The following is a 52,776-nucleotide window of genomic DNA, read 5'->3' as shown; positions in this document are numbered from 1 at the left end:
GTTATCATTTTTACATCCGTAAGAACGGTGATATAAAGACGCTCCGGCCTTTGGAACGTCCCGGTGCGCATGCCAGAGGCTACAACGCCCACAGCGTCGGCATCTGCTACGAGGGCGGGCTGAACGAGCGGGGACGGCCTGCCGATACCCGTACCGATTTTCAGAAACACTCCCTGAGAGCGCTCGTCCTGCTACTGTTGAAAGACTATCCCGGCAGCCGCCTTTGCGGGCACCGCGACCTCAGTCCCGACCTGAACGGCAACGGCGAGATAGAGCCCGAAGAATGGATAAAGGAGTGTCCCTGTTTCGACGCCGCTTCACTGCTTGACGAACCGCCCGTAAATCCGGGATATTTGTAATTGATTTTCCTTGAAACGAGTGGTTGCTCAAAAGTTAAAAAAAATATGGAATAATTTCAAACTTGACATGAACAAATAGCGGGCACATATTGTTTCAACTATAAAGATAAATTTTACAAGTATCAATATATGGAGAATTTAAATAAAACTGACATTGGACTAATAGGGCTGGCCGTAATGGGTGAGAATCTGGCGTTGAATATGGCGGATAAAGGCTGGCAGGTATCGGTTTACAACCGTACGGTTCCGGGGATTGAAGAAGGTGTGGTAGACCGTTTTATCAACGGCCGCGCACGTGGTAAGAGCATTCGCGGCTATACGGATATAGCCCGTTTTGTGGAGTCGGTGGCCGCGCCGCGTAAAATAATGATGATGGTTCGTGCAGGCAGTGCCGTGGACGAACTGATGGAACAACTGTTTCCGTTGCTCTCGCCGGGCGATATACTGATAGACGGCGGCAACTCCAACTACGAAGATACCAACCGCCGCGTGGCGTTGGCCGAAGAAAAAGGATTCCGTTTTGTGGGCGCAGGCGTGTCCGGCGGTGAAGAGGGCGCGCTGAACGGCGCTTCCATCATGCCGGGCGGTTCGGTGACCGCTTGGGACGAGGTGAAACCGATTCTGCAAAGCATCGCCGCCAAAGCGTCCGACGGCACGCCGTGCTGCCAGTGGGTGGGCCCGGCGGGTTCGGGACACTTTGTCAAGATGATTCACAACGGCATCGAATACGGCGACATGCAGCTCATCTCGGAAGCCTACTGGGTGATGAAGAACCTGCTGCAACTGAATAACGAGGAAATGTCTTCCGTCTTTTCGACTTGGAACGAGGGCAAGTTGCGCAGCTATCTCATTGAGATTACGGCCAACATCCTGCGGCACAAGGATAAGTCGGGCGGCTATCTGATAGATAAAATTCTGGATACCGCCGGACAGAAAGGTACTGGCAAGTGGTCGGTAATCAACGCGATGGAGCTGGGCATGCCGCTGGGACTGATTGCCACGGCGGTATTCGAACGCAGCCTGTCGGCGCAGAAAAGCCTGAGGGAATCGGCCGCCAAGCATTTTGTGTGCCAGCGCACGGATGTGGTGTACAACAAGCCCGAAATGGTGAAAGACATCTATTCGGCGCTGTACGCGTCCAAGCTGGTGTCCTATGCACAGGGCTTCGCCGTACTGCAACGCGCCTCGGACGCTTTCGGGTGGAACCTCGACCTGGCTTCCATAGCCCGTATGTGGCGTGGCGGCTGCATCATCCGCAGCATCTTCCTGAATGACATCGCCGCCGCTTTCGAGCAGGCAGGGAAACCGCAGCATCTTCTGCTCGCTCCCTATTTCAGCAACGAGATGAAGCAACTGCTTTCCGGCTGGAAACATCTGGTGGCGCAGGCCATGAAAGAGGAACTTCCGGTTCCCGCCTTCTCGTCGGCATTGAACTATTTCTACTCGCTCGTGTCGGCCAAGCTGCCGGCCAACATGATTCAGGCGCAGCGCGACTATTTCGGAGCGCACACCTTTGAGCGTGTGGACGAACTGCGAGGACAATTCTTCCACGAAAACTGGACGGGACACGGCGGAGATACGAAGTCGGGAACCTACAACGTGTAGCCCCCTCTCGGAGAAAGATTACTGAAATGCCCCCCAAAAAAACAAACATAAAGCTATGAGTAAATTTGTGATGATAATTTTCGGCGCTTCCGGCGACCTGACGAAGCGAAAGCTGATGCCGGCACTGTATGCGCTGTACAAGGATAACCGCTTACCGGAAGATTTCGCTGTTTTAGGTATCGGACGTACCGAATATCAGGATGATACCTACCGTACCTATATACGGACGGAGATGGAGCGTTTTGTAGCCCCGGAAGAGCATGCGGACAACCGCATGGCCGACTTCTGCGACCGTCTGCACTATCTCTCGCTCAATCCCGCCGAAGCCGCCGATTACGGCAAGCTGGCCGCCCGCCTGCAGGAGCTGACGGGCGAGCAGGAGCCGGACGGCATGTTGTACTACCTGGCCACTCCGCCGTCGCTGTACGGCGTGATTCCTCTGCACCTGAAGGCTGCGGGACTGAACCGTCCTCATACGCGCATCATCGTGGAGAAGCCTTTCGGCTATGATTTGGACTCGGCGCGCGAGCTGAACCGTATCTATGCCTCGGTGTTCGAGGAGCACCAGATTTACCGTATCGACCACTTTTTGGGCAAGGAAACCGCGCAGAACATTCTGGCGTTCCGCTTCGCCAACGGTATTTTCGAGCCGCTTTGGAACCGTAACTACATCGACTACGTAGAGATAACGGCTGTGGAGAATCTGGGCATCGAGCAGCGCGGCGGCTTCTACGAGGGAGCCGGAGCATTGCGCGATATGGTGCAGAACCACCTTATTCAACTGGTGGCGCTCACTGCCATGGAACCGCCCGCGGTGTTCAATGCCGATAACTTCCGCAACGAGGTGGTGAAAGTGTACGAATCGCTCTCTCCGCTCACCGAGGAAGACCTGAACGAGCATATCGTGCGCGGGCAATATACCGCATCCGCCACCAAGCCCGGCTATCGCGAGGAGAAGAATGTGGCTCCCGACTCACGTACGGAAACGTACATCGCCATGAAGATTGGTATCGACAACTGGCGTTGGAGCGGCGTGCCTTTCTATATCCGTACCGGGAAGCAGATGCCGACGAAAGTGACCGAAATCGTGGTGCACTTCCGTGAGACGCCCCACCAGATGTTCCGTTGCGAGGGCGGCCACTGCCCGCGTGCCAACAAACTGATTTTGCGCCTGCAACCCAACGAGGGCATCGTGCTGAAATTCGGCATGAAGGTTCCGGGACCGGGCTTCGACGTGAAGCAGGTGATGATGGACTTCAGCTATTCCGACCTGGGCGGACTGCCCACCGGCGACGCGTATGCTCGCTTGATAGAGGACTGCATACAGGGCGACCAGACACTCTTTACGCGCAGCGATGCCGTGGACGCGTCATGGCGTTTCTTCGATCCCGTACTGAAATTCTGGCAGGAGCATCCCGACGCGCCGCTGTACGGTTATCCCGTAGGAACCTGGGGTCCTCTGGAAAGTGAAGCGATGATGCGCGAGCACGGAGCCGAATGGACGAACCCGTGCAAGAATTTGATGAATACCGATGAATATTGCGAATTATGAAAAGTTATATATATCCTGCCGCGACTTCGACCTCACGGGCTCTTATCCGGTACATAATAGACATGATGAACCGGGAGCCGGAGCGAATCTTCCACATTGCTTTCAGTGGGGGGACGACGCCTTCCCTTATGTTTGACATTTGGGCGCATGAGTTCAAGAAAGAAACTCCGTGGATGCGGATGCGCATCTTCTGGGTGGACGAGCGTTGCGTACCCGTCAAAGACTCGGACAGCAACTACGGCACCATGCTGCGGCTGCTGCTGAGAGAGGTGGGTATGCCGGATGAGTTTGTGTTTCCCATCGACGGCGCTTGCCGCCATCCGGAGAAAGAGGCGAAGCGTTACTCAGACCTGGTGTTCGGCACGGTTCCTCTGCGGCGGGGCTTCCCGGCGTTCGACCTGGTACTGCTGGGAGCCGGAGATGACGGGCATACGTCGTCCATCTTCCCCGGACAGGAGTATCTGCTGTCTTCCTTCCATCCGTACGAGGCGAGCGTGAATCCGTATAACGGGCAGCCGCGCATCGCCATGACGGGGTGTCTGCTGTTCAACGCGAGGAAGATTGTATTCCTGATTACGGGCAAGAACAAGACGGACGTGGTGTACGACATCATGAAATCGGGCGATACGGGGCCGGCGGCCTACGTGGCGCATCATGCCGAGAGTGTGGACATCTTTACCGACGTAGAGATTGCGGGATAAGCGGCTACCCTTTTGAGGTACCGCTTTCCAGTATGCTGACTATGGAGAATAGCGTGAAACAAATGCCGCCCAAGCCTGCCAGTACGCGCGCGGGTACGAAGTAAGCCTCGTGCATGCCCGCCATCTCGAAGAGGAAAGCGGAGAGGAACAGGCAGGCCAAGGCGGTGAATACCGGTATCAGCGGGATGCGGTTGGCCAGCTTGAAGATGTTGCGCCAGATGGCCGCAAGCAGTATGACTTTGCTCGAGATGCTGTAACAAACCAGTCCTAAGCCTATCATGATATAACCGATGGATGATTTGGCGGGATTGTGTTCGGTCGTTACCAGCAAGCCCCAGAGGATGCCGAGAGTGCCCATCGCGAGTACCACGGCAGGCCACCATTTGCGTTCGGGGTGCGAGTAGCTGTTACGTATCTGGCGTACGATGGTCGCCACCAACGCCACGAGACTGGTGCAGATGCAGGAGATGCCTGCCATGACGTGTCCGGCAATGTAGTAGGCGTTGTGAACGTCGCTCTTGGCAAGCAGCCAGATAGTCCATATCCAGGCGGTGAGTGCCAGCAGCGCTGCAACGGCGATGAGAATGTTGCCCTGTATGGCGCTGAAGGCCTGCGGGGGTGTGTCGTGACCCGTAGCGTCGGAGTTGGCGGGGATAAGGGTGAAGCGGGTGGACGAAGTGGCGGTGGTGGCCACGCAAGCGGTGATGAAGGCTACGCCGCAGATGACGTGTCCGGCTACGAAATGTCCGGCGGTAGGGGCTTCGCTGAAGTATTCCCAGCCGTAGATGAACGTGAGCAGGGCAGCCAGATAGCCAAGAACGGGCAGGGCGTATTTGGCGACCGTGTTATACGTGTGGATTATTTGCCGGATAATGGTTGCCGCCGTCGCGAACAAGGCGATGCATATCATTCCCAATGACATCACTACCGGGCCGGCAACGTACCTGGCCGGGTCTGTTCCCATGCCGAGCACGAAAGCTCCGTAACCAAAACAAAACAAGGCCATCAACAGTGGGATGGCGCGAAAGAGAACACTGATTCCATAATTCATAACTATCTTCTTTTAAGTTTTTCCCTCTAACAGCAGCGTTATGAGTTTGTTTTTCATTTTAAGGTTTATTTGTAGGATATAAGAGCCGGATGCCCGGTCAGGGGGCAAGGCGGAGTATTGTCCATGCGGGAACGGGAGCCGCCTCGCGGAGCGTGTATCGGAAGCGGTCGTGCAGTCTGCTTTCACGTCCCTGCCAGAACTCGAAGCGGGTGGGGGTGACGGCAAAGCCGCCCCAGTTGTCGGGACGCTGCACGGTTTGTCCGGCCAGTTTGGCGGCTTCTTTTACAAAGGCGCGGATGATTTCCATCCGGCTGCCGATAACGCGGCTTTGCGGGGATATTCTTGCGCCGATCCGGCTTTTGTAGGGTCGGGTGGAGAAGTAGGCGTCCGATTCACGGGGAGCGCATCTCTCCGCTATACCCTCGATGTGTACCTGTCTCTCCAGCTTATGCCAGACGAAAGAGAGGGAGATGTGGGGATTGGCCGCGAGCTGCCTTCCCTTGCGGCTTTCGTAGTTGGTGAAGAAGATGAATCGGCCGTTTTCCACGCCTTTCAGCAGGACGGTGCGGGTAGAGGGGCGGCCGTCGGGCGAGACGGTGGCCGCAATCATGGCCGTAGGTTCGTCCTCGCCGCAATGCAGGGCATCGTCGAGCCAGCGGGCGAATTGCTCGAAAGGGTTCTCCGAGATGGTGTTACGGGTGAGCTTGCCTTTCTTATATTCTTTTCGTATGTCCGAGAGTTGGGAGTCCATATAATTACCGTTTATCAGTATAACAATGAAAAGACGAAAGGGTTGAAACGAATGGGGAGAACTTGCCTGATTCTTTATATTTCCTTTGAATTTGGAATTTTATATGTCTTTTATTGCGAAAAATTTGCAATTCTCGACGTTTATGAAAAACAGGGTATCAAGAACGGTCATCCTCAGAACAAGATGAAAGGTGAAGCGTTCAAAACTCCGCTCGCCACCGCGTATCCCGACTGCCGTTTGGTGGTGACCAAGGAAACCATGACTGTGGAAGGCATGATTAAAATCGTGTACGACCTGCTGAAAGAGAAACTGAACATTGCCAAGATTACCTTTACCAGCGGCGTGAATACAGGTTCGGCCGAGTTCGATACGAAGAATGATATCGAACGTTGTCCTTTGTGCGGCATTTCGCTGAATGAGGAAGGGGTATGTCCTAAATGCGGATATAAGAAGCAATAAGCGGCTTTAATACGCCGGTGTAACGGTGCATTAAAGCGTTTGTATGACGGAAGGGGGTATTCTGAAGGAGATATCCCCTTCTTGGGTAACGATATACCGGTATCGGTGATACGGCGGTTCCGAATGGTTTTTATATCTCAAAGTATACTTGAATTAGTATTGGATTATGAATACCGACAAGCACTTTTGAGAATTTCCGTACCACCCTGTGGACGGGTACAAACCGATTTATGCTTCCGTTGAGCACTCGCACGGCACAGTTCATAAGACCCAAACCGAGGCGATGGAAGCTGAACATGCGCATGAGGCCGCGAAGTAGGTTTGTATATATTTGGTTATTTCATGCGTTGTTGCTATTTTTGTAAACCATAAAGAAAATATCTATGAAAAAAGTAATCGTTCCGCTGTTTTTACTCCTCATTGCAGCGTGTTTTCTTGCTATTCCGTGTTCGGCCAAGAGTAAAGCCAAGCATGTAGTGTTAATCGGGTTGGATGGCTGGGGGGCTTACAGTGTTCCCAAAGCTGACATTCCCCATATCAAACAATTAATGGCAGAGGGTTCTTATACTTTGGAAAAACGCTCTGTGTTACCCTCTTCCAGTGCTGTAAACTGGGCATCTATGTTTATGGGTGCCGGACCTGAATTGCACGGATATACGGAATGGGGTTCCAAAACTCCCGAATTGCCTTCGCGCATATTAAATGGACACGGTATATTTCCCACTATCTTTCAACAGTTGAGAGATGCCCGGCCGGAAGCTGAAATAGGTTGTTTGTATGAGTGGAACGGCATTAAATATCTTGTGGATACTCTATCGTTGAGCCATTATGCGAAAGCGCCGGATTATAATCAATATCCCGAAGCGTTGTGCAGCATGGCCGAGAACTATATTAAGGAGAAACAACCGACGTTGCTTGCCGTTTGTTTCGATAATCCGGATCATGTGGGGCATAAGGCAGGTCATGATACGCCCGAATATTATGCCAAGTTGAAGGAGCTCGATAGTTATGTCGGACGCATCGTACAGGCGGTAAAGGATGCCGGCATGTTGAAGGAAACAATATTTATCGTTACCGCAGATCATGGGGGTATCAAGAAAGGACATGGCGGTAAGACAATGCAGGAGATGGAGACTCCTTTTATTATTTCCGGTAAAAACGTGAGGAAAAATGGGGTGTTCCACGAGAGCATGATGCAGTACGATGTGGCTTCCACCATAGCCTATATATTCGGATTGCGGCAGCCGCAAGTGTGGATAGGACGTCCGATGACTCAAGTCTTTAGATAGGCGGGCGGTTCGTGGGAATAGGTTAATGGTGGATAAATCAATATTTATGGCAACACAAAATTGGATAAAAACTTATGTAATACAAATACTTCCTGTTTTAGCTCTGATTGTATATATTATAGGATTTGCATACTATATGGTGTATTATTATCAATTTGGTATTAATATAACCTCGTACATCACTCTGGCGGAAGTATTGGTTTCTACTTTAACTCCTATTCTTATAGTAGTTATGCTTTCTTTGGCTTTCTTTGGCTTACAATTTCTATCCCGAGTTCCTCAAAAAAGATTTCTTTATGAATTCAAAAAACTAAAGAATATCAAAGTCCAAAATGCCTGTATAAATAAAGTATTATCTATTATACATCGTTGTAAACGTAAAAAGAGAGTTATAAATAAATACTATGACCAAAAAGATGCGAAAGAAAGTTTTCATAGAGATTTATTGTCTATACCTATAATATTTGTTATTTCATCTATTATTATTCCTTTTAATATTTATATTGGAGCAATAGAAACTAAATATAAATACTTTTGGATTGTTTTCTTATTGATGCTTTGTTTTCCTTGCGCCGGTTTATATTTACGCTCATATAGAAAAGTCAGATTCCGGATAGTGAAAGTCTACCATAACTTGGTTGCTGCAATTATTTTGTTCATATCAATTCTTACTTGTATGGTCCTTTTAGGCATATATAATGCGAATTTGGATAAGAAAAGCAATGAACAAAGATTCCATATCACAATGCAAAACAGTGTGGAATACACAGACCAGGATTATAATTATATAGGTGAATGCGGTTCTGCTATATTTTTATATAATAGGGAAAATGAAAGTACTGTTGTCTTGAATATGGCAAACTTAATGAGTATTGTTTATTATAATAAGAGGGATAATATTTATACCAGAACAGTAGAAGAGTTTATGAAAATGAGTCAGGAAAAAGGACATTGAGGAAATTAGTTGTATATATGTAGGGATAATCGGAAAATATTATGAAATTAGCCAACTAATTCATTACGAATTAGTTGGCCTTTAAAAGTGTTTTACTTGTGAAAAATTACTTCTGTTTTAATCAATTCTTAGTTTCGTTCGGATTACTATAATTTCACCTTGATTGTCTGTCCTTCTTTAATGTTTTTATCAATAATAGTTTCCTTGCCGTTCATAACTTTCACATTTAATTGATTTTTATCTATACGAGAAATCCTAATATCAAAATCTGATTGAAAAGCATGTATTTTATTTAAGTTCATATAATTCCAATATTTTGGAATACGGGGAGTCATCTCAAAGTTTCGAAAACCGGTTGGACGTATACCCAATAATCCTTCACTGTAGATACGGCAGTACATTCCACCTTCTGCTGAGAGATGGCGCTGGTCGCCTTCCGGCCATGCTTCGATTGGATAAGGGACATGTTCTCCCAGTAAACGGCGTTGTGAATACTCCTTAAGAAAACGCATTCCTTTCTCTAATTCACCTGCAGCCAGTGTACCTCGTAAAGCGTATAAGGTTGAACGATCCCAAAATGTTTTCTCTCCTTCTTGAGTCAGCAATCCGTCTTTCGTCCAAAGGCGGGAAAATAAGGCGTCTACCGTTCCTTGGGCACGTGTATAGATTCCCATGGATAACGGTGTACAGATCCAAGAACGAAGTACTGTATTTCCTTTATAGTAACGATAAGTGTGAAAGCCATGCATTTCATATCCGAAATAGGATTCGATTGCTTTTTCCATAGCTTCTGCACGTTTAGTATAATCCTGTATTTGTTTCTGAGGAATATTTAGTTCATGACCTAAATATACGGCTGAACGGAGTGCGTCATAATACAATGAAGATGTATTCAGGTTGGCTTCACCTGCAGGAAAACGATTTTCCAGTTCATCGGAGTCTGAAGCTACTACTCCATCAGGAGTCAGTTGGCGTCTGCAGTATTCCAGACACCATTCTATTAACGGCCAAAGTTCGCGCGCTACTTCTTTTTTTCCCAATGCAAGCGCATAGCGGGCTGCACCATAAGCAATCATTGCTCCATCACCGCGGTCTTTGGCACCGTGCCATATACCTACACCTTCAGAGATGATAGAACTTGGTATGGGTTTGTATTCCGGATTCATGAATCTGGCAAAATGGCGATAACAGTTTAAAGCAGATTCATTACCTACTTCATATCCTAAAAATGGAAAGAAAGGGTTGATGTATTCTGCTTGGTCGTTAGCCCAAACGGCGGCATAATAGCTGGCACCGCCGGGACCATGCATTAGGCCGCCTTTAGTACGATATATGCTCTCTACTCCACGTAATTTAGCGAAAGCAAACATACGATTCAATACTTTATCAGGAGTGTCTAAGATAAAATTACCCCACCATTCGTCAATGAGCGCTTTACGTTTGCCATATTCTGCTGCGACATCAATATCAGTAGGAGTAAGTGCGCCCTTTTTCTTAATATCAGACATCTTTTCAGCGGAAAAAAGAGCGTAAAAATCTAATGTATCGCCCGGATTCAATTCATAAGAACCGCTCTTCGAAAGAGTTGCTTCCATACGATAAGCGCCGTCAATGCCAATTTCTTCAGGGCTGGTATAGCTTAGACGCCAGTCTGGGATACGTAAAGTGATGGTATTGGGACTGTTATTCTTAAACTTATATTCTTCTATATAGTAAGGTTCTGTTGCGGAAGGATAAAAAATACTTGTAAGATGGATGGCGTCTTTGTAATCTTTACGACGTAGAGTATAAGTGTAGTCGCTTTCTATACGCATGATACCGTTAAAATTGATGCTCTTGGTGTTTCCGGAGTGGAGTATGATATTCTGTTCACCCATAGTTACCATTGATGGAATGTCAGTATATATATCATGTTTTAAGTGATTATGCGTTTTATTGGGTTGATGCCGTAACATTGGGAATATAAGGGTACGTTGTAAGTTGAATTGCTGTTGGGAATTCACTCCATAGTGTAGGACCACCGAAATCATCTGCCCGCTCATTTCAAGATGATCATTATGAGGAAGGTTCGTACAAGTTTTCCATTGAATAGAACCATCATCCTGCATTGTCCAGCGGTCTGAAGAGGCTTCTTGTGCGAAAACAGGAAAACTTGTAATAAAAAGTAACATGAATAGAATTTTGGTCTTCATAATATAAATATTTAATAGTTAAAATACGGATATACAAAAGAAGTGGTATTTACTGTATTCTCTTTGAAAAAATGTATCAAAGGTTATTAAAAATGTGTTCTGCCTTTTTTTTATTCATATTTAACGGCTTTTTTTATTTTGCCGGCAAAGCCTATAAATAAAAGCACTTCCAACGTTCGCTTACGAAGGAAGTGCTTACACAAAAACTAAACTAGACTTATAGTATTGGAAATATTGCTGTAATCTGTGTATCACTTCTTTGCAGGTTAGCTGAGATAGGTGTCCGACAATAAACGAGAAAAATCAATTCATGTTTTGTAATGTTACGTTACTTTCATTTATGTTTTCAAGCACTTCATCAATGAACAAAGAACGATAATGTGGGCACTCAAGAACGCCCTTGTTTCTGGCTTCCCGATACACTTTGGAGAACAACTTTGCTTTCTCCTTGTCAGTGGTCGGTAGTTCCTCTATGGGAGTACCAAGGAACCGGCATCCCCAACCTTTACAGGTGGGGGTAAGGGAGCAGTGTTTTGGGTTTTTCCACTGACATAAGCAGTTAGCAATTATATTGTTCATAATATCACAATAACATTAATCTTTGTGCTCATACATATCAATTGCCTTAAAGAAATCATCCTCATAATTATAGATGTCATCTAGATTCTCAATGATATGTTTTACATCTTTTTTGTTTTCATCAATAGTGGCTACATATTTAGTAGCTGTATTAAAGTACATACGACAAATAGGTTTACGGTTATTATCGTCAAGTAAAATGCTGAAGTAAGTCTGTGCATCACGGTATACTATACGAGATATATCCACTTTCTTTCTACAAATAGCTTTTACGATTCTGTATGCATCCAATTCCTCTTCTGTGGTAACAATCTTAGATTCTGTGATTGCTTCTGCTTCAGTTTCTTCTGTTGTAGTTCCAGGATTCTTTGTTTGACTTTCCTCTACTTTGGAATCACTGACAGTCAAAGCTCCTTTCAAACGGTCATTAATAATATCGTTGATATGTGAAGAAATGGCGCGTTTAACCAAAGGTGTGAACTGATCTATTATGTTTTGAAGCATTCTACCATCATAAACTTTTGTGGCAAACATTTTTACGAAATCAGTACTAGGAGAGGAGAATTCTTCTTGTATGATAGCTTTTAGTTCTCCCATATATTTTAATTCACTAGCTGAGTTCAAAATATTGTCTATGTCAAAATATGATTTGTGGAATTTCTTCAATTCTTCAATTTGATTGTCTCTTAAATCAGTGATATCTACTTCCAGAAATGGCTTATCATCCATTATGTTAGGCTCTTTTAAATCAGTATAGAATCGGTAAATAATGCCATTGGTTAAAAGACCGAATTTAGCTTTTGATACATTGAAATAGCGTAACAGTTGGTTGTCATGCAGATTTAAGTCTTGTTTCCAATGTTTGCATTCAATCAAAAGAATAGGTTGGTCGTCTTTCATAATAGCATAATCAATCTTTTCTCCTTTTTTTGTACCGATATCACATGTCATCTCAGGAAGTACTTCCAAAGGATTGAATACATCATATCCGAGAGTATTAATAAAGGGCATGATAAAAGCATTTTTTGTTGCTTCTTCTGTCTGAATGTTTTCTTTCAGCTTTTCGATTCTATCTGCGAGCTGTTTAATAGTGTCTTTAAAATCCATAGTATTGGAAATATTAAAAGTTTATTATTATGTAAAAATTATTCTTCTATATTGTTGTGATTAGTTTTTTCATTCTCTGTTGCTTCTTTTTCAATAGCTTCTTTAATTAAGTTTTTGACTTTTGCCAAATCTTCATCTTCAGTATCTTCTTGGTAAATTATATTTTTTACGTTTCTATCGAAATAATAGATATAGTTACCAATTGTAGAATTACCTCCTTTTGTTTTGCATCTAAATTTGTGCGTAACTTTCCATCCATAGAATTCAGGCTTGATGTTTTGCGCAAGTTGTTTTATGGTATCAGATTGAGCATTCATTATTTCAATATATAAATTAGCCTTTTTGAGTTCTTTATCAGCTTTTTCTTTTGCTTTATAGTATTGTTCTCTTCCATATTCTGAATAAGAATCACTCCATATATCCATGCTGCTGTGTGCTTCTTTTATTTCCTTTAAAGCCTCATTTGCATCTTTCAAAAATTCATTGAGAATATATCCATATTTAATAATGACTGAATCAGTATAGACTGATAAAAAAGCACTATCTACTTTGGTTTCTATCGGCTGATAGCTCTCAAAATCATATAATGTTTTGAACATTTCATTTTTGATTATTTCCAATGCTTTTTCTTCTTTTGATTTACACCCTGATAGAATGAATATGGCAGTCAACGCCATGATAATTACATTTTTCATAATAATATTGTACTAATTTATAACTTTTAAATTGTATTTACCATCCTTTGTCTATTTGTATTTTGATGACTTTCCAAACAGACTTAATCATGCTTTTAGGAAGTTCTTCATCCGGTACATTGGCATTGTGAGATATACACCAGATGTATTCATTAGGATTTTCATTATAGCGTGATACTTCTTTAGTAATTCGGCGGCCATCGGTAAGTTCGATAACGAAAATATTACCATAACCGAAATATTCTTGCCAATTTAAGACTTGGCGAAGCAGTAAAAGGCTACCTGACGGGCAGGTAGGCACCATACTATTTCCAGATTGTATAATGCAAATGTCTCCTTCTTTGGCATCGGTGAAAGGGGCATATCCTTCTATATATTGGGGCTCCCCTATGATGGCATTCGGGGAGTGCATTCCCCCAACGCTATCAATATGTACGATAGGTATAAGCTTATAATCGTACTGAATTTCACGTGATTTAGGAGCATAATTTTTGTGTATAGTAATTTCATTTCCTGTTGGATATTCTCCGATGAGCATCTCTCCTTCTCCCGTTAACAACCAGTTTGTATTTAAATCATGAAAGAAATTAGATATTTTATCTATCGTTGAACGCCTGGTGTTGTCTCCCATTTTAGATACTGCGCCATTGCTTAATCCAACAGTCTTTTCAAACATTTGAACGGTTAAACCAGTATAATCAATAAAATGGGATAGTCGTTCTTTTAATCCAGCCATAATAGAGTTAATTAGAGTTAATATCTAAAAATAATTAGATTTGTTGTTTGTTGAATTAGATATTAAATCTATCTTTGCATCATCAACAATAACAACAACAGCAAAGTAAGCGAGTTTTGTCGAGATAACCAAAAAAACAATATACCTAAAAAGGAGTAAGACAATGAAAAAGTACGATTTACGCAAGATTATGAAAACGGCTCATGAGATATACAGAAAGTATTTCAAGCTATACCAGCTTACTCACGGTGTACAGACTTTCGGTGACTGCATGAAAGTTGCTTGGGCTAATGAAAAGAAGCGTATCGCTGATGAAGAAGCAAGAAAAGCAGAGAAAGAAGCTATGCAAGCTGCTTTAATACAACCGGAAAGAAGAAGTACTTACGATTGCTTCAACGCTCCATCTTCCGCCTACTACAATCCAAACAGCAAAGGTGCTTTCGGTTCTCGTTACGTAGGCGACTAAATATAAACAAAGCTGCAGAAAAGGTCAGTGCTATACCGGTGATAAAAGCCGCGAGGGTTCGTGATAGCAAGCGGACACTTTACCCTTCACCGGGCAGCTTTCCCAAAATTGATAAACTTAAAACCAAAAGATATGCTACAACAAGAATTTGAAGAGAGAACAGGATTAAAACTATCGGTTGAGGGTTATGCAGAGGTTGAGGAATGCTACATGAATACAGACCTTGATAAAGACGCTTTTTGTAAGCTGTGGATTGAGAATCCAACCGCACTTAAAGAGATAGAACGAAAGACTGTATCAGTACGTGAACTTTACGAGGAACGTAAATGCCTTTCTAACTTCTTGATAGACCAAGCCGAAAAATGGAGCGCAAGCGATTTGAGAGAAAAGGCAATCTCCATGATTGGTGAATGTGAATATCTCAGAAGAAAGATTGCTAAAGGCTACAATCTTTGGGAAGCGGATAAAGAGTTGCTTTTAGATATTCTGAAAAAGTAGAAATAAATCTCTATCCGGTCTTTGAGCCTATCCTTTGATGGGAGATAGAGAACAAGATGGAGTGATTGCCCTAAGTAGTCCGTTCCAGAAAGCGATACTGGCGCTTACCCTCAAACCCAACATAGAGGACGCGAGAGATACCCGGAGTAGCAAGAATTTGCGATGATGTCTGAATGGGAGTTCAGAACGAGCGAAAGATTTGCAACGGTGCGAAATGAGAAGCCGACACGCCCCGAACGGTCATGTAGTGAAGTACAATAGCTGATAACTCCGTTGAGAAGAGCAGAGAGAGCTTATCGGGGCACGAATATTAATTAAAAATAGAGAGAAAATGAATGAAATAATAGATTACATTAAAGATTCGCCAATCGAGTATGCGATTGATGCATTGTCAGTGAATTTTGTGTTGCAAACACTCCTCTCAATAGTATTACTTCCCTTTATATTATACCTTTTTTGGAAAGTTTTTAAAGAGTTGTTTCGAGGAAGGCGTAATAATTATGGTAAAAAGATTAACCTATGAAAGCAATTATAGAAAAGCAAGTAAGCATACTTCCTGAGAATGGTAGATTTGTCAGTAAGAGCGATACCGGGAGAGAACCTTGTATAGTAATTATCAAACTGTTCTCAATTCCGATATACAGAAAAGAAGTGATTATTTCCAAATGAGTTTTAGTAACTCAGAATAGGGAAGTTTGGTTATAATACGCTTCAAATAACCTTCGAGGAAAGAAATTTCGCAACCACCTTCTTTTAAAGGATGTACACTTTGAATAGCATCAAGATTAATGATACATTTTTCCTCGTTAACAGGGATTTCAATGAATTTACTCATACTTACTTAATTTTTAGATTTTGCACTCCAAAGTTAAGTAAATCTCCCGAATAAAGCGTGATGCCGCCAATCGAATTGGTTCGGGAGAACTCAAATATTAATCATTAAAATTTTATAGTAATGAAAAAGAAAATAATCACAGAGAACTACACTCCGGCTTTGAGAGATATGGAAGTAGGAGATATTCTTACTTTCCCAGTGAAAGCGAAGCCTTCAATCAAAGGAACAATAATTCCTCGGTTAAGAGAGGAATTTTGTGTTGAAGGCGCAGACTGGAAAGTAGGAGAGACTGATAAGAAAAAAGGTCTTTTTGATGTAGAAAGGGTTGCGTGATGATTTCCCTTTCTCCTGCGGAAATGCTTGTTGCAAATGAGTATTGCAAGGGACTTGCCGACAAAGAGGTAGCAAATAATCTGAGTAAGTCTGTTTGGACTATCAAGACACAGAAACGGACTATCTATCGAAAGTTAGGCATATCCAAAGATACTGAATTGCTTCTGTATATGATTTGCGACAGGTTGAAACGCAATTTTGATTTGAACGAGTTACGGAAGCATGGACTTGAACTTTTATTCTCCATTCTTTTCGTAGTGATGCAAGTTACTTGTAATGATATTGATTTGCGGAGAATGAAAACACCCTCACGAGCACGTACTGCAATGCGCTATATAAGAATAGGGGGGCGGAGTAATAATAATTTTAATTTTTGGGCAGCATGATATATGAGGTAAACGGTAATTTACGCAGTTCCATGTTGATTGATGGGACGGCGGAGGCAAGATTGGCAGATATACTTACCATCATGGATAAGCGTACCTTTCCTAAGAGAGAATCAGAAAGAATAGTAGGTGGGCCAGGTAGATTGAAAGCTTTGGTAAATTCTCGAAGAGTGAGAGTTGAATATAGACCTAATGGACGAAGTTATTACAACGCTTCGGATGTGTTGAGTTTTGCAAAAGTAAGAAAAGGAAGAAACCATGAAAAGAATAATTCTCAACGTGCTATTGCTTAATATATTGGCTTTACCTTGTTTGGCAATGTTTAATGGTGTTGACCCGGTAACGGGAGAGTGGAACTATACTATTAACCTTTTTGGTATAGTGTATTCGGTTTGGTTTTGTCATAATGTGTTGAAGAAGATAATAAAGATATAAACCTCAGCGGAGGAAGTGTTTATACAAAAACTTGTTTTAGTTAGACTACTGCCGGCAAGGTCTGTGAAGATATAGCGGGCAGAAACGGGTAATTAGCTCAGTCAGGTAGAGCGGTACATGATTATTTAATGTTGGTAATTTGTCATGGTATTATTTAAAGGTTTCATTCATGTACAGGTCGTGGCGTTCAAATCCCACATTACCCACGAGGATAATCCTCTATTTATTAACCAATAATGCCGGCGAAAAGGACGTCGTAGGGAGAATGCCCCTATTTGAGTTTTATACTTTAAACTATCTTGTTAACTACCCTTCCCGGTGTGGCTTGGCCGCCTATCCGGGAGCAATGCCCAAGCGAGGGCAGATATAGTTTAGTATTTTTATTTGGTTGTGCTGAGGTGTTCTGTCTGTGAAGATAGTACACCTTTTTCTTATTCGGGAGTTCGGTGTAATGGCTAACACACCTCATTCGAGGAGACTGGCGGTTCGAGTCCGCCAACTTCCACGATATTTTTTTTATTAACCACATAAATTTTATCATTATGAGTTTGATTAAGAAACCTAACGAGCTGACCGTTAAGACTACATTGTCAGCGCTGATTTATGGACAACCAGGTATGGGTAAAACGACATTGGCATTATCTGCCCCCAACCCTGTGCTTTTCGATTACGACGGCGGTATTCACCGTGTCAATGCGGCCCATCGTGTACCCACTGTTCAGATTACAAGCTGGGATGAAACGAATCAGGTACTTGCTTCTGAGGAAATCAAAGAGTTTGATACGATTGTGATTGATACCGCCGGAAAGATGCTCTCTTTCATGGATAAGGCTATCATGGCAGCCAACCCGAAAATGAAGAAAGCTGACGGAACTCTTTCATTACAGGGGTATGGAGTGAGAAAGAATATGTTCATCAGCTTTGTAAATCAGGTAACCTTAATGGGTAAGTCTGTAATCTTCGTGGCCCATGAACGGGAAGAGAAAGTCGGTGATGAAAAACAGATACGCCCGGAGATTGGCGGTTCATCTGCCGGCGACTTGATTAAGGAACTGGATTTGGTCGGTTATATGGAAGCCATTGGCAAGGATAGAACAATCTCCTTTGATCCGTGCGAAAAGTTCTACGGTAAGAACACCTGCAATCTTTCTTCACGTATCAAAATACCTGTCATTATTGATGCTTCCGGTACCATTACGGGAAAGAATGATTTTATGACGAACATTATCAATACCTATAAAGAGTATCAGACAAAACAGACAGAGTTATCTTCAGAATATGATAAGGTTCTTGAGGTTATTCGTGATACAGTGGAGCAGGTGACCGATATGCAGTCGGCCAATGAGGTACGGGAAGCGATTGCGGGAATGAGCCATATCTTTGATACTAAGGTACGGGCCGGTATGATGCTTAATGAAAAATGTAAGAAGCTTGGATTAAAGTTTAATAAACTCAGCAATAAATATGAACCGGCAGCCTAAGTACAGATTTTACCCGTCGCTACTCGATAAGTTCGAACAGTATCTACGGGCTGATGAACAGGTGGAAAGCTTCTGGAACATTGACAACGAAACGGGGGAATATAAGAAAAGTCCCGAAGAAATTGAAGCGGAGCTCAAGCAAAGCCTGCTTGATGCAATAAACCGCGTTCCGTTTGAGAGTGAGGCGGCCGATAAAGGGACAGCATTCAATGCTGTCATTGACTGTTATATCCACAGGAAAAAACATATTCCAAGCGAACGGGAACCATATACCATTGTCGGTGATGAAGAAACCAACATTATTCAGGTTGACTTCCCGCCTACGGATATAGCGCCTGCCCGTCATTTCTTGTTTGACCGGGCATGGTGTATTGAGCAGTCGAGATATTTTGCCGGTGCATTGTCCCAGGTCTTTGTCTCTGCCATTATCTCCACCCGTTACGGTGATGTGGAGCTTTACGGGTTTATAGACGAACTTCTCCGGGACATTGTCTATGACATCAAATCAACATCCAAATATGATTTCGGTAAGTATGAACATGGATGGCAGCGGCATGTATACCCTTATTGTCTGATTGCTTCCGGTCAGATGGAGAGTGTGAAAGCGTTTGAGTACACTGCCTATCAGTTGAAGGGCGGTACCAGTCGGACACCACTAATCAGCGGAACGCAGTACCCGGAATACTACACCTATAACCACGAACAGACGGTTAAACTGTTGACCGCCCACTGTGAGCATTTCATAGAGTTTTTGGAAGCTAACAAGGAACTTATTACAGACAAGAAAATCTTTGGGTTAGAGTAATGGCACAAGAAGCAATTTTAGAAAAGGTTAAGGGTGAGGTACACATGAGCAAATCTTTTGACTTCATGTGTTCCCAACTTCGTAATGGTCGGTACCGTGTGAAAATCGAACGGTTCACAGAGCCGCGGACATTATCGCAGAATGCTCTTATGTGGCTTTGGTTCACTTGTATTGAGCAGGAAACGGGGACGGATAAACAGGATGTACACGACTATTACTGTAACCTTTTTCTTAGAAGAGCTTCCTATATCAAAGGTAAAGAAACGGTTATCGCCGGAAGCACCTCGAAACTCAATACAGTGCAGATGACGGACTTTCTGAATAAAGTACAGGCCGATGCCGCTGCCGAACTGGGAATAACACTCCCTCTTCCGGCTGACCGCTACTATAACGAATTTATCAACGAATATCAAGACAGGAGATAGAAATGAATATCACAAAAGCAAAAATAACGAAGGCCAACACGCTTGTTGCCACTTTTAAGAACGAGAATGAGGATAATGTGACTGTTGAGGGAAAAAATCTTATTCATAAGGATTTACGTGCTGCATTCGATGAACTTATCCCTCACCTTACTTTCCTCTGTGAGCAAAAGGAAGCTGACGGTAAAGATTCCATAGATGAATTGCCGGAAGAAATCTTCTCTACATTTGAGGTTACCGGCTATACAATCGGTGGTTCCGACGATAATACCGGTGTTACTTTGGTCGGTAAACGCTTTCTCAAAAGTAAAAAAGTGCTCAATCTCATTGCACCGTTTACCATGTTCAACAATGAGAACGAGGAATACGAACACGCCTTTGAGCTGCAGCAAGCCATTGATGCTTGTAATTATGAAGTAGAACAGTATCTGACTGCAAAGAAATGGGCAGTAGTTCAGCAGGAACTTCCATTTGATGAAAGTGCTCCGACTGATATAGTGGCTGACCCAGTAGAGGGCGCCGCTTTTGAGGAGGAAGCTAACGAGTTCCTCAAACAAGTGGCGGAACAGACTGGTACTACTTTGATTGTGAACGGTAAGAAAGTGAAACCGCGTCATTCACGCAGTAAGAAAGTTAAAGAAACGGCAGCTTGATTATGGCAGCACCTTTTTGTATCACCAAATATCCGGACGGTTTCAAACTTAAATTCATGTATCATCCGATGCTGATTAAATGTGTGAAGAACATCCCGTCAGTCAAGGCAAACGCTAAAAAGGCTTATCTTTTTAATGAAAAAGCCTGGTGGGTTGACCTTGCCGATGAATGGTATGTCAACACTATGGCAAATTGGGCGGTACAATATGGATATTGCGGATCGGTACAGCGGTCGGAGCAACGAAAAGCTGATATAACTTTTGACATTGCTCCGATGCCGCAACTGACCGTACCCCATGGGTTACTCCTTGAACCATACGATTATCAGAAAGAGGGCATTGCATACGCTTTGTCTCATAAACGGTGTATCTTCGGTGACCAGCCGGGACTCGGTAAGACGTTACAGGCAATAGGTACGGTAACGATTGCAAAATCTTACCCCTGCCTTGTTATCTGTCCGGCAGCGTTGAAAATAAACTGGCAACGTGAGTTCAAGAAGTTTGCTGGAAAACAGGCTTTAATTCTTGATGATAAGAACAAAAATACTTGGCAGCGCTTCATTGAAACCAAGTGCTGTGATATTTTCATTACTAACTATGAGTCGCTGAAAAAGTTCTTTGTTCTGGACGTTAAGGATGATGTACGGTTTACGATGAAATCAATCTCTTTTGACCCTCGTATAACGCTTTTCAAATCAGTTATTATTGACGAGTCCCATAAATGTAAGTCTACCAAGACCCAGCAAAGTAAGTTTGTTGAAGGTATCTGCAAAGGTAAGGAGTTTATTCTTGAACTGACAGGAACACCTGTTGTGAATGATAACACCGACCTTATACAACAGCTTAAGATAATGGGACGTCTGGAAGACTTCGGCGGGTATAAGACATTTACCGAGCGCTTCTGCAACGGACCGAAGAAAGCATCCAATCTGAAAGAACTGAATTGGCGTCTTTGGAATACATGTTTCTTTCGGCGTGAGAAAGCAAAGGTATTGACCCAACTTCCGGACAAGACTCGGCAGTATATCGAAATGGATATAACTACGCGGTTGGAATACGAAAAAGCGGAGAGCGACCTTATACAATATCTTCGTGTGTTTAAGAATGCGGACGATGAGAAAATCGCTAAGTCCATGAGGGGAGAGGTTATGGTAAGGATGGGCATTTTGAAAGCCATTTCCGCTCGTGGAAAAATCAAGGCGGCTGCCGAGTTTATTCATGACGTTATCGATGGGGGAGAAAAGCTGATAGTATTTGCTTATCTGAAAGAAGTAGTAATGGAACTGAAAAAGATGTTTCCTCAAGCAGTAACGGTTACAGGTGAAGATAATGCTATCCGGAAGCAGATGTCAGTAGATGCTTTCCAAAATAATCCGGATTGTACACTTATTATTCTGAACTACAAATCGGGTGGTACGGGGCTTACGCTGACTGCATCTAGTCGTGTGGCCTTTATTGAGTTCCCATGGACGTTCAGCGATTGCGAACAGGCGGAAGACCGGGCACACCGTAACGGCCAGAAGAATAATGTCAACTGTTACTATTTCCTTGGAAAGAATACCATTGATGAATATATGTATGATGTCATTCAGCGGAAGAAGGGTATAGCTAACGGAGTGACCGGTACTGATGATGTAGTTAAGGAGAATGTGATAGATATGGCTATGGACTTATTCAAAGGTAGATTATGAGAAAGAAACAAACTACACCGCAATCGGAAAGTCAGATACAGCATAGTTGTCTGACTTGGTTTCGGCATCAATATCCGTCTTTAAGCCGTATGCTGTTCGCTGTTCCTAACGGTGGGAAACGCGATGCCCGTACCGGCGCTCAGATGAAATATGAAGGCGTTTTACGTGGCGTTGCCGATTTGATACTTCTTATCCCTAAGAAAGGTTTTGCGTCTCTCTGTATAGAGATGAAAACTCCGAAGGGGCAACAGAGAGAGGAACAAATTGAATGGCAGAGAGAAGCGGAAAAGTATCGAAATAAATACGTTATCTGCCGTTCTCTTCAAGATTTTATGAACGAGGTTAATTCCTATCTACGATGACTTATATTGAACTAATCAATAATTTTTGGAATGTGAGGCGTATTAGACCGATGACAAGTTACGAGGCTGATTTATATTTTTATCTTCTGAAAGAATGTAACTCGAGAAACTGGACTAATCCGTTCGAATTGCCGACGAGAGATGTAGAGTATGCTCTATCCATCTCACGCAAAACAATTTGTGACCTGCGCAACAAACTCCAACAAAAAGGATTGATTTCTTTTAAAGAGGGGAATAAACGTGGTGGAAGTGCCATTTATACGATAGTTTATGTTACCTGTGGAAACATAAGTGGTAACATAAATGGTAACATAAACGGTAACATAAGTGGTAACATAAATGGTAACACTATAATAAAGAATAAGACAAAGACTAAGAATATAGGAGGAGATAACTCTGACGAGTTATTCCCACCGGAGCCACCACCGAAAAAGAAGCCGCCTAAAACTAAAGTGGAGTTTATACCACCGACCGTCGAAGAAGTAAGAGAGCATTTCCGGGGCAAACTTCCCGACTGGGAACTGCAAGCGGATATTTTCTACAACCATTTCTCCGGTCTTGGTTGGAAAACAGTCACCGGTGCCAAGGTTGAACGTTGGGACAGCCGGGCCAATCTTTGGATAATCGAAAAAAAACAGCAAGGTAATGGAAAAACAGAACCCCAAGGACAAAACGGTCGGGATGCTGATAAAGCAGCAAAGGCAAGAAACCTCATTGCGGAGTATGCGGCCATCGAGCAGGGATGTGATGCTGTCGGCCATCAAGCAGAGATACCCGACCTTTAGCCAAGCATCTGCCGCATATTCGACATCGCTCCAGCCGATACTTCTTGCCGACCTTGATAAAGCGTACAGTGAGAAGTCCCCCACGTTGTCAGACCTTGAACGGATGTACGGTGACGGCTCCTCGTCTTTGTGGGCAAAGACGCAGCTACTGACTATTGATTTTGCCTCTGCCACAAAAGAGAGTGCTGATGAAAATGCTTTGAACGAGTTCTCAAACTTGTTTGTAAGGCAGTACCACTACATCAAGCTGACCGAATTCATTCTATTTGTCGCCCGGTTCAAGCTGGGCAGATACGGTAAATTCTACGGTTATTTCGACACGATAACTATTGGCGAGGCTTTCCGCAAGTTCCTCAAAGACCGGTCGGATGAGCTGGATATAATCATCCGGAACCGCAATAATCGGGCACAGGAGCAACAAGCACCTGTAGAGCGGAATCACCAACCACCCGACGACTTACGGGCAAAACTCAAATTAAGATGAAAGACATAAAACTGATAGCGACTATTCTGTCAATTCTGACAGCGTATGCCGCTTTTTATTTTGTCTGCTACTGGATAGCGGACTATTGTTTAAGGACTTATTTGTAACGCAATTATGGAAAACAAAACTTTCAAAGAAGCTATCAAGAGTTATCTTGATGAACGTGCCAGGACTGACGAACTGTTTGCCAAGTCCTACGCAAAGGAAAACAAGAATTTGGACGAGTGCTGTTCTTACATCATGGGGGAAGCCCAGAAGCGAGGCAATGCTGTATGTATTTCTGATAACGAGGTATTTGGTATGGCCGTACACTATTACGACGAGGACGACATAAAAGTCAATAAACTTCCTGCCGGCACGAGAACCGTCACTTCCATTTCACCCAAGGCGGTGAAGTTGACTGAGGAAGATAAACAGAGGGCTCGTGAGGAAGCGATAAAACGTCTTACCGAAGAGCAATATGTTTGGCTTAAGAAAAAGCCGTCACGAGGAAAGAAAGAGGCAACAGAAGTCCAACAGATGTCATTGTTCTAAAGTTATGGATGATGTTTTATCAGGTAAGATTTGTCCCTATTGTGGTAATCCTACCGAGTATGTGGATAGTTCTGTTATTTATGGGTGTTCTTATGGTATGATTTATCTTTGTCGTGATTGCAGGGCTTATGTTGGAGTTCATAAAGGTACGGACCAGGCATTGGGACGATTAGCAAATGCAGAACTAAGGGAAGCCAAGAAAGACGCCCATTTCTATTTCGACCAGATAGCCAAAACTAATCTTATCAATAAGATTTGGAAAGAGCATATTCCCAATACCTCAAATAGAAATAAGGCCTATTTGTGGTTATCCATTCAATTAGGAATACCACGTGAAATATGCCACATAGGAATGTTCGATGTAAAAGATTGTAAACGAGTAGTTGAACTGTGTAAACCATTAATAAAGCTATGAAACCACGTACTAAATTGCAAAAGGAAGTCGCCGAGCTGAGTGAAAAGTTGGGTGAAATCTCCGAATCTCCCAAAAATTGGGCAAAAGAGCACTTGTTTGCTCACACTGCGTATAAATGCAAGGATGAACTTTGGTGTTCAGAATGTGGTAAGATGTGGATAAATACCGATAATAGCGAGTTGGGTACTATCCTTTTGGGTGATAAGACCGAATGCCCTTATTGTCACCATAAATTGGACGTAACAGTAAGTCGTAAGAGCCAGAATAAAGAGGAAATCTACATGGACATACTGCAGGTTGTAGGTGGCTTTCAAGTTATACGTCATATCCTGTGCTGCAAGTATTCTTGCAAAAGTGGTTTTCGTGAGCATCCGATATCAAATCCTTATTACAGTTTCTTTGAGACTGTTCAGGAATGGATTGCAGTTAATGGCAAACGTACCATTATCGCCAGGCCTATGAATATGGGTGGCAATGGATGGTTGTATAGTGAGCCTTTGAGTATAAAGAACGAATACGGTAGCGGTTATTACAATTATGGAGATGTATACTCTATACATGGATGGTTATATAGCAAGATAGAGGTTCTCCCGGAATTAAAGAAACGCGGTATAGGCCGGAATTTTCCCGATGTCAATCCGTCGAGGCTTATACGATCGCTCTTAACCGGTAATAATGATGCCGAACTCTGTTTGAAAACAAAGCAGATGGCAATGCTTAAGCACATGGCTAAAGAGGGGTATTATCAGCTTCGATACAAGCCGTCTTTCAATATCTGTAATCGTAATCATTACATCATCAGGGATGCCGGTATGTGGAATGACTACATCGACTTGCTGCTCTATTTCAAGAAAGACGTACGTAACGCTAAATATGTCTGTCCTAAGAACCTGAAAGTCGAGCATGATTTGCTGATGAATAAGAAAAGGAGTATTGAGGCAAAGCTTCGCAGGGATAGGGAAAGACGGGAAGCAATCCGTCGTGAAAAGGAACGTAGAGAGAACATCATTCAGTTCTACAAGAGAATGGAGAAGTTCTTCGGTTTGGAGATTACAGACGGAAGTATAACTATCCGTCCATTGGAAAGTATAACCCAGTTCTACCAAGAAGGGAAAGCAATGCACCATTGCGTATATACGAATGGGTATTACAAGCGTAATGATTGCCTTATCCTTTCTGCTCGTATCGGGGAAAAACGCATCGAGACGATAGAATTGTCTCTGAAAACTCTTGAAGTAGTCCAATCCCGTGGTGCATGTAACCAGAATACAGAATACCATAAACGTATCATAGGACTTGTCAAAAAGAATATAGGTTTAATTCGTAATAGATTATCAGCATGAAACATATTATCCGAAAAATAGAATACATCACCGGCGATAATCATCGGTGTGAGAAAGTGACGAAGATTCTGCGGAAGCATCTGAATGGCCTTCTTGTTCGTAATTTCACAGACGGTATGAGGTATTTTGTTATTATATCAATGAAATTCCTATTGCGGATTTTCACGAGCTAAAGAAGGGAATATTTGGCTTTAATGCAAAAGAGATTATTCAGAGAGAAATAATCAATTGAGTTTGTTAGTAAAACATGAAAATAAAAGAACCAATGCGAGTATAATTCTATACTCCTCAGCTACTTATAGTAGTGAGTGCCGTACATTGGTTCTTTTATTTATAATAAGGCTATTACGACAAAACAATAACCTTATTTCGCCATTTTATGCATAATACAAAGTATACCATACACAAGGCATAGAAAAATGATTATTTTTTCCATGGTTTAAATATTAAATGAAAAAATCAGTTAAATGAATAATCAGCAAGAAGTAAATCAGCAAAAATAGCTTGTGTAAAAGCCTAAATATTATCAGCTGTAATAGCTGTAGGTTACAGGATTATATATGGCGCCATATTGGCATTAACACTAGGAGTATGATAAGCTATAGGCTTAGTCATTTAAATATTACTAAAGCAGTATTTTATCAACTAGGATACACGAAGGAAAGAAAAAAAAGTGAATATGCAAAATTAAGGAAGAAAAAAATGAAAGCAATAATCATAAAACAGCCGTGGGCTTCTTTGATAGTTCACGGTATCAAAGACATCGAGAACCGTACTTGGAGCTGCTGTGTGCTGAAGGATACAGTTCTATTCGATAAGCCAATTATGAATGTGAAAAGGAAATTGTGATTTTGGAAATATGAACTAAAATCCTAATTTTGCAAAAGATAAGTTTATTCTAAAATTATTGTGTATGAATTTTGATAATATAGATAAAACAGAAATTTTCGATGCCTTTCTGGGGAAATATAGGGATAAAATAGATTTAAATTCTACAATCAGTGTTTATAATTCGGATTGTCAGGGTGGGAATATTGTACAGCAACTTGAATCAACGAACAATGATAGTCCTTATATCTGTGATGTGGAAAACTTCGAAATTATGCGTTCCGAATCCATTTGCTCTGCATGTAATTTTACTCAAAAAGAAGAGTTTGCATTAATCGCGCATGAATTAGGACATCTTAATATTAAATTAAATGACATAGAATGTAACGATACTCAAGATGAAGAATGTAAGGCTGATGATTATGCGGTAAAATTAGGGCTAAAGAGCGAATTAAAAAGTGCATTATCTAAAATGTTAACTTTTTGTTCAGACGATTGGCTAAAAACTTTAGAAATCTCAGATTATGAATCTGATTTAGAAAAAAGAATAACCCGTTTATAATTTTACAGACAACTCCTGTCAGTGCTTTTTGAATACTCGGTAACTGCTTTGTGGCGGTTATCGGGTATTTTATTTGAATAGAGATACTAATAATGCAGCAATGGCAATAATGGTATTAAAAATAAGGAGCCTTTTTTCAATTTTAGCATCTTGACTCTGTTCCCTACGATATTTCTGTTGAGCAAGTATTTCAACCTTTTGGGTTTGCATAGATTTATATTGCTCTTCCATGAGAATACGGTTATTTTGTTCGTCTTTCTTTTTTATATAAGTTGATTGCTCGGAAAGTCCAGAACCTATATCAAAACCTAAATCACTTTTATAAGAATTAAATCCATTCATAATTAATAAGTCTTTATGTAAATGATAAATACAAAAATGATGCCAAAAGGCTATACAATGAAAAAATAATGGAATCTCTGTTTTTTTACTGCCAAATCGTGTCAGTAACTTCTTTGATACCGGATAGTCCGTTCATGGATTATTCGGTATCTTTATTTTGTAAATCAAAATAATAAAGTATGTACGCAGTAAATCAGTATGATGCAATTGCAGAGAGTTACGATTCTCTGTTTAAAGATGAAGTCAGCATTGAGGAGAATAATAAGATAGCCTCGATGCTTTTTGATGTTTCCGGAATTATTCTTGATGTGGGATGTGGTACCGGATTGTTCCTTGATATTCTGAAAGTATCTCCAGATGAATATTTCGGTATCGATCCGAGCAATAAGATGCTTGAAGTTTTTAGGAAGAAGCATCCCGGGTATTATAATCTATGCATCCCGTTTGAGATGTTCAACCTAAAGTTTATGGTATTCAATACCGTTGTCGCCCTGTTTGGTTCGGCCAGTTACATTGAAGTCGAAGCGTTAACGGATATCCCCGAGGAGAAGAATTTGTTCCTTATGTTCTATAAAGAAACGTATCATCCGGTGACTTATGAACGTAGCGGTTGCGAATTGGAATATTATGAACATTCGAGGTGTGAGCTGGAACAAGGCTTTCCTCATTGTGAAGTAAAAGAGTTTGGTAACTATTATATCGTGACTAACGTATGATATTATATTCAGAACAAAATGTGTATGAAGCGGCGAAAGAACGCATAAGGCAGTTATTTTCTATAGGTGGCCGTCTGGGCGTTTGTTTTTCTGGAGGCAAAGATAGTACCGCTTTGCTGCATATCACTTTGGAAGTGGCACGTGAACTTGGTATTCGAAAGCTACCGGTTATGTTTCTTGACCAGGAATGTGAGTACACATATACAGTCGAGTATATGCGTTATGTTATGTCTTTGCCAGAAGTAGAGCCTATTTGGGTACAAGTACCATTCAGATTATGGAACGCCAATAGCGGTGATTGGTTTATTCCTTGGGAACCAGGAAAAGAATGGATGCGTGAAAAAGAGGATATTGCTTTCAAAGAGAATGTATATGATGCTGACAGATTTAAAGACATGTTCAACGCTATTGCATTTCATCACTTAGGAGAAGATTATGTTTCTTTGGGTGGTGTCCGTATTGAGGAATCTCCGGCCCGTCGTGCAGGATTAACAGGCAAGGAGACCCTCCCTGGCATGACATACGGAAAGCGTTGCAGTCATGGAGTAGTTATGTACCCTTTGTATGATTGGTCTTACCGCGATATCTGGTATTATATCTTCTCCAATCGGTTAAGATATAATAAAGCCTACAATTACATTTTCTCAAAAGAGCCGCTACGTTCGGCCAGGGTGTCCTCTCTGATTCATGAGAACAGTAATCAGAATATCCCTTACTTGCAGGAAATTGACCCGAAGGCATATAATGCCATGTACACCCGTATCCCCAATATTGGTACGACAAATCATCTTCTGTTGGATGCCTTTGAAGAGATACGTAATTATCCGAACTGTTTTAAGGATTGGCCGGAATATTTGAAGTATCTCATTGATAACATAGTGGCTGAGGATAAGAATAAAATCATTTTCTCCAATAATCTGAAGACAGTGATTACTAAAGTAGCAAATTGGTCTGATGTAGACCGTCTTGATATTTACCGCGCTTTTGCTCGTGGGATTATTACCGAAGACTTTGAACAGACAAAGTTAAATAACAGATTATTGGTTCATAAATCAAAGTATAAATATGGAAAGGCTAAAAGAAATAATCATCCGGATGCTTGATGAAACGCCGGACAAAATAAACTTTTTGAATGAAGTGAGGCAACTTCTATTTTCCTTGTCCCCGGAGAAAGTAAACCCGGTGGATCGTGTTCTTTGGGTTCCAATGGAAATGGTAAAGGCAAACAACTATAATCCTAATGCCGTGGCAAAGCAGGAAATGCAGTTGCTTTATACTTCCATTCGTGAAGATGGATATACTCAGCCTATCGTTACGATTTGGAGCGAGGAAGAGCAAAAATATATTATTGTAGACGGTTTTCACCGTAACCTCATTGCACGTATGTACAAGGATATTGCCCGACGGAATAGTGGTCGTCTCCCCATTGTGGTTATTGATAAGGATGTCAATGACCGTATGGCATCTACGGTCCGGCATAACCGGGCACGTGGTAAACATTCTGTTGACGGCATGACGAATATCATTTATAACATGATTAAAAATGGAGAGTCGGATGCAGTCATTTGTAAGAAGCTTGGCATGGAACCATTAGAGCTTGTAAAACTTAAGCACATCACCGGCTTTGCTAAGATGTTCAAGAACTACGAATACAGCAAAGCCATTAAAGAAATTATTCATCACACAGATTCAGCAGAGTTATGATTATGGATATACAGAATATTGCAATAGATAAAATCATTCCATATTGGAATAATGCCCGGAACAATAGCAAGGCTATCAAACCGGTAGAGGAATCAATCAAGAAGTTTGGCTTTAACCAACCGCTTGTAGTAGATAAGAATCTTGAAATCATTGTCGGCCATACACGATACTTTGCTCTCTTAAATCTTGGATATAAGGAAGTACCTTGTATAGTCGCTGATTTGGACGAAGAAAAGGCACGCCAGTATCGTATTGCTGATAATAAGACATCGGAGTTTGCATCATGGGATGAAGATAAACTGATACGTGAACTTAGGACTATGAATGTCCCTGCAGATATGCAAGATTTCTTTTTTGAGCCAATAGAGCAGTTACTCGGATTTGATGTAAACTTTACTCCGGCAGATGATTATGCAACAGAAGATATGCAAGCAGAGGAAGTACAGCGGGAGTTCAGTCAGGAAATGGAACGTCAAGAGAACGAGGCTTTCAAAAAGAAAACGGAACGTATTGAAGAGAACTTAGAGCAAGAGAAGACCGAATATATTGAAATGGCATGTCCCCATTGTGGAGAAATAATCAGAATGAAGAAGTGATATGGCAGCACCAACGGGAAATAAATTTTGGATGTTAAGGAGTAAGCATGGGAGAGATAAACTCTTTTCCACGCCGGAACTTTTGTGGGAAGCTGCATGTGAGTATTTCCAATGGTGCGATGAAAATCCTTGGCTTTCCAAAAAAGCTGTTCAAAAGACAGTTCCTGTGAAAAGAAAGAAAGGGAAGAAAGTGGAAACTGTTAATGAGCAGCAAGTGCAACAAGAAGTTTCCCCGACTTCCCGTCCATACTCCCTTACCGGATTTTGTATTTACGTAGGCGCTTCATCCAAATGGTGGAGCACCTTTCGTACGGAATGTAAAAATAAGAATGACGAAGATTTTTTAGAGGTCATCGCACGCGTGGAAGAAACAATCGAAACGCAGCAGTTTGAAGGTGCATGTGTCGGTGCTTTTAATGCGAATATCATTGCTCGTAAACTTGGGCTTGCGGATAAGCAGGAAGTAGATCATACGAATGCAGGGAAAGAGTTTAAGTCATTTTCATTTCTTCCATATACCAAAGAAGCGGAGAGTGTGAAGTGATGGGAGAGAGAGTCAACATAAAACAGCGTTTAGCCTATAACTATCTTCGTGACGATGTTACGAAGTTCTTATGTTATGGTGGTGCCGGTGGCGGTGGTAAGTCATGGCTCGGTTGTGAATGGCTGATGCAATGTTGCCATTATCTTCCCGAAACTCGTTGGTTTGCGGGGCGAAATAATCTCAAAGACAGTCGAGCATCTATAGCGGTGACATTTGTTAAAGTGGCTAACTCTCATGGCTATCCATATTATCACTTGACAAATGACGGTATCAAGTTCGATAATGGGAGTGAGATTATCTTTTTGGATTTGACATATTACCCCTATAAAGATCCGATGTATGAACGTTTCGGCTCCTTGGAATTTACGGGTGGATGGATCGAAGAGGCGGGTCAAGTGAATAGATTGGCCTTTGAAGTGTTACAGACCCGTATAGGGCGGCACTTGAATGATGTCTATAATGTTCCAGGGAAAATTCTTATTACTTGTAATCCCAAAAAGAATTGGTTATACGATAAATTTTATAAACCATGGAAAGAGCATAAGTTAAAAGATGGTTATGCTTTTGTACAGGCGTTGGTACAAGACAATCCATTTGCAACAGAAGACTATATAAACACTTTGAAAAATACTAATGATAAAGTAACGAAAGAGCGTTTGTATTTCGGCAATTGGGAATATGATAATGATCCGGCAGTACTTTGTGATTATGATGCCATTTGTGATTTATTTGTAAATGAGCATGTACAACCGGTAGGCTTATCAACAGGTTCTTCTGACCTTGCCATGAAAGGCCGAGACCGTTTTGTCAGTGGGCATTGGATAGGTAATGTATGCTATATCAGATTAGACCAGGAATACAGTACGGGCAAATCCATTGAAGCAGACCTTAAAAACATGATGATACAGTGGAGTATTCCACGCAGTATGATGATAGTTGATAGCGATGGGCTGGGGAGTTATCTTGAAAGTTATCTGAATGGTATCAAAGAATTTCATGGCGGTAATCGCCCGATTAATCCGGAGTTTGACAATCTGAAATCAGAGTGCGCTTTTAAGCTCGCAGAACTGATAAATAACCGACAGATAAGGATTATATGTACGGAAGCCCAAAGAGAGCGTATAATTGAAGAATTAGGAGTTTTAAAGCAAGACCATATAGATGCTGATACCCGAAAGAAAGGAATAATCAGTAAAGAGAAAATGAAAGAGATTCTTGGTCATTCTCCGGATTATCTTGATATGCTGATAATGGCAATGTTCTTCCGTATCAAGCCAATTCCCAAACGACCAAAAGCAAAATTAGGACAGATATGACAGTAAAAGAATTTTTGATATTAAGTGAGGTGGCAAGCAATGCTATTGAACTGTTGGAGCGGATAAGAAAGCTTCCAAAGCCGGACTTCATTTCGGGAGTTCGTTTGCCGGATAATCTGAATGATGCCACTATTGGGCAACTTATGGGGCTGCAATCTATATCAAGCGATATTGATTGCATAATGATGCCATGTCATGTCCTTTTGGGGTTATCGGTTGAACAAATAGAAGCATGTGAGGTAGAGGATGTTTTGGGCTTTTCCTCATGGGTTACTAAAGAGGTGGAACGGATAACCAAGCTGTTTGAAACAACGAGTGTGGCGCCTACTCCTGAGGAAAAACGTGCGGGTGTGGATCAGTTATCATTTGGCTTGTTTGGGTTGGTGGACTATTATGCAACCCGTATGGGAATTACTGACCATGAGCAGGTAGAAAGTGTTCCATGGGTCAGAGTGTATAAATGTCTTGATATGGATGCAGAGAAGATAAGATATGAACGAAGATTACGTAAAATTTATCAAGATAATAACAAATGAACACAAGTGTAGAGAGGAAAATAGCGTCTGTTGCAGAAAAGCTGAAAGACATAACCTATTTGTTTGATAACTGGGCGACGGCTAACGTCCGGTTGGATAAAATGCCATTACCGGCTATGGTTAACTTACTGCCTGTATCCGGTAAGTTCGTTATATCCAGAACACAGTTGAAGGATTGCCCTAACTGTATGATAGCATTTGCAGATAAGACAAGGTTTGATTTCGACGGGGTGGAGAATGATAAGGTTATTGAGAGGTGCAAAGGATATGCCGTACAGTTTATCAAAGAACTGAATAAAAGCGGACTGTTTGAGTGGGTGAGTGATGAAGTACCTTACTCCATATTTTACGATAAGTTGGATGTGAATGTTACTGGGATAATGATAGAATTGAAACTTAAAGAGGTTCAAGGAGTACCTATGTGTTAGTTATGGAAGATAGGAGAAAAGAAATAAAAGGTATTCTGATTGAGGAGTTGGACAGTCTTCGGCAACGTATCATTGAGAATCATATACGGGCTGGGCAGCGTGCAAGTGGAAGGACTATCAAAAGCTTGCATGTTGTGGTAGATGATAATCATGGCTTCTTGTTTGGTAGGCAGGCTTTCGGCGTATTGGAAACGGGACGCAGACCGGGGAAAGTTCCTAAAGGATTTTATAAGATTATCCGGCAGTGGATGATGGATAAGGGGATTCAAGTAGAGAAGCCTAAGTCTTTTGCATACCTCGTAGCTCGGAAAATAGCTCGAGAAGGTACTGAACTATATCGGACAGGAAAGCATGAGGACATATATTCAAAAGATATTGAACTAACAATACAAAATATAATGAATCGTGTATTTGGTATTTTCTCAAAGGATGTACAACATATAAATTTGAATAACAATGCGAACAGCAATATTTGAAAATAATCATCAGATATGGTATCCTGATGCTGTGTGCTTCTGTTTTAATCCACAAGAGATAACAGTTCAAACTAATAATACAGTGACTATCAGCATTGCGGCCAATGGGAAAAAATATACAGATGTAAGGAGTTCTTATTCAGGAAAAGTATATGCTGATATTTCGTGTTATATGCGTTCTTTCTTTTCTGTTGATACTTCATTGTTACAGTCAATTCGAGTGTCGGTAACGGTTTCTACGAGTGTTGATAATTTTAGTTTTACTACTGATAGTATTTGGGGAGCAATTAATATTGGTGAGGTATTTAATGCACCTCGTGTAGTGAGATGGTTCCGAAAGTTTCCTTTTACTTTCTCATTGTTTGTGGCTGAGGGAGCGACTGTTCGCTTTCGTTATGACCAAAATAGATATGTTACAAAAAACTTATCCGCAGGATTAAATCACATCAATGTTGCAGGATTGGTTCCGTCAGCTAAAGATTTTGCGGTAATTCGTCTGGATGAGGATTTGCCTGCCAGTACATTTGAATACACGTTTGATAATACGTTTACTCCGATAGGTGATGGGGCTGTTATAAATAGGTTGGTAGTAGATTCTTCAGAGTGTGGTATTTATCTTCGTTGGATAGATAGACATGGTTTTTATCAGTATTGGTTGTTCCAGATTGGGGACAATATATTGCAGGTAAGTACAAATGGTGAATTGCTCTATCAAACTTTTTCGGACAACAAATATGCTTATTATGGGGTATCACGTCAATCTAAGAAAATGCAGAAATCTATAAAGGCTTGTGCTACACTTATAGATCAGGACACATTTGATATGTTGTCTACTTTACATACATCTCCTTTAATTGATTTGTATCATGAGGGGAAATGGTTCCCTGTAAGATTGGCAACGGGAACAGTGAATCATCTACGGAAACCTCTACAGGATTTTGAAATTGAGATAATGTTACCAGAAATAATATCACAGATCTTATGAAAAAAGAATTATTTATTGATGGTGTAAAGGTTGATTTGGGAGAGGATACAAAAATCACATTAAATCTTAAAAGCAATTTGTTTTCTGATTTAGGTAAAATTGTCAGTAATAATAGCTATACGATAAAACTACCCAAAACAGTACATAATCAACGTATCATAGAACATGCTGATATGCCTTCATGTAGTACTGGGTACCCAAGAAAATACCACCAAGCAAGATATTTCCGTAACGGAGTAGAGATAATCTCAAATGCCAAGGCTGTACTCCTATCGGTTTCTGATACCATTGATATTGCCATTACATGGGGAAATATAACGGTATTGGCAGGTATCGTAGAGAATAATAAATCTCTGAATGAACTTGTTGATAATGGTTATTATATGACTTGGAGGCGAGAAATCAGTAATTATCAATATTGGAATTCCTTTATTGTTTCTGATATGAATATGGGGATAAGAAGCTTTGATACTTTAAACTATGTGCATCCCAGTGTAAGGGTTCGTTGGATATTAGACCGTATATCCGCTGATAATGAACTTGGCTTTTTATTCTCAAATGATATTGTGGAAAGATATATTAGCAAGTTGATTGTTCCATTATTGACGCGTCATGGTCGAGGGTTTGATGTAAATAATCAATTTGGATTGGCTGCGAGATATAATAACGGAGTAAGATATGACTATTACTTGACTGCAATATTGAAAGATGCCTATGCTAATAGTTTTTTGGCGGTAATCAATGCCGGTACCAGTAATTCGGGAATAAAAATTCTCAAAGAAAGTACTAAGATTAGAATATCGGCAAGAATGTTTTTTGATTTTGCTAGTACGGTTCCGGTAAATCCTGCTTTTGTGGTATATAAAGTGATGGATGGGAGAGCTGAAGAAGTGTTTTCTGCTGATGCTTCTGAATTACAAGGAAAAGGTGGGCAGACTTGGACTGCGTATTTTGATTTTGAGGATGAAACATCTGCATTATCAGAGGGGGATATTATTTATTGTGCTTTCCGTGATACGGGATATTTTGTTAATAATTGGGGAACAGATTCTTTTTCTCTTACTTTAGCACCCTATATTGACGAAGCGATAGTAGAGGGGCAGGGGAGCGATGGGTATTACCCCATAATACCCAATCTGCCGGATATAAAGCAGGTTGATTTTATTAAAACGATTGCTGCAATATCCGGAACATTTGTAGTCGTCGTTAACGATACTACTTTGGGCTTTTTTTCTGTGGATGATATTATATCGAATCGAAATAAGGCATACGATTGGACGCGTAAAGTGGTTGCTCCTTTCAAAGAAAATAAACCACAAGAAATTAGTTACTCGCTTGAAGATTTTGCGCAAAAGAATTTACTTACATGGAAAGAAGATAATACAGTAAAGGGTGATTATAATAGTGCCTTGTATGTGAAAGATGAAACAATTGAGGTTGAACGTACTGCTATTGAACTTCCATTTGCCGCCACTGATATGTCTTTTGGCAGAGCTTCTATTCCATTGTATGAATATTCCGGTAGTGAGACTGTTGGGAAAATGAATAGTGTAGAGCCACGGTTATTGGTTGAGGTGGATAATAACGGAAAGTCTAAAGCGTCATTCGAAGGGTTGAGGTGGGACACTTTGGTAAACAGAAATTATGAATCATACCAGAAAATTATTCGTAATCCGATTGTGATTAGCGAAAAGGTTGAAATTAGTGATATTGAGTTGAAAGAGTTAGATGTGACTATTCCTGTTTATTTAGGTCAATATGGTAGATATTATGCTATATTATCTGTAAAGGCAGAAGATACGGGGATATGTGAGTGTAAATTATTGCAATTGGAAGTGTAACTATGGAAAATGTAGAAGAAAGAGTACTGGATATCCGGGTGAGATATGACGATGCTATCCGAAAAATAGCAGAATATCGTACTCAGTTGGATGTTTTACATCAAGTTGAGAAAACGCTTAAAGAGGATTTAAAGGCGGGGCGTATCAGCCGTGAAAAGTATAATCTGAAATTAACTGAAAATAAGGTTGCCGCTCAAAAATACACAGATGCCATTCGTGTTTTGAATAAACACATTCAAAATGAATATAAGGAGCAAACAGAGCTTGAAGGTAGCTTGGTTAGATTACGTGCAGAGCTTTCTAATCTGACTGCTTCTTATGACAGGTTAAGCCGTGCAGAACGTAACAGTGCCAGAGGTAAAGAGATTCAAGATAAGATAAATGCTATTACCGATGAATTGAAAGAAGCGGAAGAAGGCACGCAACGCTTCTATCGGAATGTCGGCAACTATGAGGAAACTTTGAAAAGATTTGTAGGTATCAATAATGACTTTGCAAACTCCTTGTTGAACATCGCCCAGAACTCAAACGGAGTGAAAGGATTTTTCTCCAATATGAAGGTGGAAGCATCTGCTTTAGGTTCAACACTAAAAGCATTATTGAAGAATCCGGTATTTATGAGTATCGCAGGTGTGGCTGGAGTTAGCTTTGCTTTCAAATGGTGGTATGACTACAATAAGGGGATAAAGGAAGCTACTAAATTAACGAAGCAATTTACGGATAAGTCCGGTGATGACTTGAAAATCTATCGGAGTGAAGTACAAGCTTTGGCTGATTACTACAGTAAAGATTTCCGGGATATGTTGACTGCTATTAATTCCGTAGAAAAGCAGTTTGGCATATCTTCTGATGAAGCGTTGAAAGTAATCAAAGATGGTTTCATTGCCGGGGCGGATGCAAATGGAGAGTTTCTATCTGCTTTGAAAGAATATCCGGCGTACTTCAAAGAGGCTGGTATATCTGCGGATCAGTTTGTTGCTATTGTTGCAGAAACCAATAAGCAGGGTGTTTTCTCTGATAAGGGAATTGATACTATCAAAGAGGCGAACACCCGGCTTCGGGAAATGACTACATCAACGGCCAGTGCATTGGATGGTATCGGTATCAGCTCTAAACAAGTTCAGGAAGATTTGCAGACAGGAGCAAAGACTACTTTTCAAATCATGCAGGAAGTATCTGCCAAATTGGATGAACTACCGGAAAGCAGTGCGGTGGTTGGAACCGCAATAGCCGATATCTTTGGCGGTCCGGGAGAAGATGCCGGCTTACAATATATCCGCACCTTGAAAGATATTTCTGTGAATTTGGATGAAGTCAAGGGTAAGACCGGGGAATTGGGTAAAGTGGAAGATGATTTGCTTGCTTCCCAAGCGGAGCTAACGAAAGAGGTCGCTTTGCTTTTTGATGCTACCGGCAGCTCATTTGAAAAGATGACGGCTAAGGTTGAGACTTTTGTTAATGACGTTTTATCCTCTTTGATTAAAGATGTACGAACTTTGTTTGAATCGGTAGAGGATATAACGGAACGGGAAACAAAAGCGGCAGTTGAGCTTGGAAAGAATGTTGCAGAGGCTAATGTCGGAGATGAATATGCCAAGATAGAGGCGGCACGGGCTCGGTATGTGAAAGCGGGGCTTTCAGAGGAAGCAGCTATGAAAAAAGCCAAAGAAGAAAGACTGCAGATGCTGAACTTATCCCTGAAGCAGGAAGAAGAATACTTGCAGGAAACTGTTGCCATCAATGAGAAATACAATAAAGAACTGCGGGATGCTTCATTCTGGCGTCAAGGAATTGGTAAAGACCGTTCCAATGCAGTCATAAACAAGGATATTGCTTCTTCATGGAATAATCGCATGGCACAGTTGTCGGCTGTGGAGTCCAGGAAAGAGACTATTAACTTGGTGTCTTCATATACTGGAGATGCCGATAAAAAGAAAACGCCAATTGTAGACCCTAAAGCTGTGGCCGAAGCTCTAAAAATCAAAAAGAAAGAGCTGCAAGAGATACGTAAGGCTGAAGATGAAATGCTAAAACTCATTAAAGATAGCCGGGAAAAGCAGACACAAGAAATAGAATATGAGTACAGCCGGCAAATTGAAGACTTGAAAATCCGTTTGGAGACCGAAAAGGACTTGACACCTCGTGCCAAAGATGAAATCGGAAAACAGATTCTTTCTCTTGAGCAACAGAAAACTATTGCTTTACAAAAGCTCTCTGATGAAGAACTGAAAAAGGATATTGAAAATCGGCAGAAGCTTATCGCCTTGCAGCTTGATTCTGTAAAGGCTGGTAGTGAGCAGGAGTATCAACTAAAGATGCAGCAACTCGTAGCCCAACGTGATGCAGAGCTCCAGCAGAAGGAGCTAACAGAGCAGATGAAACTTGCTATCGTGGAGAAGTATAACAAGAAAATTGATGATTTATCAAAACAGCATGACAATGCTGTAATTAAGAAGCAAGAGGATGCAATGAAACTTCGCTTTGAAACTGAGATAGCCCAAGCATATGGTAATGAGCGGGAGATTCTCCGTATTAAGATGGAACAGAAGCTTGCAGAGTTGAATGCTATGCAGCAACTTGAGGGGGAAAGTATAGAAGCTTTTAATTTGCGTAAACTTCAGGCTCAAAATGAATATAATGATGCAAAAAAAAATGTTGCAGATAAAGAAATAGCTATTGAACAAGCCAAATATGATGCTATGGCTACTGTTACAAATGGACTTATTGCTTTGACAGATGAGATAGGCAATCAAGACCGTAACTTTGCCATTGCAAGCAAGGCTTTGGCTCTTGCTGAAATTGCTATCAATACTGGTAAAGCCATTTCTAAAATGATTTCTGCTGAAGCTGGTAAGGGAGTCGTTGGACTTGGTACAATGGCAAGTGGTATAGCTACTATACTTTCTAACATTGCGGCTGCCATTTCTACGGTAAAAAGTGCTAAATTTGCACAGGGTGGTTCAGTAGTAGGCCCGGGTTCGGGCACAAGTGACTCTATACCGGCAATGTTATCCAATGGTGAAAGTGTAATGACAGCCGCTGCGACTTCTATGTTTGCGCCGTTATTATCGGCCTTTAACCAAATGGGTGGTGGTATTCCTATCAACGTAACAACCTCATCCAATCAGGCAACGGGTGAGGATATGCTTGCAAAAGCTGTTGCAAGAGGTATGATGATGGCTCCGCCACCGGTATTGTCCGTAGAGGAATTTACTTCTGTTGCAGATAGAGTAAAGTATGTCGAGAATCTTGGTAGTGTATGAATGCGTATGAGTTATTAATTCTGAATAGGAACATCCTCCAAGCAATGGATGGTGTTTCTCTTGATGTTGGGGATGTGAAATATATTCCCGTATATCAAGATTATGTTCGCTTATCACAGGAAGGACATAAAAAAACTTATATCATGCAATATTTATCTGATGAGTATAATATTGCAGAAAGGACAATTTATCGAATCATTGATAAATTTTCAACTACAGTTAATATCTGAGGTTTCATTGTGAATTATTTTTTTAATTCTGTGTTCAACCCTAATTAGGATATAAATGCCAGGTGTTTTTTCTTGCTAAAAATAAAAATGTTGAAAACAAATTTGTATATATAGTTTGTAACTAAAATGTAATTTTCTTGTAATCAGGTATGTTTTAATTGCTCTATAGATTTGCAATCTATTTTAATACACCCAGGTTATGATAATGACAAAGGTTACTTATGAGGATGAATATTTGTTTTCACTACTAAAACAAGGTAATCAAGATGCTTTTACACAGCTTTACAATAAGTATTCTTCGATGCTTTATGGTCTGTCGTACAGGTATTTGCAAGATAGGAATCTCGCAGAAGATGTCGTTCAGCAGGTTTTCTTGCACCTGTGGGAAGTACACTCCACTTGCCATATTAAAGTACACTTGAGAAATTATCTTTATACTATGACGAAAAATTATTTGTTAAATATGATTCGGGATACGAATGATATAATCGCAAGAGAGGATATGAAAGGAACTGAACAGAATAATATTATTGATGATGGCTTACAAGAAAAACTTGAAGAAGAAAGGAAGTTCGGCTATTTACGTTGGGCTGTAAAGCAACTGCCAAGTTGCAAACGGGAGATTTGCCTGTTGAAAATATATAGGGGATTGAACAATCAAGAAATAGCGGATGAATTGAATATACCGATAAACACAGTCAAATGTTACTATACGCAATCTTTGAAGCTACTGAAATATTATCTTAGAAATCATGTTGAATAGAGGCAGGGTTGTCAATGTTCCTTCATTTCATAAAGAAATAACGTGAGTATGGCTGAAATGAAACTGACATACAAAAGAAATGTAGCCGTTATACACTTTTGAACATACTCTGTGTCAATAGTACGTAAAAGATATTATTGAATCAAATTTATTAATTACTTAACGTACTAAAATGAGAAGAGGTATTTTGATTGTTTTGACTGTTTTGCTGAGCACATCTTATATGATGGCTACTCAGAAAACAATATTAGAGCGTAAAAAAGCAGAAAAGGGCTACGTCTTGACATCCGATGAGGAGGTCTCAAAAAAAGTGGTTACGGTTAAAATGAAAGGTGTTATTTTTGACAAGAAAACACAGGAAAGATTGCCAGGAGTAACATTGGTACTAAGCGATAATCCTTCGATTGGAACGGTTACTAACATGGATGGCGAATTTCAGATAACGGCTGTCCAGGGATCTAAATTGAAAGTGTCCTATATAGGATATGAAACTCAGCTGCTAGCTGTAAACCTGGATGACAACATTAAAGTAGAGCTTGACCAAGACAATTTCAAACTGGATGAGGTTGTAGTAACTGGGCAAGGTGCAGAAGTACAGAAACGGCGTTTATCATCGAATGTAACGACAGTCAACAGTAAAGAACTGGAACGTATGAAGCAAGGGCGAATCGATCAGATATTGCAGAACTCCCTACCTAATGTGCAAATTACGATGGCCAGTGGTCAAGCTGGCGCCACTTCATTAGTTAAATCAAGAGGTCTGTCATCTGCCTATTCTAATTCTACTCCAGTAATTTATGTAGATGGCGTACGTGTGGATAATATGAATACGGGAGCCACTTTAAATAACTCTTTAAGCGGTAACAGTGCCGTGACTGGCTCTATAGGTGATATTCCTATGGAAAACATTGACCACATAGAATATGTAACAGGCGGTGCAGCTACTACACTTTACGGTTCAGATGCTGCCAACGGGGTCATCCAGATTTTTACTAAAAAGGGAACAGAGCAAAAGATTTCTTTTTTTGCTGAAACCCAGTTAGAGGCGGATGTGGCTTCTTCACAATTTTATCATTTTAAACGTACAAAAGAATTGTTGCATCAAATAGGATTTACTCAAAAATACCGTATTGGCTTTGATGGTGGAACTGAAAAATATGGCTATAGTTTTGGAGCGAACATGAGCAACAGTACCGGTACCCTGATAAAGAATGGGAACGAAGACCGTAAGTATGACCTACGTTTCGGCTCAAGAGTGAAATTCAACAAAGTTCTTGAGTATCAGAATTCATTTGGTATGGTGATACAGGACTTTGCCCGTAGCCGTAACGGTAACCAAGGTGGATATACAGGATTGTGGTTTACGGAAGGTGCAGCCGCAACTAATTTTAAATATACAAATACCGAAGGCAAGCAAGTAAACTATGGAGCCGATTTGGATGCCTTGGATGATTATGCTTTTGCCCAAATGAAATCTTTTGTAAACACAGCTGAAGCATTACAGAATAACCGGGAATCTGTGAAACGTTTCCAAACTTCACAGTCTTTAAGTTATGCCCCGTTAACCAACCTCACCTTTAAAGGTATACTAGGAGTGGATTATCGTCTGAATAATAATAAGAACATCATTACCAATGAATATCTGATACATACCCAGCAAAAGCCAGAAGGTACGTCAGACGCGGGAAGTATTTCTAATTTTGACCGTAATTACTTTGGTTTGACTATCGATATAAATGGACAACACAGATATCGTTATAGGGACATCTTCAGTCTGATTTCTACAGCTGGTTTCCAATTTTTTAGCACATACGACCACCAATCTGTTTATAATGGTACCAATGTGCGAGATGGTGCGCAAATTGTAGCAGGGGCAGGAACATTGACTTCCAATGAATGGCTGAGTTATCTATATAACTATGGCTATTTTATCCAGGAGAATATCGGCTTTTTAGATCGTTATTACATAGATCTGGGACTACGTTCGGATTACAACACAGCTTTTGGTGACAATGTAGGTTGGCAGTATTATCCGAAAGTGGGAATTTCCTATGTACTTTCCGAAGAACCCTTCATGCAAAGTCTGAAAGAAAGTAATTTTATTAACAATGTACGTATCTTGGCAAACTATGGTGTGGCAGGTAGCTATCCGCCAGCCTTTGAATATCAACGCACAGTAGCTTTCAATTCATTTCAAGGACAACAAGCCGCTTCTTTCGGTAAATATGGAAACCCGGATTTGGCTCCAGAAAAGAAACATTCTTATGAAGCGGGTTTTAATGCGGTTCTTTTTAATCGTATTTTAAATCTTGGCTTTACTTATTATTATGCTTTGACTAAAGATGCCCTTTTCAGTATTCCGTCTCTTCCCTCATCTGGACAGTCGGCCAACTATCTGTCTAATGTAGGGGAAATTGAGAACAAAGGTATTGAATTGAGTGTAGGATTGCAACTGGTAGATACTAAAGACTGGAATGTTCGCTTGAATGCATCATACAACACCAACCATAACAAGGTTCTGAGTATCGGTAATGCAGTACCATTTGCTATTGGTGGTTTCTCGTCAAGAACAGTGCAAACTGTAGTAGCTGAAGGACAGCCGGTAGGTTTCATCCGCGGTTACAAAGCTGTACTGAATTCGGATAACTCATTAAAAGAAATTCTTCCTTTACAGAATTTAGGGTCCACACTCCCTACCGGATATGGAAACTTCTCTCTTTCTGCAAGCTATAAAAATCTGTCTTTGATGATTAACGGTGATTATCAATACGGAGCATACGTACATTCGTTTGACCGTCAATTCCGTTTCTCCAAAGGATTAAAAGACGGTGCAATACCGGAAAAAGCTTTGGAAGGATTAGATCAAGGTGCCAATTGGTTAAATTTTACAAACTTTTTCGTAGAAAAATCGGATTTTGTGAAAATTAGGAATATTGGGATTTCCTATGACTATAAGCCTGAAAAGTATTTGAAGAACATCAATTTTGGTTTTAATGTCTATAACCCGTTTGCCTTTACGGCTTCTTCTGTAGATCCTGAAGCAGCTTTGGCAGGAGCCCGTTCTCAAGGTGCAGTAGCCGTAGGTGGACTAAATTATTCTTCATACTCCACTCCTCGGCAATATGTAGGTTCTATTCGTATCTCTTTCTAAAAATGTCCAACTCTTAATGAAATAATAAAAATGAAGATAAAAAACTATATTCTCTTAGGGGCTTTAGCCTTATCATGCGCATCATGCGAGCTGTTGCAGCCCAATGATATTATCAATCCTAACGTGGACGAAAAGACGTTCTTGCAGACTCCAAATGCAATGAGTACTTGGGTAAATGGAGCCAATCGTTCATTTGCCACCATTATAGGTACGTATGTGGAACTCATAGAAATACTATCTGATAATTACTTCAATAATTACAGCCAAAGCAACAAAGTTTTTGATTTCCCTACAATCTTATACACAGATGTGGATGTCACAAACTTGCAACGCCATATTGGTACATTACGTGAAACCGCTATTCAGGGGTTAGAAGTGGTGGCTGCAGCTGATGCGACTACTACAGATGCTCAGCGTTTCAACCTTTATTATATAAAAGGTTTTTCTTATTTACTGGCAGGAGAGTATTTTCTTGCGCTTCCTGTTGAAAACGGAGGAGAGGTAAAAAGTTGGCAGGAAAATTTGAATCTAGCGATTTTCACCTTTACAGAGGCTTTGAACTATACTAATGATGCTGGTAAAAAAGCATTCATAAATACAGTGATAGCCCGCTCTTATTATAGGTTAGGAGACAAAACAAATGCTGTGCAATATTCAAATAATGCGTTAGCCTTGTCCAAGGACTTTGTAGAGCAGATTGAATATGATGGAGATAACGGTGTAGAAAGTTCTATACAAGGATATATCTACGGAACAAACTTTCAGCCGTTGCCTCGACTTGATTTTCTTGATCCGAAATATTTTCAGAAAAACAGCGCAACTGAAGCACGTCCTATCTGTATAGCTAAAGCGGAAGAAGCTTATCTGATTTTGGCCGAAGCAGCTTTAGCTGATAATGATCTTAATGGAGCAAAAAGTATTTTGAAGGAATTGTTGGCACTTGTAAAAAAACGTCCGGTAGAAACCGATATTAACGACCAATTAGAAGGACGTTATAACGGAGGATACAAAGAATATCCCAACAGTTCCGAATACAAAGTAGCTGCTTCGGCTGAAGATGAACTAAGAAGTGGGTTAGTACTTGATCGTCAAATGCCCAATTTAATTTCTATTCCTTACATTTCAGGAACTTCTGTCACAGAAGCGATGATAGATAATCCAACCACAGTGGATAATTTACTGGAAATACTTTATCTTATGCGTCAGGAGATATTCATAGCAGAAGGACGGCGGGTAGCTGATTTAGGAATTCGGCTGCCGATATGTGAAACAGAAGCTGCAAACACTCCGTCAGCTGCCAATTATACAACCGCTCAAATCCCTCCCTTTATTCCTTTAAATCAGGAGATGGATGCCTTCGAAATGAATAAGGATACTAAAACAGTAGTTATTAAATACAATATGAATCGTGTTATCGTACAAAATAAATCTTCAGAATATGTGGCTCCTTTCTTTAACTAATCAAACGATGAAACTGAAAAGAAATATTTTAATGTTTTTATGTAGTTGTTTAATAGGCACCGTGACTGCTGCCGACCGTTCTAAACACGTCATTCTTATTACCATTGATGGAATGAGATCTGAAATGGTAACAGATAGTACAATGCCTTCACCCAACTTAAAAAGAATGAAGAGGGATGGATTGTTTGTGGAACGTATCAAAGGAATTACTCCGACAGCTACATACCCTTCACACATAACTATTGTGACAGGAGTAGAACCTGTTCAACATCGTATCTATTATAACTCTCCTTTTACAGAGAACAGACCAGGAAATGTAAGCTATTGGTATGCAGACTCTATCAAAGCAACTACAATCTGGGATTCTGCAAACCAAAACGGGTTGATCGTAGCCTCTCTTTTTTGGCCTGTATCTGTAGGAGCAAAATCCATTCATTATAATGTACCTGAATTTTGGTCGGTAAAGCCCGTTGCCAATCAATTGGAATACATCAAGCCCTACTGTACTCCGAAAGGCTTTTTAGATGAGTTGGAACGGGAAGCCACTGGAAAATTAAACCATAAAAACTTTAGTGCTGGTTCTATGGATAGAGATGCTCGCACTGCCGCAATGGCCAATTATATTATGAATACCTATAAACCCAATCTAATGACAATACATCTGATTACTACTGACTATGCCCAACATGCTACAGGATTGAGGTCTGACAGAGTGAGTGCAACAGTAGGAAGTGCCGACCATGCTGTAGGGTTGATTCTGGAGAATTTGGAACGGAATAAGTTATTATACAATACTACCGTAATTGTATGCGGTGACCACGGCTTTGTGAACTATAGTAGAAGTATTGTTCCGAACGTATGGTTAGTGCAAGAAGGTTTGTTGAGTGAAAAACCCGGAGGAGAGTGGAAAGCTTGCTTTCATGGAGCAGGAGCTATGATGTTTCTTTATCTAAAAGACAAGAATGATCAAACTACTTTGAATAAAATTCGCAAAAAACTGACTTCATTACCAGATACGACCCAAGCATTATTCCGTATAGTAGAAAAAGAAGAATTAGGCAAGGTAGGGTGTGACCCAGAAGTGGCGTTTGCGTTGGAGCCCGTAAAAGGAGTAGCTGTTGCTACTGCTCGTACCGGAGCGGATGTTATAGAGAAATTTGGAGGTAAGCATGGCTATCTATCAGGTATTGACCCTACGACATTAGTAGCATTTGGATGCGGGATTGAGAAAAAGGAATTACCAGTTATGAAACAAACGGATATAGCTCCTTTTATAATGAAGCTTCTGGGTATCGATTTTGGGAAATAAAGTAATATAGAAACAAAAGACTATTTGAAAATAGAAAAGTGAATTAGTCTTATTGATATTTATAAGCTGAAACAGAGGTATTCCCCTATTTTTGCCTTGATTTTGGAAATGCAAGGTAAGAATGGGGGAATTTTCATATTTCAATCTATAAATGTATGTCTTTTAATTCTATCAGAACTGTTCTTGTTATTGCTAAAAGTTACTGACAGAGCGTGTCAGTGGAATGAACTCCTTATATTCTTCAAGCCGTATCCTGTTTTCTACCTTTGTTACAAACAATTATGTGATATGGCAAAATTATACATTAATAAGGACATTGTAGCTGATAGAGATAAGCTGGAGAGTTGGTATTTGACCGGAGATGAAGGGCTTTCGTTTCCAGATATTCAATATTTTCTTTCATGGCTTGACCCGGCTGACCCTACAATTGATATTGAAATACATTCATGCGGTGGTGATACAGTTGAGGGGTATGCGATTTATGATGCATTACGTGCATCGGGTAAGGAAATTTCTTGTACTGTCGTTGGAAGATGTGCTTCTATGGCGACAATTATTCTACTGTCTGCACCGTTGGAACGCAGAAAGGCTTATCCTCATGCAAAGTTTCTCATTCACAAACCATATTTGGCAAAGTATGACGATGTCTTAGACCTTGAAACGATAGAAACCCTTAAATCAAGTTTGGAAACGGAAAAAGCTAAGATGTTGGCTGTCTATGTTGAAAGGACAGGGACAGAGCCAAATGTATTGGAAACTCAAATGAATAAAGAAACATGGTTTGGTGGAGAAGTTGCAAAACAATTAGGATTTATATCTGCTGTTCTTGTCCCAACTACAGCAAAAGGAATCGATTATAAACTTAATAGTAAAAAAATGAACAAAGAAAAACAAGTGACAGTGAAGCAATCTATCATTGATAAGTTGCTTGCCAAATGTGGCTATCAAAAGATTGAGGATATTCCAGTAATATCTATGGAGTTGACAGACGCCGAAGGTAATATACTGACGGTGGAACGTGAAGAGGGAGAACCGCAAGTTGGGGATGCCGCGTCTCCTGATGGTGAACATGTTATGCCTGATGGGAAGACTATCATCGTAACCGATGGAGTAATTACGGAGATTAAAGATCAGGAGGAAGAAAGTGGTGATGAGGAGATTGAGGCTTTGAAGGCCCGCATTGAAGAACTTGAAGCGGAAAATGCGGCTTTGAAAGTTAACGCCCGTACAGTTGAGGACAATAAGATTCTGAATGCTGTAAAGATGGCAGGTGGGGAAAATTGGTTGGCGAAGCATTGCTCAACCTACAGGGTTTCCTTACGTGCCCAGACTTTTAAGACAACTGTTGATTCTCAGGTAAATGCAGAGGAAACACCTATTCAGAGGAAGTTGAGAGAAGAAAGAGAAAAGCGAGCTAAAAAGTAAAGAAAGGAGATTTGAGTATGCCTATTTTGGATTTTTCAAAATTGACACCGGACAATCAGGCGGTGAAGGATTTGAAAGACTTGATTGAATTGACAGTCTTTCAGAATGAGGATATGGAGCGTTTTATGACGTTCATGCCTAAAGTGACCAATGGTAAGAAAGTTGGTTTTATTGGTGAAATGGAGGATGTGGGTATCGCAGGCTCTGGATGTGATCCTACATATCAAAAGGTGGCTATTGCTGCAGCCCAAAAGGTTTGGGAAATTGGTGATTGGCAAGTTCCATTGGAAATGTGTTATGAGGATTTGGAAAACACTATTGCTAAATATTGCCTAAAAACCGGTACTAATATTGCGGACCTTACTTCTACTGAGTATATGGATGGAATCGTCCTTCCGAAGCTAACGGAAGCAATGATGAAAATGTTGTGGCGCTTTACCTGGTTTGGAGATAAGGATGCTGCCAATGTTGAAGGTTCAGGGCAAATTACAGATGGTTTGAATGTTGAATTGTTTAAAACATGTGACGGTTTCTTTAAACGTTTGTTTGCTATATGTACAGCTAATGCTGGCCAGCATACTGTCATATCAGCCAATGCTGAAGCATCTTATGCTTTGCAAAAATCCAAAATGAAAGAATTGGGTGCTGCAACTTCCATATTTGATGCAATGCTTGAAGATGCGGATAGTCGTATTTTCCAAAAGTCCGGACATGCAATTTTTGCTACGAAATCATTGTGTGATTCTTTATCTCGTGACGTGAGAGAAAAATATAAGGTTATTATGCCTTGGGAAGTTATTTTTGACGGACTTGAAGTAGGGGAGTATGACGGTGTTACAGTTGTAAAATGCTCAATTTGGGATCGATTTATCCAAGCATATCAGAATGATAAAACCAAATTGAATCTTCCCCATCGTGCTGTTCTGTGTTCTCCGGAGAATCTGATGTACGGCTGTGAAGGTGATAACCCTATGTCAGACCTTGATATCTGGTTTGAAAGAAAATCCCGTAAGAATTATATCTATTCTACAGGTAAACTTGGTTCTATGATTGGCGAGGATAATCTGATACAAGTTGCATATTAGGAAAGGAGGTATTTATGGGAGTATGCGATGATATTTTGAAGAAAGATATTTCTCCGTCTTGTGATGATCCAGTTGTACAAGGTTTGGAGCAGGAAGGTGTGATAATGAATCGTGCAGATGTAGACTTTGCTGCAACGCTATTCAATTCTACCCGTAAGAATGTGATTGAAACATTAGCCATGAAGACGGGAAAGAAAGCATATAAAGTTATTGTACCAGGAAAGGCTCCATTTACAGGAACTACCACAGCTTTGGCTACTGGTACATATCGCAATTCATTCACAAACACTCTTGTACTTGTGATTCTAGCTAATGATCCGGATGTTTGTGCAGATATTATTGACGGCTTGGCTAACGGTTCTTACGTTGTAGTGTTGGAAAATAAATATAAGGGGTTACAAAAAGAAGCAAATCCGGGCGATGCCGCTTTTCAGGTTTTTGGATATTATCAAGGTCTTACAGCTACTACTATTGAAAACAATAAGTATAGTGAAGATACAGAAGGCGGATGGACTGTAACACTCGAAGAACAGAAAGCTCCAAAGTCAGCTTTATTCTTGTATAAAACAAGTTATGAAGCTACTAAAACTGCTATTAATACTTTAACGGCCGAACCGGCAGAGTAGAGGTATGACAGTTTTAGAAGTGGTTGATAAATTGAAAGAGTTGGGGGGTAAACTCCCCCTCTCTTCTTCTGATAAATCAGACATTGAAGTAATATATCATGAAGTCTTCGGACGAACTTTTATTAGAACTTCATGTAGTGATTGCTATCGTGATGCTGTGATTGAGATGTATTCATATTTAAAAAAATACGGAAAGATGAAAGAAAAATCAAATTATGCATTGAAAAATGGTGTCTTACTCCAGGCTGGCTTTGGGAGTGGTGAAATGTATACCAATGATAATCTAACTGATGAAGCGGCAGAAAGATTTCTTGCGGGAAATCCTAAAGGGATAGTGTTTTTTGCTTTAACGCCTTCTGATTGGGAGGAAAGGGTTGAAAAACGCAAGAATCCGGTTACGGCTTTGGATGAGACTTTAGTTTTAGAATTAGTGAAAGCTTTCCAAGTGGAAGGTGCTACTGTCAAAATAGTGAAAGAAGCGTTTAAAACTTATCAAGTAGACGGGAAAAAAGTGACTGTTAAGTTATTGGATGCTCATATAAAAAAAGCCCAATCCCTTCTTGAACCAGAACAAGAAGCGGCGGACAATGGAGTAGCCAGAGAAATGGTAGAATAAAAATGACCTCACGGAACAATGAATGTAAATGATTTAAAGAAGAAAAGTAATAGGCGTGTTGATACGGGATACTTACGTAATCTTGGCATTCAAAGCTATGGTGATGATAACCTATATCCCCAACATTTAAGAAATATCATTGCAGCGAGTTCAACGGGCAGTGAATGTGCGGAACGTTATGCCAATTTTATAGAAGGAAACGGTTTCCGTGAGGTTGCTTTTTCTGAATATGTAGTTAACCGTCGTGGGGATACGGCAGATGATATTCATGCTCTTGTTTGTAGGGATGTTGCGGATTATGATGGGATAGCAATACATGTAAACTATAATATGTTTGCTGATATAGTAGAGATACAGCATGTCCCCTTTGAGAATTGCCGTTTATTAGAAGAAGATGAAACCGGATATATTGCAAAGATTGCGGTTCATCCGGATTGGACAGGAAAGAAAACTCGTAAGGGTAAGGCTATTAAGGTTGTACAGGAGAATGTAGAGTTCATCGATGTTTTTAATCCTTGTAAAGAAGTGGTGTATGCACAGATTCGTGCTGCAGGAGGAATTGAAAACTATAAAGGACAGATATTATGGATTAGTAACACAGGAAAATTTGTGTATCCTGTCGGAAGGGCTGACCGGGTGATTACGGAAATGAGTACGGATGAAGGATTAGCCAATGTGAAGTACCGTAATGTACGCTGTAATTTCATGCCTTCTGGAATGCTTATCACTAAAAAAGGTTCTGCATCAGTTCGCATTGATGAAAATGGAAATCAAATTAAAGATGATAATCAAACAGAAGATACCGGATTCTCTGAGACTTTTGAACAGTTACAAGGAGACACTAATGCCAATAAAATCTTAGAAACAATATTGGAATCTGATGAAGAAAAGCCGGAGTTTTTAGATATCAGTCCCAAGAACTATGATAAAGATTTTACAGTTACCGATGCTAGTGTGGTAGAGCGTGTTTATTCCGCTTTTGGGCAGGAACCTTGGTATTGTATTCGTATTGGTAAGGTGGGTTTTTCCGGTGAGATATTGGAGGATGCTTTTGAGTATTATAACTCTATTGTATCAAAACAACAGCGAATGATTGAACGTGCTTTTCAAAAGATTTTTGCGCATTGGTATGAGCCAGTCAATCCTTCTAATGACTTTAGTGTACAACCGCTTAAATATGTAAGAAATGCAACCGTATCTAATAACAACAGATGAAGTGTCTAAGTTGGCCCGTACGATGTCGGTACATATCGATACGGAAAAGATAGAAACATATATTCGAGAATCGGAGAATATTGATTTGAAATCGGCTTTAGGTGATACTTTGTTTTTAGACGTGAAAGACCACCCGGATAATTATAGTGAATTACTCAATGGCGGTTCTTATAATGCAAAATGTGGTGGAAAACGCTTTTTTGTGGGTCTAAAAACCGCATTAGCTTATTATACTTATGCCCGTATGGTGAAGAATGGGGATGGTAATGTTACCCGTTTCGGATTTATGAATAAGGGTAACGAATATTCGTCCCATTCTGATTTTAAAGAGAAGCTTATGGCTTATAATGATGCTTTTTCTATGGCCGACCAATATTTAAAAGAGTGTGTACGCTATTTGAATGATAATAGAGAATCTTTTCCACTATATAGAGGAAATGGGGGACTGGCCGCAAACCGTATAACATGTAGAATTTTGGGTGAATAATTATGAAAGAGAATTTTAATACATTAAGACAAAGGGCAACTCAAATAAAAAATGAAGTTGAGGACGGCGCTAATACTTCTGCAAGAGTAGGCTCATTTTGTGAGGACGTAGTAGATACAATGACTGGTACCATTACGGAATATAATGTTTCCGTCCAGCATCCGACTTCGGGAATCGACGGAAGCAACAAGTACAGTCTGGAAAGCGCCATCGCCCAAGTCCCGCAAGAACTTAGGAATGTAGGGCTGAAGGTGTCGTTCATCAATTCGGATGGTAAGGTAGAAACATGGGAGTTCCAGGGCGGGACGTTTA

The 52,776-nt window shown here is 40.9% G+C and carries 56 protein-coding genes, 2 tRNA genes and 1 pseudogene; 51 read left to right on the top strand and 8 right to left on the bottom strand.

The features are described 5' to 3' along the window. From BUB52_RS15080 to pgl, 4 genes are all read left to right on the top strand, one after another. Nucleotides 1–359, top strand: a 359-nt coding sequence (locus BUB52_RS15080) for an N-acetylmuramoyl-L-alanine amidase (RefSeq protein ID WP_073212689.1), incomplete at its 5' end; no start/stop codon positions are given. A gap of 129 nt (nucleotides 360–488) precedes the next feature. Next, complete coding sequence (gene gnd / locus BUB52_RS15075) at nucleotides 489–1,964, top strand: decarboxylating NADP(+)-dependent phosphogluconate dehydrogenase (protein ID WP_009120338.1); 1,476 nt, start codon at nucleotides 489–491, stop codon at nucleotides 1,962–1,964. Between the two features lie 55 nt (nucleotides 1,965–2,019). Then, nucleotides 2,020–3,516, top strand: coding sequence for a glucose-6-phosphate dehydrogenase (gene zwf, locus BUB52_RS15070; protein ID WP_009120339.1), 1,497 nt, complete (start codon nucleotides 2,020–2,022; stop codon nucleotides 3,514–3,516). Continuing rightward, entirely contained in the window at nucleotides 3,513–4,217 is a 705-nt protein-coding gene (gene pgl / locus BUB52_RS15065; protein ID WP_009120340.1) for a 6-phosphogluconolactonase, read from the top strand. The genes zwf and pgl overlap by 4 nt, the downstream gene beginning before the upstream one ends. 4 nt (nucleotides 4,218–4,221) lie before the next feature. Here the strand turns inward: pgl and BUB52_RS15060 are convergent, their stop codons facing one another. Together BUB52_RS15060 and pdxH are read right to left on the bottom strand one after the other, a co-directional pair. Continuing rightward, a complete protein-coding gene (locus BUB52_RS15060) occupies nucleotides 4,222–5,268 on the bottom strand; it encodes a DUF2776 family protein (RefSeq protein ID WP_009120341.1) in 1,047 nt (348 codons plus the stop codon). Between the two features lie 97 nt (nucleotides 5,269–5,365). Continuing rightward, nucleotides 5,366–6,019: a pyridoxamine 5'-phosphate oxidase gene (pdxH, locus tag BUB52_RS15055; protein WP_009120342.1), complete on the bottom strand. Its 654-nt coding sequence runs from the start codon at nucleotides 6,017–6,019 to the stop codon at nucleotides 5,366–5,368. A gap of 51 nt (nucleotides 6,020–6,070) precedes the next feature. On the opposite strand from pdxH, the gene BUB52_RS15050 reads away from it, so the two are divergent. The 3 genes from BUB52_RS15050 to BUB52_RS15040 all read left to right on the top strand — a co-directional run bounded on the left by BUB52_RS15050 (nucleotide 6,071) and on the right by BUB52_RS15040 (nucleotide 8,722). Next, nucleotides 6,071–6,478: a hypothetical protein gene (locus BUB52_RS15050; RefSeq protein WP_083554552.1), complete on the top strand. Its 408-nt coding sequence runs from the start codon at nucleotides 6,071–6,073 to the stop codon at nucleotides 6,476–6,478. 383 nt (nucleotides 6,479–6,861) lie between these two features. Continuing rightward, on the top strand, nucleotides 6,862–7,767 hold the full coding sequence (locus BUB52_RS15045; protein ID WP_009120344.1) for an alkaline phosphatase family protein: 906 nt from the start codon (nucleotides 6,862–6,864) through the stop codon (nucleotides 7,765–7,767). A gap of 46 nt (nucleotides 7,768–7,813) precedes the next feature. After that, nucleotides 7,814–8,722 (top strand): hypothetical protein, encoded by a 909-nt coding sequence (locus BUB52_RS15040; protein ID WP_139259736.1) that lies wholly within the window; start codon nucleotides 7,814–7,816, stop codon nucleotides 8,720–8,722. A gap of 146 nt (nucleotides 8,723–8,868) precedes the next feature. On the opposite strand, the gene BUB52_RS15035 is transcribed toward BUB52_RS15040, so the two are convergent. From BUB52_RS15035 to BUB52_RS15020, 4 genes are all read right to left on the bottom strand, one after another. Continuing rightward, on the bottom strand, nucleotides 8,869–10,914 hold the full coding sequence (locus BUB52_RS15035; RefSeq protein WP_009120346.1) for a glucosidase family protein: 2,046 nt from the start codon (nucleotides 10,912–10,914) through the stop codon (nucleotides 8,869–8,871). A gap of 594 nt (nucleotides 10,915–11,508) precedes the next feature. Next, nucleotides 11,509–12,600: a type I restriction endonuclease gene (locus BUB52_RS15030; protein WP_009120348.1), complete on the bottom strand. Its 1,092-nt coding sequence runs from the start codon at nucleotides 12,598–12,600 to the stop codon at nucleotides 11,509–11,511. 38 nt (nucleotides 12,601–12,638) lie between these two features. Beyond that, nucleotides 12,639–13,295 carry a hypothetical protein gene (locus tag BUB52_RS15025; RefSeq protein WP_009120349.1) on the bottom strand — a complete coding sequence of 219 codons (657 nt, stop codon included), beginning with the start codon at nucleotides 13,293–13,295 and terminating at the stop codon, nucleotides 12,639–12,641. A gap of 37 nt (nucleotides 13,296–13,332) precedes the next feature. After that, nucleotides 13,333–14,031, bottom strand: coding sequence for a S24 family peptidase (locus BUB52_RS15020; protein ID WP_009120350.1), 699 nt, complete (start codon nucleotides 14,029–14,031; stop codon nucleotides 13,333–13,335). 163 nt (nucleotides 14,032–14,194) lie between these two features. Between BUB52_RS15020 and BUB52_RS15015 the strand changes: the two genes are divergently transcribed. Continuing rightward, nucleotides 14,195–14,497, top strand: a complete 303-nt coding sequence (locus BUB52_RS15015) for a hypothetical protein (protein ID WP_009120351.1) — start codon at nucleotides 14,195–14,197, stop codon at nucleotides 14,495–14,497. 132 nt (nucleotides 14,498–14,629) lie between these two features. Next, complete coding sequence (locus tag BUB52_RS15010; RefSeq protein ID WP_039950149.1) at nucleotides 14,630–14,995, top strand: hypothetical protein; 366 nt, start codon at nucleotides 14,630–14,632, stop codon at nucleotides 14,993–14,995. 655 nt (nucleotides 14,996–15,650) lie between these two features. On the opposite strand, the gene BUB52_RS15000 is transcribed toward BUB52_RS15010, so the two are convergent. Beyond that, on the bottom strand, nucleotides 15,651–15,830 hold the full coding sequence (locus BUB52_RS15000; protein WP_009120356.1) for a hypothetical protein: 180 nt from the start codon (nucleotides 15,828–15,830) through the stop codon (nucleotides 15,651–15,653). Nucleotides 15,831–15,950: 120 nt separating this feature from the next. On the opposite strand from BUB52_RS15000, the gene BUB52_RS14995 reads away from it, so the two are divergent. From BUB52_RS14995 to BUB52_RS14915, 18 genes and pseudogenes are all read left to right on the top strand, one after another. Further along, the gene (locus BUB52_RS14995) at nucleotides 15,951–16,163 is read left to right on the top strand and encodes a hypothetical protein (protein ID WP_009120357.1); all 213 of its coding nucleotides are present in this window, start codon (nucleotides 15,951–15,953) and stop codon (nucleotides 16,161–16,163) included. Continuing rightward, on the top strand, nucleotides 16,163–16,549 hold the full coding sequence (locus BUB52_RS14990) for a helix-turn-helix transcriptional regulator (RefSeq protein ID WP_009120358.1): 387 nt from the start codon (nucleotides 16,163–16,165) through the stop codon (nucleotides 16,547–16,549). Before BUB52_RS14995 ends, BUB52_RS14990 begins: the two co-directional genes overlap by 1 nt. An 83-nt stretch (nucleotides 16,550–16,632) precedes the next feature. After that, nucleotides 16,633–16,842 (top strand): hypothetical protein, encoded by a 210-nt coding sequence (locus BUB52_RS15660; protein WP_139259734.1) that lies wholly within the window; start codon nucleotides 16,633–16,635, stop codon nucleotides 16,840–16,842. A 228-nt stretch (nucleotides 16,843–17,070) separates the two neighbouring features. After that, nucleotides 17,071–17,190 (top strand) — tRNA-OTHER (locus BUB52_RS15800). A 231-nt stretch (nucleotides 17,191–17,421) separates the two neighbouring features. After that, a tRNA-OTHER gene (locus BUB52_RS14980) sits at nucleotides 17,422–17,489 on the top strand. 37 nt (nucleotides 17,490–17,526) lie between these two features. Then, nucleotides 17,527–18,465: an ATP-binding protein gene (locus BUB52_RS14975; RefSeq protein WP_009120361.1), complete on the top strand. Its 939-nt coding sequence runs from the start codon at nucleotides 17,527–17,529 to the stop codon at nucleotides 18,463–18,465. Beyond that, entirely contained in the window at nucleotides 18,449–19,270 is an 822-nt protein-coding gene (locus BUB52_RS14970) for a hypothetical protein (protein ID WP_009120362.1), read from the top strand. Before BUB52_RS14975 ends, BUB52_RS14970 begins: the two co-directional genes overlap by 17 nt. Then, nucleotides 19,270–19,695, top strand: coding sequence for a NinB/YbcN family protein (locus BUB52_RS14965; RefSeq protein ID WP_009120363.1), 426 nt, complete (start codon nucleotides 19,270–19,272; stop codon nucleotides 19,693–19,695). Before BUB52_RS14970 ends, BUB52_RS14965 begins: the two co-directional genes overlap by 1 nt. A gap of 2 nt (nucleotides 19,696–19,697) precedes the next feature. Further along, the gene (locus BUB52_RS14960; RefSeq protein WP_009120364.1) at nucleotides 19,698–20,345 is read left to right on the top strand and encodes a hypothetical protein; all 648 of its coding nucleotides are present in this window, start codon (nucleotides 19,698–19,700) and stop codon (nucleotides 20,343–20,345) included. A gap of 2 nt (nucleotides 20,346–20,347) precedes the next feature. Then, the gene (locus tag BUB52_RS14955) at nucleotides 20,348–22,036 is read left to right on the top strand and encodes a DEAD/DEAH box helicase (protein ID WP_009120365.1); all 1,689 of its coding nucleotides are present in this window, start codon (nucleotides 20,348–20,350) and stop codon (nucleotides 22,034–22,036) included. Continuing rightward, nucleotides 22,033–22,398: a VRR-NUC domain-containing protein gene (locus BUB52_RS14950; RefSeq protein WP_009120366.1), complete on the top strand. Its 366-nt coding sequence runs from the start codon at nucleotides 22,033–22,035 to the stop codon at nucleotides 22,396–22,398. Before BUB52_RS14955 ends, BUB52_RS14950 begins: the two co-directional genes overlap by 4 nt. A 32-nt stretch (nucleotides 22,399–22,430) precedes the next feature. Further along, nucleotides 22,431–23,183, top strand: a complete 753-nt coding sequence (locus BUB52_RS14945) for a TrmB family transcriptional regulator (RefSeq protein ID WP_139259732.1) — start codon at nucleotides 22,431–22,433, stop codon at nucleotides 23,181–23,183. Next, complete coding sequence (locus tag BUB52_RS14940) at nucleotides 23,122–23,667, top strand: DUF6633 family protein (protein ID WP_139259730.1); 546 nt, start codon at nucleotides 23,122–23,124, stop codon at nucleotides 23,665–23,667. The genes BUB52_RS14945 and BUB52_RS14940 overlap by 62 nt, the downstream gene beginning before the upstream one ends. A gap of 114 nt (nucleotides 23,668–23,781) precedes the next feature. Then, entirely contained in the window at nucleotides 23,782–24,201 is a 420-nt protein-coding gene (locus tag BUB52_RS14935; protein ID WP_009120369.1) for a PcfK-like family protein, read from the top strand. Nucleotides 24,202–24,205: 4 nt separating this feature from the next. Continuing rightward, complete coding sequence (locus tag BUB52_RS14930) at nucleotides 24,206–24,616, top strand: zinc-finger-containing protein (protein ID WP_039950140.1); 411 nt, start codon at nucleotides 24,206–24,208, stop codon at nucleotides 24,614–24,616. Then, entirely contained in the window at nucleotides 24,613–25,959 is a 1,347-nt protein-coding gene (locus BUB52_RS14925; protein WP_009120371.1) for a PcfJ domain-containing protein, read from the top strand. The genes BUB52_RS14930 and BUB52_RS14925 overlap by 4 nt, the downstream gene beginning before the upstream one ends. 702 nt (nucleotides 25,960–26,661) lie before the next feature. Beyond that, nucleotides 26,662–26,745, top strand: a pseudogene (locus tag BUB52_RS16015) (ASCH domain-containing protein); the annotation flags it as partial. Between the two features lie 127 nt (nucleotides 26,746–26,872). Next, a complete protein-coding gene (locus tag BUB52_RS14915) occupies nucleotides 26,873–27,349 on the top strand; it encodes a M48 family metalloprotease (protein WP_009120374.1) in 477 nt (158 codons plus the stop codon). Between the two features lie 69 nt (nucleotides 27,350–27,418). On the opposite strand, the gene BUB52_RS14910 is transcribed toward BUB52_RS14915, so the two are convergent. Next, nucleotides 27,419–27,691, bottom strand: coding sequence for a hypothetical protein (locus BUB52_RS14910; RefSeq protein ID WP_009120375.1), 273 nt, complete (start codon nucleotides 27,689–27,691; stop codon nucleotides 27,419–27,421). A 179-nt stretch (nucleotides 27,692–27,870) separates the two neighbouring features. On the opposite strand from BUB52_RS14910, the gene BUB52_RS14905 reads away from it, so the two are divergent. The 24 genes from BUB52_RS14905 to BUB52_RS14790 all read left to right on the top strand — a co-directional run. After that, nucleotides 27,871–28,407 (top strand): methyltransferase domain-containing protein, encoded by a 537-nt coding sequence (locus tag BUB52_RS14905; RefSeq protein ID WP_009120376.1) that lies wholly within the window; start codon nucleotides 27,871–27,873, stop codon nucleotides 28,405–28,407. Continuing rightward, nucleotides 28,404–29,510: a phosphoadenosine phosphosulfate reductase domain-containing protein gene (locus tag BUB52_RS14900; RefSeq protein ID WP_009120377.1), complete on the top strand. Its 1,107-nt coding sequence runs from the start codon at nucleotides 28,404–28,406 to the stop codon at nucleotides 29,508–29,510. Before BUB52_RS14905 ends, BUB52_RS14900 begins: the two co-directional genes overlap by 4 nt. 103 nt (nucleotides 29,511–29,613) lie before the next feature. Continuing rightward, the gene (locus tag BUB52_RS14895; protein WP_374937723.1) at nucleotides 29,614–30,111 is read left to right on the top strand and encodes an IbrB-like domain-containing protein; all 498 of its coding nucleotides are present in this window, start codon (nucleotides 29,614–29,616) and stop codon (nucleotides 30,109–30,111) included. 2 nt (nucleotides 30,112–30,113) lie between these two features. Further along, nucleotides 30,114–30,707, top strand: coding sequence for a ParB N-terminal domain-containing protein (locus tag BUB52_RS14890; RefSeq protein ID WP_157183383.1), 594 nt, complete (start codon nucleotides 30,114–30,116; stop codon nucleotides 30,705–30,707). 1 nt (nucleotide 30,708) lies between these two features. Next, nucleotides 30,709–31,251 carry a DNA-packaging protein gene (locus tag BUB52_RS14885; RefSeq protein WP_009120380.1) on the top strand — a complete coding sequence of 181 codons (543 nt, stop codon included), beginning with the start codon at nucleotides 30,709–30,711 and terminating at the stop codon, nucleotides 31,249–31,251. Then, entirely contained in the window at nucleotides 31,251–32,567 is a 1,317-nt protein-coding gene (locus BUB52_RS14880; RefSeq protein WP_009120381.1) for a phage terminase large subunit, read from the top strand. The genes BUB52_RS14885 and BUB52_RS14880 overlap by 1 nt, the downstream gene beginning before the upstream one ends. Then, nucleotides 32,564–33,103: a hypothetical protein gene (locus BUB52_RS14875; RefSeq protein ID WP_009120382.1), complete on the top strand. Its 540-nt coding sequence runs from the start codon at nucleotides 32,564–32,566 to the stop codon at nucleotides 33,101–33,103. Before BUB52_RS14880 ends, BUB52_RS14875 begins: the two co-directional genes overlap by 4 nt. Further along, the gene (locus tag BUB52_RS14870) at nucleotides 33,100–33,531 is read left to right on the top strand and encodes a hypothetical protein (protein ID WP_009120383.1); all 432 of its coding nucleotides are present in this window, start codon (nucleotides 33,100–33,102) and stop codon (nucleotides 33,529–33,531) included. Before BUB52_RS14875 ends, BUB52_RS14870 begins: the two co-directional genes overlap by 4 nt. A gap of 2 nt (nucleotides 33,532–33,533) precedes the next feature. Beyond that, the gene (locus BUB52_RS14865) at nucleotides 33,534–34,007 is read left to right on the top strand and encodes a hypothetical protein (protein WP_009120384.1); all 474 of its coding nucleotides are present in this window, start codon (nucleotides 33,534–33,536) and stop codon (nucleotides 34,005–34,007) included. After that, the gene (locus BUB52_RS14860) at nucleotides 33,988–34,992 is read left to right on the top strand and encodes a hypothetical protein (protein WP_009120385.1); all 1,005 of its coding nucleotides are present in this window, start codon (nucleotides 33,988–33,990) and stop codon (nucleotides 34,990–34,992) included. Before BUB52_RS14865 ends, BUB52_RS14860 begins: the two co-directional genes overlap by 20 nt. Next, nucleotides 34,989–36,833: a hypothetical protein gene (locus BUB52_RS14855; RefSeq protein WP_009120386.1), complete on the top strand. Its 1,845-nt coding sequence runs from the start codon at nucleotides 34,989–34,991 to the stop codon at nucleotides 36,831–36,833. The genes BUB52_RS14860 and BUB52_RS14855 overlap by 4 nt, the downstream gene beginning before the upstream one ends. Before the next feature lie 2 nt (nucleotides 36,834–36,835). After that, nucleotides 36,836–40,096 carry a phage tail tape measure protein gene (locus BUB52_RS14850; protein WP_009120387.1) on the top strand — a complete coding sequence of 1,087 codons (3,261 nt, stop codon included), beginning with the start codon at nucleotides 36,836–36,838 and terminating at the stop codon, nucleotides 40,094–40,096. Then, a complete protein-coding gene (locus BUB52_RS14845) occupies nucleotides 40,093–40,326 on the top strand; it encodes a hypothetical protein (RefSeq protein WP_009120388.1) in 234 nt (77 codons plus the stop codon). Before BUB52_RS14850 ends, BUB52_RS14845 begins: the two co-directional genes overlap by 4 nt. Before the next feature lie 199 nt (nucleotides 40,327–40,525). Further along, nucleotides 40,526–41,089, top strand: a complete 564-nt coding sequence (locus BUB52_RS14840) for an RNA polymerase sigma factor (protein ID WP_009120389.1) — start codon at nucleotides 40,526–40,528, stop codon at nucleotides 41,087–41,089. Between the two features lie 172 nt (nucleotides 41,090–41,261). Further along, nucleotides 41,262–44,240 carry a TonB-dependent receptor domain-containing protein gene (locus BUB52_RS14835; RefSeq protein WP_039950141.1) on the top strand — a complete coding sequence of 993 codons (2,979 nt, stop codon included), beginning with the start codon at nucleotides 41,262–41,264 and terminating at the stop codon, nucleotides 44,238–44,240. 30 nt (nucleotides 44,241–44,270) lie between these two features. After that, complete coding sequence (locus tag BUB52_RS14830) at nucleotides 44,271–45,701, top strand: hypothetical protein (RefSeq protein WP_009120391.1); 1,431 nt, start codon at nucleotides 44,271–44,273, stop codon at nucleotides 45,699–45,701. A gap of 7 nt (nucleotides 45,702–45,708) precedes the next feature. Continuing rightward, entirely contained in the window at nucleotides 45,709–47,010 is a 1,302-nt protein-coding gene (locus BUB52_RS14825) for an alkaline phosphatase family protein (protein WP_118047641.1), read from the top strand. A 288-nt stretch (nucleotides 47,011–47,298) separates the two neighbouring features. Next, complete coding sequence (locus tag BUB52_RS14820) at nucleotides 47,299–48,435, top strand: Clp protease ClpP (protein ID WP_157183384.1); 1,137 nt, start codon at nucleotides 47,299–47,301, stop codon at nucleotides 48,433–48,435. Nucleotides 48,436–48,452: 17 nt separating this feature from the next. Further along, the gene (locus BUB52_RS14815) at nucleotides 48,453–49,520 is read left to right on the top strand and encodes a hypothetical protein (protein ID WP_009120394.1); all 1,068 of its coding nucleotides are present in this window, start codon (nucleotides 48,453–48,455) and stop codon (nucleotides 49,518–49,520) included. A 14-nt stretch (nucleotides 49,521–49,534) separates the two neighbouring features. After that, nucleotides 49,535–50,146 (top strand): hypothetical protein, encoded by a 612-nt coding sequence (locus tag BUB52_RS14810; RefSeq protein ID WP_009120395.1) that lies wholly within the window; start codon nucleotides 49,535–49,537, stop codon nucleotides 50,144–50,146. 4 nt (nucleotides 50,147–50,150) lie between these two features. Further along, a complete protein-coding gene (locus BUB52_RS14805) occupies nucleotides 50,151–50,762 on the top strand; it encodes a hypothetical protein (RefSeq protein WP_009120396.1) in 612 nt (203 codons plus the stop codon). Between the two features lie 18 nt (nucleotides 50,763–50,780). Continuing rightward, nucleotides 50,781–51,977: a hypothetical protein gene (locus BUB52_RS14800; RefSeq protein ID WP_009120397.1), complete on the top strand. Its 1,197-nt coding sequence runs from the start codon at nucleotides 50,781–50,783 to the stop codon at nucleotides 51,975–51,977. Further along, nucleotides 51,949–52,464, top strand: a complete 516-nt coding sequence (locus BUB52_RS14795; protein ID WP_009120398.1) for a DUF6712 family protein — start codon at nucleotides 51,949–51,951, stop codon at nucleotides 52,462–52,464. Before BUB52_RS14800 ends, BUB52_RS14795 begins: the two co-directional genes overlap by 29 nt. Before the next feature lie 2 nt (nucleotides 52,465–52,466). Next, nucleotides 52,467–52,776 (top strand): hypothetical protein (locus tag BUB52_RS14790; RefSeq protein ID WP_139259725.1); only part of this gene is annotated, 310 nt, incomplete at its 3' end.

Origin of the sequence: Bacteroides clarus YIT 12056 (assembly GCF_900129655.1) — a bacterium.
In the GTDB taxonomy this organism is placed as follows: domain Bacteria; phylum Bacteroidota; class Bacteroidia; order Bacteroidales; family Bacteroidaceae; genus Bacteroides; species Bacteroides clarus.
This window is presented reverse-complemented; position numbering and strand designations above follow the sequence as displayed.

What these genes read in the sequence shown, in the direction of transcription:
- gnd (WP_009120338.1), top strand. Translation starts at nt 489, where the DNA reads ATGGAGAATTTAAATAAAACTGACATTGGACTAATAGGGCTGGCCGTA.
- zwf (WP_009120339.1), top strand. Translation starts at nt 2,020, where the DNA reads ATGAGTAAATTTGTGATGATAATTTTCGGCGCTTCCGGCGACCTGACG.
- pgl (WP_009120340.1), top strand. Translation starts at nt 3,513, where the DNA reads ATGAAAAGTTATATATATCCTGCCGCGACTTCGACCTCACGGGCTCTT.
- BUB52_RS15060 (WP_009120341.1), bottom strand. Translation starts at nt 5,268, where the DNA reads ATGAATTATGGAATCAGTGTTCTCTTTCGCGCCATCCCACTGTTGATG.
- pdxH (WP_009120342.1), bottom strand. Translation starts at nt 6,019, where the DNA reads ATGGACTCCCAACTCTCGGACATACGAAAAGAATATAAGAAAGGCAAG.
- BUB52_RS15050 (WP_083554552.1), top strand. Translation starts at nt 6,071, where the DNA reads ATGGGGAGAACTTGCCTGATTCTTTATATTTCCTTTGAATTTGGAATT.
- BUB52_RS15045 (WP_009120344.1), top strand. Translation starts at nt 6,862, where the DNA reads ATGAAAAAAGTAATCGTTCCGCTGTTTTTACTCCTCATTGCAGCGTGT.
- BUB52_RS15040 (WP_139259736.1), top strand. Translation starts at nt 7,814, where the DNA reads ATGGCAACACAAAATTGGATAAAAACTTATGTAATACAAATACTTCCT.
- BUB52_RS15035 (WP_009120346.1), bottom strand. Translation starts at nt 10,914, where the DNA reads ATGAAGACCAAAATTCTATTCATGTTACTTTTTATTACAAGTTTTCCT.
- BUB52_RS15030 (WP_009120348.1), bottom strand. Translation starts at nt 12,600, where the DNA reads ATGGATTTTAAAGACACTATTAAACAGCTCGCAGATAGAATCGAAAAG.
- BUB52_RS15025 (WP_009120349.1), bottom strand. Translation starts at nt 13,295, where the DNA reads ATGAAAAATGTAATTATCATGGCGTTGACTGCCATATTCATTCTATCA.
- BUB52_RS15020 (WP_009120350.1), bottom strand. Translation starts at nt 14,031, where the DNA reads ATGGCTGGATTAAAAGAACGACTATCCCATTTTATTGATTATACTGGT.
- BUB52_RS15015 (WP_009120351.1), top strand. Translation starts at nt 14,195, where the DNA reads ATGAAAAAGTACGATTTACGCAAGATTATGAAAACGGCTCATGAGATA.
- BUB52_RS15010 (WP_039950149.1), top strand. Translation starts at nt 14,630, where the DNA reads ATGCTACAACAAGAATTTGAAGAGAGAACAGGATTAAAACTATCGGTT.
- BUB52_RS15000 (WP_009120356.1), bottom strand. Translation starts at nt 15,830, where the DNA reads ATGAGTAAATTCATTGAAATCCCTGTTAACGAGGAAAAATGTATCATT.
- BUB52_RS14995 (WP_009120357.1), top strand. Translation starts at nt 15,951, where the DNA reads ATGAAAAAGAAAATAATCACAGAGAACTACACTCCGGCTTTGAGAGAT.
- BUB52_RS14990 (WP_009120358.1), top strand. Translation starts at nt 16,163, where the DNA reads ATGATTTCCCTTTCTCCTGCGGAAATGCTTGTTGCAAATGAGTATTGC.
- BUB52_RS15660 (WP_139259734.1), top strand. Translation starts at nt 16,633, where the DNA reads ATGGATAAGCGTACCTTTCCTAAGAGAGAATCAGAAAGAATAGTAGGT.
- BUB52_RS14975 (WP_009120361.1), top strand. Translation starts at nt 17,527, where the DNA reads ATGAGTTTGATTAAGAAACCTAACGAGCTGACCGTTAAGACTACATTG.
- BUB52_RS14970 (WP_009120362.1), top strand. Translation starts at nt 18,449, where the DNA reads ATGAACCGGCAGCCTAAGTACAGATTTTACCCGTCGCTACTCGATAAG.
- BUB52_RS14965 (WP_009120363.1), top strand. Translation starts at nt 19,270, where the DNA reads ATGGCACAAGAAGCAATTTTAGAAAAGGTTAAGGGTGAGGTACACATG.
- BUB52_RS14960 (WP_009120364.1), top strand. Translation starts at nt 19,698, where the DNA reads ATGAATATCACAAAAGCAAAAATAACGAAGGCCAACACGCTTGTTGCC.
- BUB52_RS14955 (WP_009120365.1), top strand. Translation starts at nt 20,348, where the DNA reads ATGGCAGCACCTTTTTGTATCACCAAATATCCGGACGGTTTCAAACTT.
- BUB52_RS14950 (WP_009120366.1), top strand. Translation starts at nt 22,033, where the DNA reads ATGAGAAAGAAACAAACTACACCGCAATCGGAAAGTCAGATACAGCAT.
- BUB52_RS14940 (WP_139259730.1), top strand. Translation starts at nt 23,122, where the DNA reads ATGCGGCCATCGAGCAGGGATGTGATGCTGTCGGCCATCAAGCAGAGA.
- BUB52_RS14935 (WP_009120369.1), top strand. Translation starts at nt 23,782, where the DNA reads ATGGAAAACAAAACTTTCAAAGAAGCTATCAAGAGTTATCTTGATGAA.
- BUB52_RS14930 (WP_039950140.1), top strand. Translation starts at nt 24,206, where the DNA reads ATGGATGATGTTTTATCAGGTAAGATTTGTCCCTATTGTGGTAATCCT.
- BUB52_RS14925 (WP_009120371.1), top strand. Translation starts at nt 24,613, where the DNA reads ATGAAACCACGTACTAAATTGCAAAAGGAAGTCGCCGAGCTGAGTGAA.
- BUB52_RS14915 (WP_009120374.1), top strand. Translation starts at nt 26,873, where the DNA reads ATGAATTTTGATAATATAGATAAAACAGAAATTTTCGATGCCTTTCTG.
- BUB52_RS14910 (WP_009120375.1), bottom strand. Translation starts at nt 27,691, where the DNA reads ATGAATGGATTTAATTCTTATAAAAGTGATTTAGGTTTTGATATAGGT.
- BUB52_RS14905 (WP_009120376.1), top strand. Translation starts at nt 27,871, where the DNA reads ATGTACGCAGTAAATCAGTATGATGCAATTGCAGAGAGTTACGATTCT.
- BUB52_RS14900 (WP_009120377.1), top strand. Translation starts at nt 28,404, where the DNA reads ATGATATTATATTCAGAACAAAATGTGTATGAAGCGGCGAAAGAACGC.
- BUB52_RS14895 (WP_374937723.1), top strand. Translation starts at nt 29,614, where the DNA reads ATGGAAATGGTAAAGGCAAACAACTATAATCCTAATGCCGTGGCAAAG.
- BUB52_RS14890 (WP_157183383.1), top strand. Translation starts at nt 30,114, where the DNA reads ATGGATATACAGAATATTGCAATAGATAAAATCATTCCATATTGGAAT.
- BUB52_RS14885 (WP_009120380.1), top strand. Translation starts at nt 30,709, where the DNA reads ATGGCAGCACCAACGGGAAATAAATTTTGGATGTTAAGGAGTAAGCAT.
- BUB52_RS14880 (WP_009120381.1), top strand. Translation starts at nt 31,251, where the DNA reads ATGGGAGAGAGAGTCAACATAAAACAGCGTTTAGCCTATAACTATCTT.
- BUB52_RS14875 (WP_009120382.1), top strand. Translation starts at nt 32,564, where the DNA reads ATGACAGTAAAAGAATTTTTGATATTAAGTGAGGTGGCAAGCAATGCT.
- BUB52_RS14870 (WP_009120383.1), top strand. Translation starts at nt 33,100, where the DNA reads ATGAACACAAGTGTAGAGAGGAAAATAGCGTCTGTTGCAGAAAAGCTG.
- BUB52_RS14865 (WP_009120384.1), top strand. Translation starts at nt 33,534, where the DNA reads ATGGAAGATAGGAGAAAAGAAATAAAAGGTATTCTGATTGAGGAGTTG.
- BUB52_RS14860 (WP_009120385.1), top strand. Translation starts at nt 33,988, where the DNA reads ATGCGAACAGCAATATTTGAAAATAATCATCAGATATGGTATCCTGAT.
- BUB52_RS14855 (WP_009120386.1), top strand. Translation starts at nt 34,989, where the DNA reads ATGAAAAAAGAATTATTTATTGATGGTGTAAAGGTTGATTTGGGAGAG.
- BUB52_RS14850 (WP_009120387.1), top strand. Translation starts at nt 36,836, where the DNA reads ATGGAAAATGTAGAAGAAAGAGTACTGGATATCCGGGTGAGATATGAC.
- BUB52_RS14845 (WP_009120388.1), top strand. Translation starts at nt 40,093, where the DNA reads ATGAATGCGTATGAGTTATTAATTCTGAATAGGAACATCCTCCAAGCA.
- BUB52_RS14840 (WP_009120389.1), top strand. Translation starts at nt 40,526, where the DNA reads ATGATAATGACAAAGGTTACTTATGAGGATGAATATTTGTTTTCACTA.
- BUB52_RS14835 (WP_039950141.1), top strand. Translation starts at nt 41,262, where the DNA reads ATGAGAAGAGGTATTTTGATTGTTTTGACTGTTTTGCTGAGCACATCT.
- BUB52_RS14830 (WP_009120391.1), top strand. Translation starts at nt 44,271, where the DNA reads ATGAAGATAAAAAACTATATTCTCTTAGGGGCTTTAGCCTTATCATGC.
- BUB52_RS14825 (WP_118047641.1), top strand. Translation starts at nt 45,709, where the DNA reads ATGAAACTGAAAAGAAATATTTTAATGTTTTTATGTAGTTGTTTAATA.
- BUB52_RS14820 (WP_157183384.1), top strand. Translation starts at nt 47,299, where the DNA reads ATGGCAAAATTATACATTAATAAGGACATTGTAGCTGATAGAGATAAG.
- BUB52_RS14815 (WP_009120394.1), top strand. Translation starts at nt 48,453, where the DNA reads ATGCCTATTTTGGATTTTTCAAAATTGACACCGGACAATCAGGCGGTG.
- BUB52_RS14810 (WP_009120395.1), top strand. Translation starts at nt 49,535, where the DNA reads ATGGGAGTATGCGATGATATTTTGAAGAAAGATATTTCTCCGTCTTGT.
- BUB52_RS14805 (WP_009120396.1), top strand. Translation starts at nt 50,151, where the DNA reads ATGACAGTTTTAGAAGTGGTTGATAAATTGAAAGAGTTGGGGGGTAAA.
- BUB52_RS14800 (WP_009120397.1), top strand. Translation starts at nt 50,781, where the DNA reads ATGAATGTAAATGATTTAAAGAAGAAAAGTAATAGGCGTGTTGATACG.
- BUB52_RS14795 (WP_009120398.1), top strand. Translation starts at nt 51,949, where the DNA reads ATGCAACCGTATCTAATAACAACAGATGAAGTGTCTAAGTTGGCCCGT.